General features: G+C 45.4%; 53 protein-coding genes, 1 tRNA gene and 4 pseudogenes (2 of these 58 only partly in view). 31 read left to right on the forward strand and 27 right to left on the reverse strand.

Annotation, left to right across the window (positions count from 1 at the left end; all coding sequences use genetic code 11):
- Positions 1 to 105: the 5' portion of a hypothetical protein gene (locus DWX57_RS12345; RefSeq protein ID WP_120124488.1), read on the reverse strand. The gene continues 84 nt to the left of window position 1, outside the view; the window shows 105 of its 189 coding nt (coding positions 1–105); it begins with the start codon at positions 103 to 105; its stop codon lies beyond the left edge, outside the window.
- A 264-nt stretch (positions 106 to 369) separates the two neighbouring features.
- Here DWX57_RS12345 and DWX57_RS12350 point away from each other — a divergent pair, with 264 nt between their 5' ends.
- Both DWX57_RS12350 and DWX57_RS12355 read left to right on the forward strand, forming a co-directional pair.
- Entirely contained in the window at positions 370 to 1,050 is a 681-nt protein-coding gene (locus tag DWX57_RS12350) for a response regulator transcription factor (protein ID WP_120124490.1), read from the forward strand.
- A gap of 102 nt (positions 1,051 to 1,152) precedes the next feature.
- Positions 1,153 to 2,859, forward strand: a complete 1,707-nt coding sequence (locus DWX57_RS12355) for a sensor histidine kinase (RefSeq protein ID WP_165852801.1) — start codon at positions 1,153 to 1,155, stop codon at positions 2,857 to 2,859.
- A 129-nt stretch (positions 2,860 to 2,988) separates the two neighbouring features.
- On the opposite strand, the gene DWX57_RS12360 is transcribed toward DWX57_RS12355, so the two are convergent.
- Positions 2,989 to 3,318: a winged helix-turn-helix transcriptional regulator gene (locus DWX57_RS12360; RefSeq protein ID WP_119202516.1), complete on the reverse strand. Its 330-nt coding sequence runs from the start codon at positions 3,316 to 3,318 to the stop codon at positions 2,989 to 2,991.
- A gap of 213 nt (positions 3,319 to 3,531) precedes the next feature.
- On the opposite strand from DWX57_RS12360, the gene DWX57_RS12365 reads away from it, so the two are divergent.
- The 7 genes from DWX57_RS12365 to DWX57_RS12395 all read left to right on the forward strand — a co-directional run bounded on the left by DWX57_RS12365 (position 3,532) and on the right by DWX57_RS12395 (position 9,089).
- Positions 3,532 to 3,795 carry a type II toxin-antitoxin system prevent-host-death family antitoxin gene (locus DWX57_RS12365; RefSeq protein WP_022059559.1) on the forward strand — a complete coding sequence of 88 codons (264 nt, stop codon included), beginning with the start codon at positions 3,532 to 3,534 and terminating at the stop codon, positions 3,793 to 3,795.
- Positions 3,788 to 4,090: a type II toxin-antitoxin system RelE/ParE family toxin gene (locus tag DWX57_RS12370; protein ID WP_117550848.1), complete on the forward strand. Its 303-nt coding sequence runs from the start codon at positions 3,788 to 3,790 to the stop codon at positions 4,088 to 4,090. The genes DWX57_RS12365 and DWX57_RS12370 overlap by 8 nt, the downstream gene beginning before the upstream one ends.
- A 199-nt stretch (positions 4,091 to 4,289) precedes the next feature.
- A complete protein-coding gene (locus tag DWX57_RS12375) occupies positions 4,290 to 4,886 on the forward strand; it encodes a 4Fe-4S binding protein (RefSeq protein ID WP_117550845.1) in 597 nt (198 codons plus the stop codon).
- 42 nt (positions 4,887 to 4,928) lie between these two features.
- A complete protein-coding gene (locus tag DWX57_RS12380) occupies positions 4,929 to 6,467 on the forward strand; it encodes an ABC transporter permease/substrate-binding protein (RefSeq protein ID WP_120124495.1) in 1,539 nt (512 codons plus the stop codon).
- Between the two features lie 16 nt (positions 6,468 to 6,483).
- Complete coding sequence (locus DWX57_RS12385; protein WP_117550842.1) at positions 6,484 to 7,281, forward strand: ABC transporter ATP-binding protein; 798 nt, start codon at positions 6,484 to 6,486, stop codon at positions 7,279 to 7,281.
- Positions 7,282 to 7,356: 75 nt separating this feature from the next.
- A complete protein-coding gene (locus DWX57_RS12390; protein WP_117550840.1) occupies positions 7,357 to 8,145 on the forward strand; it encodes a protein-ADP-ribose hydrolase in 789 nt (262 codons plus the stop codon).
- The gene (locus DWX57_RS12395) at positions 8,142 to 9,089 is read left to right on the forward strand and encodes a Sir2 silent information regulator family NAD-dependent deacetylase (protein ID WP_120124498.1); all 948 of its coding nucleotides are present in this window, start codon (positions 8,142 to 8,144) and stop codon (positions 9,087 to 9,089) included. Before DWX57_RS12390 ends, DWX57_RS12395 begins: the two co-directional genes overlap by 4 nt.
- A 44-nt stretch (positions 9,090 to 9,133) precedes the next feature.
- Here DWX57_RS12395 and hcp read toward each other — a convergent pair whose 3' ends face one another.
- Both hcp and DWX57_RS12405 read right to left on the reverse strand, forming a co-directional pair.
- A complete protein-coding gene (gene hcp / locus DWX57_RS12400; protein WP_334295119.1) occupies positions 9,134 to 10,702 on the reverse strand; it encodes a hydroxylamine reductase in 1,569 nt (522 codons plus the stop codon).
- A gap of 251 nt (positions 10,703 to 10,953) precedes the next feature.
- Positions 10,954 to 11,027, reverse strand: a tRNA-Pro gene (locus tag DWX57_RS12405).
- 261 nt (positions 11,028 to 11,288) lie between these two features.
- Between DWX57_RS12405 and DWX57_RS14565 the strand changes: the two genes are divergently transcribed.
- The 7 genes from DWX57_RS14565 to DWX57_RS12435 all read left to right on the forward strand — a co-directional run bounded on the left by DWX57_RS14565 (position 11,289) and on the right by DWX57_RS12435 (position 15,062).
- Positions 11,289 to 11,417: a hypothetical protein gene (locus tag DWX57_RS14565; RefSeq protein WP_279230026.1), complete on the forward strand. Its 129-nt coding sequence runs from the start codon at positions 11,289 to 11,291 to the stop codon at positions 11,415 to 11,417.
- A 109-nt stretch (positions 11,418 to 11,526) separates the two neighbouring features.
- Positions 11,527 to 11,883: a GntR family transcriptional regulator gene (locus tag DWX57_RS12410; protein WP_120124503.1), complete on the forward strand. Its 357-nt coding sequence runs from the start codon at positions 11,527 to 11,529 to the stop codon at positions 11,881 to 11,883.
- Between the two features lie 56 nt (positions 11,884 to 11,939).
- Positions 11,940 to 12,626 carry an ABC transporter ATP-binding protein gene (locus DWX57_RS12415; RefSeq protein ID WP_004849959.1) on the forward strand — a complete coding sequence of 229 codons (687 nt, stop codon included), beginning with the start codon at positions 11,940 to 11,942 and terminating at the stop codon, positions 12,624 to 12,626.
- Positions 12,627 to 12,650: 24 nt separating this feature from the next.
- Entirely contained in the window at positions 12,651 to 13,421 is a 771-nt protein-coding gene (locus DWX57_RS12420) for an ABC transporter permease (protein WP_120124506.1), read from the forward strand.
- A 50-nt stretch (positions 13,422 to 13,471) separates the two neighbouring features.
- Positions 13,472 to 13,660: a hypothetical protein gene (locus DWX57_RS12425; RefSeq protein WP_117550829.1), complete on the forward strand. Its 189-nt coding sequence runs from the start codon at positions 13,472 to 13,474 to the stop codon at positions 13,658 to 13,660.
- 142 nt (positions 13,661 to 13,802) lie between these two features.
- Positions 13,803 to 14,477: a DUF3793 family protein gene (locus DWX57_RS12430; RefSeq protein ID WP_120124509.1), complete on the forward strand. Its 675-nt coding sequence runs from the start codon at positions 13,803 to 13,805 to the stop codon at positions 14,475 to 14,477.
- Positions 14,478 to 14,630: 153 nt separating this feature from the next.
- Positions 14,631 to 15,062 (forward strand): flavodoxin, encoded by a 432-nt coding sequence (locus tag DWX57_RS12435; protein ID WP_120124511.1) that lies wholly within the window; start codon positions 14,631 to 14,633, stop codon positions 15,060 to 15,062.
- Positions 15,063 to 15,266: 204 nt separating this feature from the next.
- On the opposite strand, the pseudogene DWX57_RS13990 reads toward DWX57_RS12435, so the two are convergent.
- From DWX57_RS13990 to DWX57_RS12505, 14 genes and pseudogenes are all read right to left on the reverse strand, one after another.
- Positions 15,267 to 15,572, reverse strand: a pseudogene (locus DWX57_RS13990) (DUF6198 family protein); the annotation flags it as partial.
- The gene (locus tag DWX57_RS12440) at positions 15,523 to 17,430 is read right to left on the reverse strand and encodes a recombinase family protein (protein WP_207666526.1); all 1,908 of its coding nucleotides are present in this window, start codon (positions 17,428 to 17,430) and stop codon (positions 15,523 to 15,525) included. The pseudogene DWX57_RS13990 and the gene DWX57_RS12440, both read right to left, overlap by 50 nt.
- Before the next feature lie 54 nt (positions 17,431 to 17,484).
- The gene (locus DWX57_RS12445) at positions 17,485 to 17,676 is read right to left on the reverse strand and encodes a hypothetical protein (protein ID WP_001820669.1); all 192 of its coding nucleotides are present in this window, start codon (positions 17,674 to 17,676) and stop codon (positions 17,485 to 17,487) included.
- A gap of 71 nt (positions 17,677 to 17,747) precedes the next feature.
- A complete protein-coding gene (locus DWX57_RS12450) occupies positions 17,748 to 17,978 on the reverse strand; it encodes a YdbC family protein (RefSeq protein WP_001206986.1) in 231 nt (76 codons plus the stop codon).
- 45 nt (positions 17,979 to 18,023) lie between these two features.
- Positions 18,024 to 18,878: a ParB/RepB/Spo0J family partition protein gene (locus DWX57_RS12455; protein WP_000743700.1), complete on the reverse strand. Its 855-nt coding sequence runs from the start codon at positions 18,876 to 18,878 to the stop codon at positions 18,024 to 18,026.
- Between the two features lie 8 nt (positions 18,879 to 18,886).
- Positions 18,887 to 19,852, reverse strand: a complete 966-nt coding sequence (gene mobV / locus DWX57_RS12460; protein WP_001820668.1) for a MobV family relaxase — start codon at positions 19,850 to 19,852, stop codon at positions 18,887 to 18,889.
- A 517-nt stretch (positions 19,853 to 20,369) separates the two neighbouring features.
- Positions 20,370 to 21,402: pseudogene (locus DWX57_RS12465) on the reverse strand (AAA family ATPase).
- A 154-nt stretch (positions 21,403 to 21,556) separates the two neighbouring features.
- Positions 21,557 to 22,031 (reverse strand): annotated as a pseudogene (locus DWX57_RS12470) (RNA polymerase sigma factor).
- A gap of 76 nt (positions 22,032 to 22,107) precedes the next feature.
- Positions 22,108 to 22,539 (reverse strand): sigma-70 family RNA polymerase sigma factor, encoded by a 432-nt coding sequence (locus tag DWX57_RS12475; RefSeq protein ID WP_002596253.1) that lies wholly within the window; start codon positions 22,537 to 22,539, stop codon positions 22,108 to 22,110.
- Positions 22,540 to 22,634: 95 nt separating this feature from the next.
- A complete protein-coding gene (locus tag DWX57_RS12480; RefSeq protein WP_002596252.1) occupies positions 22,635 to 23,144 on the reverse strand; it encodes a sigma-70 family RNA polymerase sigma factor in 510 nt (169 codons plus the stop codon).
- Between the two features lie 599 nt (positions 23,145 to 23,743).
- On the reverse strand, positions 23,744 to 24,964 hold the full coding sequence (gene tet(40) / locus DWX57_RS12490) for a tetracycline efflux MFS transporter Tet(40) (RefSeq protein ID WP_109215034.1): 1,221 nt from the start codon (positions 24,962 to 24,964) through the stop codon (positions 23,744 to 23,746).
- A gap of 50 nt (positions 24,965 to 25,014) precedes the next feature.
- Complete coding sequence (tet(O), locus tag DWX57_RS12495) at positions 25,015 to 26,934, reverse strand: tetracycline resistance ribosomal protection protein Tet(O) (protein ID WP_120124514.1); 1,920 nt, start codon at positions 26,932 to 26,934, stop codon at positions 25,015 to 25,017.
- Positions 26,935 to 27,300: 366 nt separating this feature from the next.
- Positions 27,301 to 27,675, reverse strand: a complete 375-nt coding sequence (locus DWX57_RS12500; protein ID WP_001129922.1) for a TnpV protein — start codon at positions 27,673 to 27,675, stop codon at positions 27,301 to 27,303.
- A 53-nt stretch (positions 27,676 to 27,728) separates the two neighbouring features.
- A pseudogene (locus DWX57_RS12505) lies at positions 27,729 to 28,139 on the reverse strand (DUF6198 family protein); the annotation flags it as partial.
- Between the two features lie 257 nt (positions 28,140 to 28,396).
- Between DWX57_RS12505 and DWX57_RS12510 the strand changes: the two are divergent.
- The 8 genes from DWX57_RS12510 (at position 28,397) to trpS (ending at position 37,021) form a co-directional block, all read left to right on the forward strand.
- On the forward strand, positions 28,397 to 29,272 hold the full coding sequence (locus tag DWX57_RS12510) for a LysR family transcriptional regulator (RefSeq protein ID WP_120124517.1): 876 nt from the start codon (positions 28,397 to 28,399) through the stop codon (positions 29,270 to 29,272).
- 127 nt (positions 29,273 to 29,399) lie between these two features.
- On the forward strand, positions 29,400 to 31,064 hold the full coding sequence (locus DWX57_RS12515; protein ID WP_055146619.1) for a GGDEF domain-containing protein: 1,665 nt from the start codon (positions 29,400 to 29,402) through the stop codon (positions 31,062 to 31,064).
- 128 nt (positions 31,065 to 31,192) lie between these two features.
- A complete protein-coding gene (locus DWX57_RS12520) occupies positions 31,193 to 32,524 on the forward strand; it encodes an MATE family efflux transporter (RefSeq protein WP_120124520.1) in 1,332 nt (443 codons plus the stop codon).
- Between the two features lie 208 nt (positions 32,525 to 32,732).
- Positions 32,733 to 33,404 carry an AzlC family ABC transporter permease gene (locus DWX57_RS12525; protein WP_242992695.1) on the forward strand — a complete coding sequence of 224 codons (672 nt, stop codon included), beginning with the start codon at positions 32,733 to 32,735 and terminating at the stop codon, positions 33,402 to 33,404.
- Positions 33,405 to 33,413: 9 nt separating this feature from the next.
- Positions 33,414 to 33,737, forward strand: a complete 324-nt coding sequence (locus DWX57_RS12530) for a branched-chain amino acid transporter permease (RefSeq protein ID WP_120124522.1) — start codon at positions 33,414 to 33,416, stop codon at positions 33,735 to 33,737.
- Positions 33,738 to 33,978: 241 nt separating this feature from the next.
- On the forward strand, positions 33,979 to 34,878 hold the full coding sequence (locus tag DWX57_RS12535) for a serine O-acetyltransferase (protein WP_004849988.1): 900 nt from the start codon (positions 33,979 to 33,981) through the stop codon (positions 34,876 to 34,878).
- Positions 34,879 to 34,889: 11 nt separating this feature from the next.
- Positions 34,890 to 35,864 carry an ATP-dependent 6-phosphofructokinase gene (locus DWX57_RS12540; RefSeq protein ID WP_015533735.1) on the forward strand — a complete coding sequence of 325 codons (975 nt, stop codon included), beginning with the start codon at positions 34,890 to 34,892 and terminating at the stop codon, positions 35,862 to 35,864.
- A 95-nt stretch (positions 35,865 to 35,959) separates the two neighbouring features.
- The gene (trpS, locus tag DWX57_RS12545; protein ID WP_015533736.1) at positions 35,960 to 37,021 is read left to right on the forward strand and encodes a tryptophan--tRNA ligase; all 1,062 of its coding nucleotides are present in this window, start codon (positions 35,960 to 35,962) and stop codon (positions 37,019 to 37,021) included.
- 192 nt (positions 37,022 to 37,213) lie between these two features.
- Here trpS and DWX57_RS12550 read toward each other — a convergent pair whose 3' ends face one another.
- From DWX57_RS12550 to DWX57_RS12570, 5 genes are all read right to left on the reverse strand, one after another.
- Positions 37,214 to 39,331, reverse strand: a complete 2,118-nt coding sequence (locus DWX57_RS12550; RefSeq protein WP_120124525.1) for a YhgE/Pip domain-containing protein — start codon at positions 39,329 to 39,331, stop codon at positions 37,214 to 37,216.
- Positions 39,328 to 39,927, reverse strand: a complete 600-nt coding sequence (locus DWX57_RS12555) for a hypothetical protein (RefSeq protein ID WP_120124527.1) — start codon at positions 39,925 to 39,927, stop codon at positions 39,328 to 39,330. Before DWX57_RS12555 ends, DWX57_RS12550 begins: the two co-directional genes overlap by 4 nt.
- A gap of 21 nt (positions 39,928 to 39,948) precedes the next feature.
- Positions 39,949 to 42,090 carry a YhgE/Pip domain-containing protein gene (locus DWX57_RS12560; RefSeq protein ID WP_120124530.1) on the reverse strand — a complete coding sequence of 714 codons (2,142 nt, stop codon included), beginning with the start codon at positions 42,088 to 42,090 and terminating at the stop codon, positions 39,949 to 39,951.
- 86 nt (positions 42,091 to 42,176) lie between these two features.
- Positions 42,177 to 43,523 carry a glutamate-5-semialdehyde dehydrogenase gene (locus tag DWX57_RS12565; protein ID WP_117550794.1) on the reverse strand — a complete coding sequence of 449 codons (1,347 nt, stop codon included), beginning with the start codon at positions 43,521 to 43,523 and terminating at the stop codon, positions 42,177 to 42,179.
- Positions 43,524 to 43,764: 241 nt separating this feature from the next.
- Entirely contained in the window at positions 43,765 to 45,357 is a 1,593-nt protein-coding gene (locus tag DWX57_RS12570; RefSeq protein WP_120124532.1) for an alpha-amylase family glycosyl hydrolase, read from the reverse strand.
- A gap of 506 nt (positions 45,358 to 45,863) precedes the next feature.
- Here DWX57_RS12570 and DWX57_RS12575 point away from each other — a divergent pair.
- Positions 45,864 to 47,366, forward strand: a complete 1,503-nt coding sequence (locus DWX57_RS12575; RefSeq protein ID WP_118017247.1) for a sodium-dependent transporter — start codon at positions 45,864 to 45,866, stop codon at positions 47,364 to 47,366.
- A 204-nt stretch (positions 47,367 to 47,570) separates the two neighbouring features.
- On the opposite strand, the gene DWX57_RS12580 is transcribed toward DWX57_RS12575, so the two are convergent.
- From DWX57_RS12580 to DWX57_RS12590, 3 genes are all read right to left on the reverse strand, one after another.
- Positions 47,571 to 48,281 (reverse strand): DUF3800 domain-containing protein, encoded by a 711-nt coding sequence (locus DWX57_RS12580; RefSeq protein WP_118649726.1) that lies wholly within the window; start codon positions 48,279 to 48,281, stop codon positions 47,571 to 47,573.
- Between the two features lie 46 nt (positions 48,282 to 48,327).
- Positions 48,328 to 48,753, reverse strand: coding sequence for an FKBP-type peptidyl-prolyl cis-trans isomerase (locus DWX57_RS12585; protein WP_004850005.1), 426 nt, complete (start codon positions 48,751 to 48,753; stop codon positions 48,328 to 48,330).
- Positions 48,754 to 48,826: 73 nt separating this feature from the next.
- Positions 48,827 to 49,186, reverse strand: coding sequence for a VOC family protein (locus DWX57_RS12590; RefSeq protein ID WP_117550788.1), 360 nt, complete (start codon positions 49,184 to 49,186; stop codon positions 48,827 to 48,829).
- 192 nt (positions 49,187 to 49,378) lie between these two features.
- On the opposite strand from DWX57_RS12590, the gene DWX57_RS12595 reads away from it, so the two are divergent.
- Positions 49,379 to 50,281, forward strand: a complete 903-nt coding sequence (locus DWX57_RS12595) for a deoxyribonuclease IV (protein WP_120124559.1) — start codon at positions 49,379 to 49,381, stop codon at positions 50,279 to 50,281.
- A 553-nt stretch (positions 50,282 to 50,834) separates the two neighbouring features.
- Here DWX57_RS12595 and DWX57_RS12600 read toward each other — a convergent pair.
- The gene (locus tag DWX57_RS12600; protein ID WP_055223107.1) at positions 50,835 to 52,358 is read right to left on the reverse strand and encodes a Mur ligase family protein; all 1,524 of its coding nucleotides are present in this window, start codon (positions 52,356 to 52,358) and stop codon (positions 50,835 to 50,837) included.
- A 406-nt stretch (positions 52,359 to 52,764) separates the two neighbouring features.
- On the opposite strand from DWX57_RS12600, the gene DWX57_RS12605 reads away from it, so the two are divergent.
- From DWX57_RS12605 to DWX57_RS12625, 5 genes are all read left to right on the forward strand, one after another.
- Positions 52,765 to 53,541 (forward strand): ZIP family metal transporter, encoded by a 777-nt coding sequence (locus DWX57_RS12605; protein ID WP_117550784.1) that lies wholly within the window; start codon positions 52,765 to 52,767, stop codon positions 53,539 to 53,541.
- Positions 53,542 to 53,718: 177 nt separating this feature from the next.
- Complete coding sequence (gene eno / locus DWX57_RS12610; RefSeq protein ID WP_119998594.1) at positions 53,719 to 55,020, forward strand: phosphopyruvate hydratase; 1,302 nt, start codon at positions 53,719 to 53,721, stop codon at positions 55,018 to 55,020.
- A gap of 193 nt (positions 55,021 to 55,213) precedes the next feature.
- A complete protein-coding gene (locus tag DWX57_RS12615; protein WP_015533746.1) occupies positions 55,214 to 56,137 on the forward strand; it encodes a DnaJ C-terminal domain-containing protein in 924 nt (307 codons plus the stop codon).
- A gap of 148 nt (positions 56,138 to 56,285) precedes the next feature.
- Positions 56,286 to 57,011, forward strand: a complete 726-nt coding sequence (locus DWX57_RS12620) for a sce7726 family protein (RefSeq protein ID WP_022217318.1) — start codon at positions 56,286 to 56,288, stop codon at positions 57,009 to 57,011.
- Between the two features lie 10 nt (positions 57,012 to 57,021).
- Positions 57,022 to 57,671: the 5' end (the start) of a glycoside hydrolase family 31 protein gene (locus DWX57_RS12625; protein WP_120124562.1), read on the forward strand. It continues 1,339 nt past the right edge of the window; only the first 650 of its 1,989 coding nucleotides appear in the window; it begins with the start codon at positions 57,022 to 57,024; the stop codon falls past the right edge of the window.

Below are 57,671 nucleotides of genomic sequence, written 5' to 3' on the forward strand. Positions count from 1 at the left end.
CGGTTTCAGCAGATAGCTCTTGCCGCTCTTCAATGTGATGGCTGTCACATTGACACGCATTGTCGCGGTGACCTTTTTCCCGTATTTGCGGGTCTCGGTTATCATCCTCTGCGGCATAGACAGAGACAGGGATCGTCAAAGTCAGTGCTGCAGCCATTATAAATGCTGGCAATAATTTTCTTATCCTCATAGACATAGGCTCCTCTCTTTCATTAAAGGTCAATCTGTTTATAAAAAACATGCAAAAGGATACAAAAAGGATATAAGTTTGAAGTATACTGTGTTCAGAATCTTAGATATCGACGATTTACATAGAGCGGCACTGTGCTGTGAGGTATACAGAATGCAAAGCTGCCACGGGGAGGGAATATGAAGTATAACATATTGCTGGTTGAGGATGAGCAGAAGATAGCAGAGGGGATAATGGACTATATGAACGACAGGAAAGCAGAATATGAGATCTGTTTCACCTGGGCTGGTGATGGAGATAAGGCACTGGAGCTGGTGTATGAGAACGAATACGATCTGGTGCTGCTAGATGTCATGCTTCCGGGGGCGGATGGATTTGAGATATGCAGAGCGATAAGGGCAAAGAGCTATGTGCCTGTCATTTTCCTGACCGCTCGTGGCAGGGAGGAGGACAGACTGTATGGCTATGCCATAGGCTGTGATGACTATGTGGTAAAGCCGTTTTCCATGGCGGAGCTTTCTGCGAAGATTATGTCATTTCTCAGAAGAAGCAAGGGGCTGTGGGAGAAGAAGAGCAGCATAGAGGCGTATGACATTGTGATCTATCCAGACAAGCTTCAGGTATACGTCTCCGGGGAAGAGGTAAGGCTTGCACCGAAGGAATATGCCATGCTGAAGTATTTTATGGAGCACAGAGGAATGCTTATCACAAGGGATGATCTTCTGGTCAGGCTGTGGGGCTATGATTATGAGGGTAGCGACAGGGTAGTGGACAATCATATCAAGAAGCTTCGACAGGCACTTGGAGAGTCGGGTAAAAAGATCAAGACAGTATTTGCAAAGGGATACAGGATGGATTGAGACTGTGCGAAACGGTGCAAAGTGTAGATATAATTAATTGATGTGTCAGTACACAGACCCCATGACTCGGAGGTTATTAAAAGGGAAAGGATGTTTTATAATATGAAGAAAAATAAAAATATGTTATATGGGAAAAAACAAAGATTCGGCTCATTTTTTCTGAGAATATTTGTGCCGTTTATATTGGTGGCAGCATTGCTGGGAGGGATCGTGACCTATCTGCTGGTATCTATATATAATACTAGTGTAGACAACGGTGTAGCGAGTGCTGAGGAACGAATCAGGGCAAATGTAAATGAAGCAGTTACAGAATATCAAGATGCACTGGCAGGAGCCTATGCGGATGGGATCAATTATGATTTTGAGACTGCGGATAACAAATTCACCAGTGATGTTGAATATACGTGCGAAATGCTAAGTGCGATTGCAGTGGATGGCGGTGCTGCTGCAAGTCTGTACTATAAGGACTCAGATGGCACTTTGACATTGGTTGCCGGGCATGACTACCGTATGTTTTTTGTTGTCACAGATGATAACAATAAAAAGTTTAGATTGTCATGTACATATGAGGATTATCAGAAGATGATGGCGGAGGCTCCAAGATACGGAAGTGCCGATGGTTTGCCTGCTTTATCCAGGATAGAAGAGATATATGTAAAGGGAACCAGTTTCTGGATAAGTAAATACAGTTACTATGACTACGGTGATGACGTTAAGGTCATAGGAACTCATGAGGCCCAAATGGACTATGGCGAATCTGATGAGAAGAGTGTCACAGTAACAGAGATCCCCGATGGTTATGTGAAGCTTGACACAAGCAAAGGATACCATTTTTATAATAGCAGTCTTATCGGTTCGGGAGCAGCTTCCCGTAATATGGATTATGAAGGAAATATAGAGACTCTTGTGGCAGATCTGGGGGACTCCGGTGTTGGAAGTTCATCAAGAGTCAGCAGGAATTGTGATCAGGGAAAGCACAACACCGATGTGGTAGCGATTGGAAATAGTTATTATCTGGTGATGGATTATCACACCGACCTCGTAAAGTCTTCATTTGGAAAAGTGATAATTGCCACGTGGATAGGAATAGCACTGCTGAGCACGCTTGTCTCACTTGCAATAGCCTATGTATTGTACAGATCATACAAATCTGTCTATGACATGGAGCAGTACAGGCGTACCACATCAAATGCTATGGCGCACGATCTGAAGAGTCCACTGGCGGTCATCTCACTTTACGCTGAAAATCTCAAGGCTGGCACAAATCCTGAGAAGAACCAGTATTATATGGACGGCATACTGGATGAGGTCAGACAGATGAATACGCAGGTTGCGACTATACTGGATATGGCTAAGGCAGAGGACGTGGATACAAAGCTCAAAAAGACAGAAGTGGATCTGGCAGGCATAGTTGACACTGTGGCACAGATATATAATGAGAAAATATCGGAGAAAAACGTGCAGATCGATATATCGGGGGCATGCACGGTCTCTGCGGATGAAGCTCTGATGTATCAGGCTGTTGTCAACATCATGGATAACGCTGTCAAGTATGTGACTGGCGGCGGACATATCGCGGTGGAGCTGTCTGACAAAGAAGTGTCATTTGTCAATTCCTGCGAACCGCTTGATAAGGACACACTGACAAATGTGTGGAAGCCATTTGTCAAGGGTGATAACATTCGTCATGGACATAAGGGCACCGGACTTGGACTTTCGATCGTCAAGACCATCATGGACAGACATGGATTTGACTGTGAGATGAAGAATGTCGATGGGGGAGTGGAAGTAAGATTGATATTCAAATAAGAAGGAGTGGGATTTATGCATTTGTCGGTATCACAGAAAAAGTTAGACGAAATTGTCGACTGACAATAATTGGGCTGACTGTTCTAAACAGAGTAGTCAGCCCTTGCTGTATATATAACAGAGGTGTTTTCAGGCATTCTTGCTTTTATAATCTTCGCCCCAATTTCTCATTGCGTCAAGCACAGGCTGGAGACTCTGACCGAGTTCAGTCAGTGAGTATTCCACTCTGGGCGGAACCTCCGCATACACCTTTCTGTGAACGAGTCCGTTTTCCTCCATGTCACGGAGCTGTGCGGTGAGAACCTTCTGTGAAACAGTTCCGATGGATTTTTTCAGTTCCCCAAATCTCTTTGTGCCGGTTATCAGATCTCTCAGGATCAGAACCTTCCATTTGTCGCCGATAAGGCTTAATGTCGTCTCAACCGGGCATGCCGGCAATTCTTTTAATTTGTCGCTCATAATAATTACCTCTTAATAAAATATTTAATAGGGTTATAAAATCCAATAGTTTCTTTTGGTTACTTATAGTCGGATTATACCATACATACTATAAATGCACCAGTTGTTATAATATGAATGCGCATATTGGGGTGACAGTTGACATAAGATTATACATTTACAGCGTGACATAATTATGCTACAATAATGACACAAGAAAGAGAGGTGTTGATCATGCCAACTATTATGCCAATTAGAGATTTGAGAAATACAAGTGAGATTTCAGAATTAGCTCATAAGAAACAGGAGCCTATTTTTATTACAAAAAATGGATATAGTGATTTAGTTGTAATGAGTGCAGAGCTGTACGAAAAATTTGCACAGATCAACAGGATCGATCAGGCAATCTATGAAGCTGAAAAAGAAGTAGAGAATGGGGCTGAACTGATATCGGTAGACAGTGCTATAGAAAGGTTGAACAAAAAATATTATGGATAAATATAGCGTAATCTTATATCCTAGATCCTTTCGTGATATCGATGACATATATGCGTATATAGCGCTTGAGAAGATGTCCCCGGAGAATGCAAAGGGACAAACGGATAGGATATGGGATGCGATAAAATCACTTGAACAATTGCCTGAATCACATCAGGATCGTTTGGTTGGGCAATTTGCTGGAAAAGGATATAAGCAACTGATAGTAGATAACTACATCGTAATATTCAAGATTGATAAGGAACAAAATAGAGTATATATAGTAACCGTTCAGTACCAGGGAAGAAATATCTGAGTAATATAACGGTTTATTAGATGACCATACTTCATATGAGGTATGGTTATTTTTATGTAATAATTTTTTATTTATCGTTGATTTCCCACAATAGTAACCTTCAGGTAACTACACCACAATATTGTGCGTACTTTTTTTAATAGAAAACCTCTTATAGAATAGTGCTCAAGAGATAAGAAAAAGACGAGGAGGTACGGCGATGAACACAGAGAGATGCCTGCAGATACTCAGGGAGATAAAGGATGTGGCATTTGCCACGGTGGATGACAAGGGCATGCCGCAGATAAGGATAATAGACATAATGCTGGTGGAAGGTGAGAAAGTTTATTTCTGCACGGCAAGGGGCAAGGATTTTTACGCGCAGCTCATGCGTGATGGAAATGTTGCGGTGACGGGCATGAACAGAGAATATCAGATGATAAGGCTGAACGGAAAGGCGCGCAGACTGGATGATCAGAAACTGTGGATCGACAGGATATTTGCGGAGAATCCATCCATGAACAGTGTATACCCGGATGACAGCAGATATGTGCTTGAGCCGTTCTATATTGACAATGGGGCGGTGGAATTCTTTGATCTTGGCAGGAAACCGATAGTCAGAGAGACATTTGCGCTGGGGAAAAGTGAAAAGACTTTCAAGGGATACGAGATAACCGACAAATGTATCCAGTGCGGGAAATGTGAGCGGATCTGCCCGCAGAAGTGCATTAAGGATTTTGTGATAAACCAGACCCACTGTCTGCACTGCGGATTGTGCTTTGAGGAGTGTCCGGTAAATGCGGTGAGGAAATTGTGATAGAAACCGAATCCACAGGATAAAGTTTAAGGGGGATATAATATGTTAAAAGAAATGTGGACATTGCTGCTTGAGAAGAAAGGATTTTTCCTGGATCTTCTTGTGGAGCATATAGAAATATCGTTGTTGGCAATAGTAATAGCTATAGTAATTGGCGGGGGTGCTGGAATACTGATAAGTGAATATCAGAAGGCGTCAAAGCCGACGTTCGGAGTGATAAACTTCCTGTACACGATTCCATCGATCTCCATGCTGGGATTCCTCATACCGTTTTCAGGTGTGGGAAATGCGACGGCGGTCATTGCGCTGACCGTATATGCATTGCTGCCGATGGTCAGAAATACCAACACAGGTCTGACAAATGTAGATGAGAACATTCTCGAGGCGGCGAAGGGCATGGGAAGCACAAGAACGCAGATATTATTCAAAGTCAAGCTTCCGCTTGCAATGCCGGTTATAATTTCCGGAATCAGAAACATGGTGACAATGACGATAGCGCTTGCCGGTATAGCATCATTCATCGGCGCCGGTGGACTTGGCGTGGCGATATACAGAGGAATCACGACAAATAACATAGCCATGACGATGGTAGGAAGTTTGCTCATTGCGCTGCTTGCACTGGCATTTGACTTTGCTCTGGGATTTGTGGAGAGGCGTCTTTCAAAGAGAAGTGTTAAAGCAAAGAAGACAAACAGGATAATGGCAGCAGTATGCGTGGCGCTTGTTATGATACTTGTTCTGATTCAGGTGGTACCAAAGGATAAAAAGGAAACCATACGTATCGCCACAAAGCCGATGACGGAGCAGTACATACTCGGCGAGATGCTTGATATTCTGATCGAACAGGATACGGATCTTGATGTGGAGATAACCCAGGGCGTGGGTGGCGGAACTTCAAATATCCAGCCCGCCATGGAGAGCGGTGAATTTGACATTTACCCTGAGTACACGGGTACTGCATGGAATATGGTTCTGAAAAAGGATGGACTGTACACTGAGGATATGTTCACGGAGCTTGAGAGTGAGTACGAAGATTCACTTGGAATGAGCTGGGTGGGCATGTACGGATTCAACAACACCTATGGTCTGGTGGTGCGCAAGGAGATTGCTGACAAATATAACATCAGGACGTATTCGGATCTGAGAGCGGTATCAGACAGGCTTATCTTCGGCGCTGAATATGATTTCTTCGAGCGTGAGGATGGATATGATGCACTCTGCGGCGAATATGGATTCAATTTTAAGAAGACGATGGACATGGACATTGGCCTCAAATATCAGGCAATTAATCAGGGCAAGATTGACGTTATGAATATATTTACAACAGATGGACAGCTTGCGGCATCAGATGTGACGGTGCTGGCGGATGACAAGAATTTCTACCCGTCATACATGTGCGGAAATGTTGTCAGAAACGAGGTCGTTGAAAGCCATCCGGAGATAAAGGATGTGCTGGATGAGCTGTCAGGAACAATAACCGACAGCGACATGGCACAGATGAATTATGATGTTGAGACTGAAGGCAGAGAGCCTAGAGATGTTGCGGAGGAGTTTTTGTCCGGTAAGGGACTTTTAAAATAGGTTGGAGGTACCAATAATGAATACTGCTATTGAATTTAGAAATGTAAAAAAGTCGTATGGAGATAAGACGGTCATAGAAAATCTCAACCTCACAGTTGAGCAGGGAGAATTCGTAACCATAGTGGGTTCGTCAGGCTGTGGCAAGACGACAGCGCTTAAGATGATAAATGGTCTTATCGACGCCACAGACGGAGATATATTGATCGGCGGCGAGAATATCAGGGACAAAGATCTTATTGAGCTCCGCAGAAGTATTGGTTATTCTATACAGGGAAGCGTGCTTTTCCCCCACATGACAGTGGAGGAGAATATATCCTATGTGCCGAATCTTCTAAATAAAAATAACAGGGCAAAGACGAGGGCAGCCGTAACAAAATGGATGAAGATAGTGGGGCTTGATGAGGAGATAAAGAGCAGATATCCGGGCGAACTGTCCGGCGGACAGCAGCAGAGAGTCGGAATCGCCAGAGCACTTGCGGCATCGCCGGAGATATTGCTGATGGATGAACCATTTGGCGCAGTTGACGAGATAACGAGAGCTCAGCTTCAGCAGGAGATCAAGAGAATACATGAGGAGACGAAGATAACTATCATGTTCGTGACGCATGATATATCGGAGGCGCTCCTGCTTGGAACAAAGGTGCTTGTTATGAATAAAGGCAATGTTGAACAGTATGATACGCCGGAAGAGATATTGAAAAATCCCGTAACAGACTTTGTGGCGCAGCTAGTCTACAGGCAGAGACACCAGTGCAATCTGCCGGATGGTCAGATCAGGGATTGTCAGTACAGTTTTGTTGCGGGTCTTGATTAGTGACCCCGAAGGGGGACGGAGGGGTCAGGCACCTCCGTCCCCAGGGTAAATAGTGATAGTTGATTGGAGAATTAGATGAACCAGAGTGAGAGAAGAATATATTTGATAAAGAGGTTGTTGGAAGAACGCAGCGATTGCGCAGGCGTGCAGATTCCATCTGGCAGTGAGGATCAGCGTAGACTTCTCCGTTCTCTTATGAATGTCAGGATGCCGGGAGCTATTGATGCGGATTTTCTGAAGATACAGGACGAATATCTGACGCAGGTGAATTCCGAGAAAGGCATAGTGAAACTGGAGGATATTCTGGAGATTCAAGATGGCACATATGTGTGGCGAGGAGATATAACAAGGCTTGCCGTTTCAGCCATAGTAAATGCAGCAAATAGCGGCATGACCGGATGCTATATTCCTTGTCACGCCTGTATTGACAACTGTATCCATACATTTGCGGGGGTGCAGCTGAGAAATAGGTGCGGCGAGATCATGCGTGAACAGGGGCACGAGGAGGCGACTGGTCAGGCGAAGATAACACCGGCTTACAATCTTCCGTGCAAATATGTCATTCACACTGTTGGACCGATAGTGCAGGGCAGGCTTACAGCAGAACATGAACGATTATTGGCATCCTGCTATAAAAGCTGTCTTGAGGTTGCTGATGAAAACGACGCAGATTCTATAGCATTTTGCTGCATATCCACTGGTGTATTTATGTTCCCAAATGAGAGAGCTGCCGAGATAGCAGTAGATACTGTCAAGGCGTATAGGCGGGAGACAGGCAGCAGGATAAAAGTTGTGTTCAATGTGTTTAAGGAGGATGACGAGAGGATATACAGGAAGTTGTTGGATAAGAAGGTGAAAATATGAGAGATACAGGCCTGTTAAAAAGAAGAATAACATTTGAGTCATTCCTCTGCGGAACTCCCGCCAGGGATTACGTGTATCAGAGCGTTCCGTATGAAATGCAGATTCAGCAGGCGGCACAGGCTATAGCCGATGCGGACTGCGTGCTCATAGGTGCTGGTGCTGGTATGAGTGCGGCTGCTGGAGCCCGGTATGGTGGCGATTTCTTTGAGGAGAATTTTGGCGAGTTTCAGCGAAAATATGGAAATGGCCCATATATGCAGGATATGTACAGTGCAGGCTTTTATCCCTATCCTGATGAAGAAAGCTATTGGGGATATTGGTCAAAGCAGGCTGTGCTGGGCGGGGTAGAACTGGATGTCACACCGTTTCATAGGAAGCTTCTTGACGGACTTTATGGCAAAGATATATTTGTGTTGAGCACAAATGCGGACGGTCAGTTTGTGAAAGCAGGATTGCCGCAGGAAAAGATATTCTGCACCCAGGGCGATTACTTTCATATACAGTGCGCGCATGCCTGCCATGACAAGACATACGATGCCACTGATATGTTTATGCAAATGGATCAGGCAAGAAGAGATTGCAAGATCCCAACATACATGGTTCCACGCTGCCCTGTCTGCGGAGGCTCGATGGACATGAACCTCCGCAAGGATGGTTATTTTGTTCAGGACAGTGCCTGGTATGAGGCAGAGCGGAATTTTAGTGAGTTTGTCACAAAGTTTATAGACAGTAAGCTTGTACTTCTTGAACTGGGGGTTGGATTCAACACGCCAACCATAATCCGATTTCCTTTTGAAAAGCTGACACGAGAACACGATAACATAACCCTTGTCAGGTTAAATCTCGATCAGGCTGTGATACCGGAAAGTCTTGGTTCACGGGCTATTGGAATCAATGCAGACATGGTGGACAGTATAAATGATATCTTTCATGTCTTTCACTGACATAACAACAAGGGGACGGAGGGGTCAGGCACCTCCGCCCCTATCTACCTATTCAGTATCGCATCCATATCCTGCTCCGGTGCGGTTATGGGATTTAACTGATAGTTCTCCACCAGATATTTAATCACGGTCTCGGACATAAATGCCGGAAGGGTCGGCCCGATATACATGTTGCGCACGCCCAGCGACAGCAGGGTGAGGAGGATGCATACGGCTTTCTGCTCGTACCATGACAGCACAAGGGTGAGTGGGAGATCGTTTATGCTGCAATGAAATGCATCGGCCAGAGCTAGGGCGACTTTGATTGCGCTGTAGGAGTCATTGCACTGTCCCATGTCGAGTATTCTTGGTATACCATCGATGTCACCGAGATCGAGATCATTGAAACGATACTTGCCGCAGGCGAGGGTGAGGACAAGGGTGTCCATCGGAGTCTGCTTTACGAATTCGGTGTAATAGTTGCGTCCCGGATGTGCGCCGTCGCAGCCGCCAACGAGGAAAATGTGTTTGATATGACCAGCCTTGATTGCATCTATGATCTTGCCAGCCTGTGACAGAACAGCGCTGTGTCCAAATCCGGTCGTCAGCATGTGACCGCCGTTTATGCCGCTCATGCTCCTGTCGTGTTCATAGCCGCCAAGCTTCTGTGCATGCTTGATCAGAGGGGTAAAATCTTTCTTCCCTGCTCTTGTACCTGAGATGTGAACCATGCCGTCATAACCCACGACTGATGTGGTGTATATCCTGTCCTTGTAGCTCGGCCTTGGCGGCATGAGACAGTTGGTAGTAAAGAGCACTGGTGCGGGAATATTCTCAAATTCCGTCTGTTGGCTCTGCCAGGCAGTTCCGAAGTTGCCCGCCAGATTATGGTATTTGTTAAGCTCCGGATAGCCGTGCGCAGGCAGCATCTCGCAGTGGGTATATACATTTACTCCTGTCTTTTCAGTCTGCTCAAGGAGCTGTGACAGGTCGTTCAGGTCGTGACCGGAGACCACGATAAATGGCCCTTTTTTGATGTCAACATTTACTCTCGTAGGCACAGGATTGCCAAATGATTCAGTGTTGGCTTTGTCCAGCAGCTCCATGCATTTGAAATTGACCTGGCCAAATTCCATGATGAGTTCTATCCATTCGGTGACGCTGTGCTCCCTGTTAACCTCGCATAGTCCCTTGTAGAACCACTTCAGAACCTCATTATCTGTGTAGCCGAGATTCATGGCGTGATGGGCGTATGCCGCCATACCCTTGAGTCCAAACAGCAGGGTGGAACGCAAGGACACTATATCCGTGTCACCATCCCATAGGTCGATCACCTGTATCTTTTCAGCCTCAGATCTGCTGATCTTGTTCTGCTCGTTTTTAACCCTTCCCATAAATTCTTTTATTGCATTGTCGTCAAAGTTTACATTTGTCAGGGTTGTGAAAAGACCGTCTATGATAAGTCTGTCGGCGACCGCACTGTGTTTATTCTCATTTTTTGAGAGTTCTGCAAGTTTTATAAGCTCACACACAAGCTCGTCCTGTAGATTAGATGTGGATGGCTGCTTGCCGCACACTCCAGTATTGATACATGCGGATCCCCCCGCTGTCTGCTGACACTGAAAACAAAACATATTTGACATGTACTGTATACCTCCTGAAATTATGAATCTATCTGAAAAAACTGGCGACTGCCTGGCAGTCTGTGGATTTCCTTCTAAATAGAGTATGGACAGATAGCAGAAGTTTTATACAAGGAAAAGGCGGCTCTCCATGTGACATTTGATGAGGACACAATATGGTGGAGTATTTCAAGACTGATGCGGATAAGAGATCAGATGTGATATTTTAGCAGGAAATTCAGATATTTTTGTGCATAAAAAAATCGGTGCGACGGGATTCGAACCCACGACCTCTTCGTCCCGAACGAAGCGCTCTACCAAGCTGAGCCACGCACCGATAGTGTTTATCAACACTGCCATAATAGTATAAGAAGATTCTGAAAAAAATGCAAGGAGTTTTCTAAATAAAATGCCAAGAAATATTTGCTTCCAGAAATCTTCGTGACAATCTATATTCAGAATATTCGAAAAGTTCTTTTATGAAACAGAAAATCTATCAAAGGCAGAGTAATAACCAGAAAGTAGTTGATATGAGGATAAAGCGCAGGCGGTGATGTACAGAATGAGCGCCACCTGAAATAGAAGGAGACGATATGTCATGAAGATACTTATTACTACGGACTGGTATGAACCTATTATAAATGGAGTTGTGACATCAGTTGTCAATCTGTCAAATGAACTCAAGAAAAGAAGACATGAGTTGCTATCCGGATGGTTAAAAACTTAAAAGAATATATTATTTCAAAAATACAGTTGACAACACCACAACACTAGTGTACTATTCAACTAGTACAGCGGTACAGAAGAGCTAGAAGCATACAAGGAGGAGGTGTGTGATGGAATTTAAGACGAATATCCCCATATATCTTCAGGTCATAGAGGATATAAAGCAGAAGATCATAGCGGGCACACTGCCTTTGGGATCTAAGCTTCCGTCATCAAGAGAACTTGCCATAGAATACCAGATAAATCCGAATACTGCAGCGAGGATTTACAGCGAGATGGAGTCTATGGGGTTGTCCTATACCAGACGTGGAATAGGAACATTTGTGACGGAGGATGACAAGGTCATAGACGACCTGAAAAAGGAGAGAATAGAGGAAATCATACAGAGCTTTGACGAACAGCTCACCGGTATGGGATTTTCACACGATGAGATCCTTGAGCTGCTAAAAGAACACTTCGGGAAGTAAAAATGAAATAAAAAAGAATGAAATAAGAAGGAATAAAAAAGAAGGGAAATGATACAATGTTAAAATGCGAACATCTTGTTAAGAAGTATATCACGACCACAGCCATATCTGACCTGTCACTGGAGATTGAGCCGGGACACATATATGCGCTGCTCGGTCCGAATGGAAGTGGAAAGTCAACACTTATGAAGATCATAGCCGGTCTGGTCAAGCCGGATTCAGGAACTATCACAATAGATGGAGTGCCTATGACATACAGATCCAAGAAAGATATAGCTTATATGCCAACGGAGGCATTCTTCTTCGGATATATGAACTGTAAAGACATAGGAAAGTATTACAAAGATTTCTTTGATGACTTTGACTATGACAAATACATGGGACTGCTTGCTGAGATGGAGCTGAATCCCGATCAGAAGGCGAAGAGCATGTCTTCAGGAATGCTTGCAAAGCTCAAGATAGCGGTTACTCTGTCCAGAGACAGCAGGATCGTTATGCTTGATGAGCCACTGAACGGAATAGACATCATAGCGAGGGAGAAGATCATCAGCACGATTGTCCGGAATATATCGGATGACACAGCCGTGCTCATGTCAAGCCACCTTGTGGATGAGCTTGAGAGGATCGTGGATCACGCATTCTTTATCAAGAATGGCACCTGTGTGCTTCAGGGAGATGCAGAGGAACTGCGAGTGAGCAGGGGCAAGTCGATAGTTGATATGTATAAGGAAATATATGCATAGTTAGATGAAGGAGAGATAGATATTATGTTAAAGATGATGAAATATGAATACAGACGTGGAATATTTCCACTTCTGGTGGTTATAACGGCTCTTGCGGCAGCAGAATTGCTGTTCGTGATTGGAATATTTGCAGAAAAGAATTTGTTAGCTGGACTTGGTATCACCTTCCTTGTGATGGGAGGCTGGGCTTCGTTTATGTTCGTCTTGATATATGGTGTGATAATATACAGTCAGGATCTGAAGAACAAGACTGGGTATATGGTGTTTATGACGCCAATTTCAAATTACAAGATTATCGGTGCAAAGCTGCTTTCAATCCTGCTCACCGGTGCGACACTTGTGGCCTTTCTTGGACTGCTTATAGTTGTTGATTATAACCTGCTCAAGTCACATAACGGCGGTGTAGCTGGCGTTGAGCTTGTGCTGGATGATATTCTGGGAACAAGAGGATTGTCAATAGGAAGTGTCATTGCAAATGTTGCAGGGTTCATAGTAGTAGCACTTATTCAATTCTATACAATGATCACCATAGCGTACCTCGCAGTGTCACTGTCTTCCACAGTGCTCCAGAACAAGAAGATAAAGGGCGTTGTCAGCTTTATACTTTTTGTAGCACTCTATGTGCTGGTGAGCTACATAGCATATAAGCTTCCGCACCTTGGGAAGAACGTGCAGGTGGAGACTATGCTTGACGCGATGTATAAGAATATACCGCAGCTTATTCTCTATGTTGTATGCATGATCGGCAGTTATATAGGAAGTGCGACACTGCTTACTAAGAAGATAAGCTTATAGGCGATATGCTGTAATATGAATGCGCGCGTGAAACGACAGGAGATATGAGGATGAGGAATGGTGATGTGATGAAATATTTTAGATACCTGATTACAGGAGTCTGCACAGGAGTCATAGTAGTGCTCCTTGTACCTGTGGCTGTGTGTGGGATCTGTGCATATGGTGTGTGGCGGCTGCTCAATATGGTAACAGGCGGAAATAAAGAGCCACGCAGGACGATGATAAAGCAGAATTTATAATTGCATATTTTTAATCAACAAGATAACCCGGAGTGAGAAAATGTCTCACTCCGGGTTATTGACGTTCGGGGAGGAATCATGTAGTATTTTCACTAGAGTTAGACAAGCCTAACCAAACCTATTTGTCACAAGGAGGTTTTGTATGAGTGAAAATACATGGGAGATCATGAAGGGCATGGAGCTCGGTGACGTGGAACTTCAGATGGCACTTCAATGTGCACCGGTGATAACGGGTGTCAAGGTGTCAAATCTGCTGAACATAGAACTCAGCGGATATCGTCAGATGGTGGAGATACTGAAGGACAGTGATATATGTATGTACACACTGGGAGCAACCTGTGGCAGGGTAAATGTATTTATCTACAATGCGGCAAAGCTCAGGGCATTTGTCCAGAGGGATGGTGTGCAAAGACTTATGTCTGAGCTGGGATATGAGGACATGGAGCTTTCTGAGATTCTCGCTGAGTTCCGCGGAAAATATCAGCAGTACTTAAAGAGCAGAGGAAGATTCACCTCGAAGCAACCGGCACATGAAGATCAGGCTTGTGGCGATGGAGCTTCTGGCATGGAGTGGTTCCCACACGAGATGGGCTTGTTGCTGGGATACCCGCCAGAGGATGTGGAGGGTTTTATTCGGCAAAGTGGCAGAAATGCACTTTGTTCCGGCTACTGGAAGGTGTATGAGGATGCTGAATCAAAGCGGAGAACATTTCATATATTTGAATGTGCGGAAGAGAGACTTATCCAATTTCTTTCAAATGGACTGCATATGAGAGATATCATGGGGATGTACACGGCGAGCAGAAACGCGGCGTAGGATTCAGCTGATACAGGCATAGTATCCATATAATGAGTTCTTAATTATGCAGAGCACATTGAACGAAATATATGGAAAGATGCAGATAAACACAGTTTACAGGGATGTATAGGGTAAATCTCTATAACATATAATTTCATAAGGAGGATTATTATGAGCAAAATTAATATCGTATTCTGGACACAGGGCGGAAATACACAGATGATGGCAGAGGCTATCGCGGACGGCGTGAGAGAGGCCGGAAAGGAAGCAGATGTAGTATTCGTAAGCAGCATCACGCCTGATGCTCTCAAGGATGAACCAGTATTTGCACTTGGATGCCCGGCTATGGGAGCTGAGGTTCTTGAGGAGGCTGAGATGGAGCCATTCGTTGCTGAGGTAGAGGGATTTGCGGCAGGCAAGAAGATTGCGCTCTTCGGTTCATATGGATGGGGAGATGGTGAGTGGATGCGCGACTGGGAGGCGAGAATGCAGTCAGCAGGCGCAGAACTCGTAGGCGGAGCCGGACTTATGTGCCATGAGACACCTGACGCAGAAGGCCTTGAGGAGTGTAAGGAGCTCGGACGCCAGCTGGCAAATGCCTGATTGACGGACGGCACGGACGATAAAAAATAACCATATATATGCAGTCACGTTCGGCTTCCATTGATTCGACCAGTTACATATGCATGCGGCTACGCAAACGATAAGGGCGTTGTTTGCTTCGCCTTAGCAGGTAACTGATCGAACCAATGGAGCCTTCACTACCGACTGCCATATATATGGTTCTTTTTTGTGTTGAATTTGTTCTTAGCGTCCTGCATACTGGGCGTTATGGCTGCCGTGGCGCTTAATGTGTGCTGTTATGTATGGAGCTATTGTAATATGTTTGTCCATGGCATTTCCAACTATGGCGATTCCCTTGCCCATGGTGAAGGCAGCTAGGACTGTGCCGATTCCCAGACCGTAGATATGACCGAGGATAAAACCTGTCATGGCAGCTGTCGTTGCAAGGCAGATCACATCAAACGAAATCTTAATCTTGGAATATTTTGCCGATATAATCTCAGACAGCTCTCTTGGGAAAAGGTCTGTCGGGATGATTGGAAGTCCACATCAGTCGGTCATTTTTTGCGGACAGTTCAATACATGCCTGTCTGTTTCGCTCCCTGCTCCTGCGTTTGCTCTCGTTTGATTTCTCCCTCTGTATCTTCTTGGCACAAGCAGGACAATACTTCGATATGCCAGAGCGGGGAACATATTCAACACCGCACACCGTACAATTCTTAGGCTTTAACGCAGTCCACCGCTTTGTCGGTGTGATATGTAATTCATCGACAAAGCCGATGAATTTATAGTAAATCTTGATTTCCTGCTTCACTGTTCCGTCTGCCATCTTCTCACGCTCCGAAACAAGTATCTTGTCTATGAGTGCGTTTATAACTGTTGCATCCAGTTCTTTTAAGCCTTGATAATTTCGGATAAGGGCGAGGAAGTCACGGATTCCCCGTGATTTCTCGTAGCTTTCATTAAGAGTTTCCGTCACCTCTTTCAGCCTTGCTTCAATTTCAAGCTGCTCTTTCTGGTATTTCCCCGACATCATCTCAAAATTCCGCTCGGTAATACGCTCCATGACCTTATCCTCGTAGAGAGAGGAAAACAGCCTGTCCAGTTCCGCAAGGCGTTTGTTCAGCTTCTTACGTTCTTTCTCTAATGCTTTCGCCCTGCTCTGGTCTGTTTCCGTGAGCCGCTTTTCTATGGCCCTGACCGCCTTTTCATCATTCACTGCCATATCCGCAAAACAGTTGATGTCGGCAAGAACGGCATTGAATAAATCCCTTGCTTCTATATTGTGGGCACTACACTCGCTTCTTCCGTTTCTTGCATAATTATTACATGAATACTGTACACAGTCGATAATCTCTGGGCGTTTCCTCCTGTGTACGTTCATTGCCCGCAGAGCACATCCGCAGTCCACACACTTGATAACGCCTGCAAAAATATTTACAAATCCTCCCTTGTTCTGTGGAAGCCTACGACTTGTAATAAGCTGTTGGACAATATCAAATTCCTCCTGCGTGACTATTCCCTCATGGGTATTGGGTATCACTTCCCATTCTTCGGGCAGCTTAGAGGGGCGTTTCTTGCTTTTCATATTGGCGGCAATCCGTTTGTAGCCTACAAGATTTCCCGCATATATCGGGCTTCTTAAAATGCTCCTCACGCTGTTCCCACTCCAAATATAGCGTTTGTCCTCGTTCCCCTCAAAATGACGTTCAAAGCCTGTTTCGCCACGCTCCGCCGCATAAGCGGCAGGGCGTAGGATATGCTGTTTATTAAGATGTCTGCAAATTTTGGCAACTCCATTCCCTTTTAATGCAAGGTCGAATATCTCTTTTACAACATGTGCCACTTTATCATCTATCAGCAGATGGTTGTGGTCGGCAGGGTCTTTGATATAGCCATAAGGGGCGGTAGTTCCCATGAATTTCCCCTGTTGAAACCTCGCCCGATATGCCGATTTTATCTTAACAGATATGTCAGCGGCATACATTTCGTTTAAAATGTTGCGGAAAGGCGTGATGTCCATAGCAGATTTATTCAAGGTATCTACGCCGTCATTGACCGCTATATACCTCACGTTATGCTCTGGGAAGAAAACTTCCAGATATAACCCACAATCAAGATAGTTTCTCCCCAGACGGGATAAATCTTTCGTAATCACGCAGTTTATCAGACCGCTTTCAATGTCTTTTATCATATTCTGGAAACTTGGTCTTTGGAAATTTGTACCAGAATAACCATCGTCCACATACGTTTTTGCTATGTGCCATCCCTGCTTTTTCACATAATCCGTGAGGATGGATTTCTGTGTCGCAATGCTCGCACTCTCGTTATCCGTACCATCGTCTTTAGATAAGCGGCAATAAATGCCGACTAAATAGATTTTCTTTTCTTCTTTGATTCCTGCCATACTGTAAAACCTCCGTATCTGTCCTATCTGTTTTCATGTCCCATTGCGTACATTCTAAGCGGACAGCCCCTCATTGTCGAAGGTGTCGCCCTCGGCAATCTTCTTCCGAATATCCTCGGAGATAATCGGGACAAACGCTTCTGTAACGGTCTGTGTGCCGACATATTCACGGCTGATTATCATCTGCACTGGTGCTTTTGGCACGATACGCTTTCTCTTTTTATCTGCTTTCTTATCCTCGCCCATACTTAAATCTTCCTTTCCAGACAGGGCAGGGAAGAGTTTGGAAATGTCCCCGCCCTGCCAATCAGATACCATTAATCCTCGCTGTTTAATTCTTTCTGTAATGCTTTAAGGAGTGCCGCCGCTTCATCAGCGTTCAGCGTGATTCCCTTGCCGCACTTTTCACGGTTCGGGGAAAAGCTGCGGATGTCATACTTCGGCTCTTTCCCATTCCATGAAATGAGATTGATTTCCTTTGTGTAGCCACTGTCGCCCGTAGACAATACTGCGATTTCCTTTACGATTTCATACTGGATTTCTCTCATTCTCCATACCTCAACTCTCTGTATTTACTTCCCGAAAAAAGAAGATTAGCGGCTGTCACGGTTGCGTTTCCTCTGCAACTCACGCTCCAAAAGTTTGATGATGGTTTCCTCCATCTGCTTCGGCGTTGTGTTCTTCGGAAAGTATTTTTTCAGCTTGCTTGTGTTGATTTTCAAGGTTTCTTTCTGGTTGCCCTTTTCCTCCGTCATAATCGCAAATATCGTATCCATGTCAAGCCGCCCGCTCTGGCTTAACTGTTTCATCCGCTGTGCCTGTGAGAGTGAGGGCGTTGCTTCTTCGCTCTCCATCGTGGCAAAGAGGTTTTCCTGCTCGTCTTTCTTCAAGAAGGACAGTTCCACCGCAGGCGTGAGGGCGATTTTCCCCTCGTCCACCATCTGCAAAATCGGCGGTATCAGTTCCGTCAGGCGGATAAAACGCTGCACGGTCATCCTGCCCACGCCGAAGCCCTGTGCCACCTTGTCGTCCGTCCGCAACTTCGTCACAACTTGTGACGAGGTTAAGTCTGTGCGGAAACCCTGCCGCTTCATGGCTTCGGATTTCATCTTGTAAGCAAACGCCCGCTCCGATGGCAGGATATTCTCACGCTGCAAATTGCTGTCTACAAGGGTGATGATGGCTCGGTCACGGTCTAAGGGCAGGACAAACGCAGGCACGGTATTTATCCCTGCAAGTTCAGAAGCACGGACACGCCGCTGTCCTGCAATCACTTCATAACCGTCCCCGTCCTCTTTCGGGCGTGTGATTATCGGCGTGACAATGCCAAATTCCTTGATGCTTTCCGCTAACTCTGACAGTGTTTCATCTTCTGCCACATGAAACGGATTGTCGGGGAACGGGTACAAGTCTTTGGTCTTTAACACCTTAAAATCCTGTTTCTTCATTCACATATCTACCTTTCTTTCGCTCTGCTTCTATGATTTTTCTGCAATTCTTCCAACACTTCGGGCGGTATTTTTGACAGCAGCCGCCCCATCTGCTCGTTGGTTCTCTGCAATTCAAATATCTTCTGATTCGCTTTCTGCACCTTTAGTTCCTGCTCGTACTTTTCATCACGCATACGCCCCGCATAGTCTGATTCCTGCCCAATTCTCTCTTTCAAACTGTCGATATACGCCTGCTGTTTCCCGATTTCCTTAGAGAATTTCTCCACGTCTGGCAGCCATGCAGAGAGTAAATCTAACGCTTTATCCCTTTTCTTCCCTGCGTTAAAGGCGTTGATGTCGGATAGGGCAGACACGATTTCTTCATACTGTTTATCAAGCCTGCCGCCTAATTTATAGAGCCATGTGGGGACGTGTTTCCGCTTGGTTTCCATTGAGGACTGCCCCCGTTCAAGCTGATTCCACCGTGAGGACATCCGCTCATGGTAGGCGGTCTGCCACTCGGATAATGATTTCTGGTTGCCTAAGATAGCTTTCGCTGACAGCTTATTGTCTGGCGTAATCGGCACAAAGCAGAGGTGCATATGGGGCGTTCTCTCGTCCATATGGACGACAGCGGAGAGGATATTCTGCTTTCCAACACGCTCCGAAATGAAGTCAAGAGCCGTCTGGAAATACGCTTTTTGTTCTTCGGGCGGTAACTGGTTCATAAATTCTGGTGAAGCTGTGATGAGCGTTTCCACCATCATCACGCTGTCTTTCCTTGTCCTGCACCCCGCTTCGGCTACCATGCGGTTAATCTCTTTCTTGTAGGTGTACTTTGGTGGTGCTATGAGATGGTAATTGTTTTTAGAGCGTTCCATATCTATATCTGGGTTGCTTTTGTAGGCTTCTTTCTTCCGCTCGTTGTGGCGTTCACAAGCCGCAACGCCGCCCGCTTTTCGTTTCTGGAAACGCAGGATTGCATAAGGCATAGGCGGATTCCTCCTTTCTTTCGGCGGGTGACCGTCCTTTGGGGTGACAGCGGTGACGGTGGTGACAGCAGTTTTGGGATACCCCCTGCCGACTGCCGCAACTGTCACCCTCACCCCCTGCATGACGGTCATGTCGATGATGACGGTGTTTTTGGGATACCCCCCTCGCAAGAGCCGTCACCGTCATGCCGCCATTCTTTTATCCGAAGCCGTAAGGCGTAGGATAGCAGGGCACAGCCCTGCCTTAAGGGAGTCCAGAGGGAACGTCTGGCACACGACTTTGCAGGGCAAAGTGTAGTGTGTTACACCCTGTAAACGCAGTCGGAAAAATCGGAATGATTTTTCTGACCGCAGGGGTGGTTTTACACGACCGAAAAGGGCGAGTAAATCTCACGCCTGCATTTTGCGTTTACGGGGTGTTCTCCCGTAGGGATGACAGCGGCAGGGTATCCTAAAATCACTGTCACCACCGTCACTGCTGTCACCCGCAGGGCAGAGCCGCCAGCTTTACATGGCTTTAAGCGTCAATGACAGTAACAGGGGGGTATCCTAATATCGCTGTCACCACCATCACCGCTGTCACCCGCCCTCCTTGCAAGGGCAATCCGCCTGCCGTCTTTCCTGCGGCTGTACTGGTAGCAGATACGGTTCTCGCTTAAAAATGTGGTGCGGTATTCATTCAGCCATTTCGTAATCACCGTGGGTATGGTTTCCGTTTCCCCCATAGCGGCTAACAGTTCCGTTGCCGTGCCTATCCATTCTTCCTTATCCCTCATAAAATCCACCAACCGAAAAAGGACATCTGGTATCGTTTCTTTCGCAAGCTGCTCCTGCGTTTTCCGCTCCACAAGCTCCCAACGGCAATCACGGAAACGCAGCGTGTATTCCTGATAAGGCGTGTCCCTGCCCGTCACATACAGCTTGGCGGTGTCAGACGCACGTTTCTCCTTTTCCAGAACAAAGGTAGCGTCCGCACTCCCCGTTAATCCTGTCGTCCCAGACACCTTGTTGAACACGTCGCTGTCATTCTGCTTTCGGATGTGGTGTACGACAATGACCGCCAGAGAGTGCCTGTCGGCAAAGTCTTTGATGAGGGAGATGTCCCCATAGTCGCTTGCATAGGCATTGTCTTTTGAAGCTGTACGGACTTTCTGCAAGGTATCAATGACAATGAGCCTGCTGTCTGGGTAATCTTTCAGATAATCTTCAAGCTGCACGATAAGACCGTCTGACAGCTTGCAGCTTGCCACGGCAAAGTGGAGCCGCCCGCTTGCTTCGTCCGTCAAACGAAATAACCTGTCCTGTATGCGGCAGAACGTGTCCTCAAGGCAGAGGTAAAGCACATCGCCCTCCATTGTCGGCATATCCCATAAAGGGATTCCCTGCGACACGCATAAGCATAGCTTCAGCATGAGCCAGCTTTTGCCTATCTTCTGTGAGCCGCAGAACAGCGATAAGCCTGTCGGGATAAGGCTGTCCACCACAAAGGATGGTTTCTCAAGCGGTTCATAAAGGAGCGTTTCGGCGTTGACTGTCTGTAACTTCTGCATGGCTTTCCTCCTTTCGGGCGGTGTCTTTGTTTTCGTTGCACATAGGCGTTGACCTCCTTAAAAATAGATTTACTCCCACGGAAAAAAGTGAGAGTATGTAATGCCGCCAATCCCACACAAATAAAAAACAGATTTCTTTTTCGGGCGGTGTCGGTCACGGTTGGAGATATTTCTTCAATTTCCGCCTTTACTTTCTCCTTTGCAATCGCAACAGATTTCTGTATTGCCGAAGCGGTGCAATGCTCCATAGCGGCGATTTGGTAAAAATTGAACTCATACTCGTAGTAGAGCAGGAAACGCCGCCTTTGTATCTCTGGAAGGCTCCCAACCGCCTTATAGAGCGTTTCATTCCGTTCTTCCTCAACCATGCGTTCATCAAGGCTCTTAGGCACACGCAACGCCCGTCTGTAAAGGGTTTCGTCCCATACCTCGTTAAACTCCCTGTGCCGCTCGTCCCATTAGAAAAGATTCCTGTTCCTGCGCTCCATCTGCCGAAACTCCATAAAGAACTGTTCCGACACTTCCAACTCGTGGGATTTGCCCTGCCCGTCCTTAAAGCTGATAAAATACCTTGTGCCGCTTTCCGTGGATTCCTCCCGAAGCGTGTACGCCTTAACTCTGTATGCCATCCCGCTTGCCTCCTGCAAAAAATAAGTGAGGGGATTTCCATCCCTCACCCAGTAGCCCGCAGGACGGCAGGCTGTTTTAGACGCTATAAAATTTTCGTAGCTTCTTCCGCAGATGGTCTAACCTCGCATAGATGGCACCAGTCGTCAAATGCACGAGCGGGGCAATCTCCTTTGTGGAATACCCCTGCATTTTCAGCAGGACGATTTTCAAGGTACGCCCGTCCACCGCGACTAATACTTGATAGAGATTTTCGCTCTCAATCTCGTCCAGTAACTCCGCAACCGTACCCACTTCCGTCTGCCGCTCCCTGTCTGCCATGTCCTCAAGGTATTCCGCAATGTCATTCGTCCATCGGTAAAACCGCCTGTTGGAATTGAAGTCTGCCCTGTCCGCAATGCGTATCTGCTCAATGGTCGCTTCATCAACGCCGCACTCACGCAGCAGCTTTTCCTCCGCTTCTTTCCAGATACGCCATTTCCTGTCCTCCCGTCCGTGGTTATATGCCATGCTTCTTTTCCTCCAATCAGAATTGATTGAGAGGGCAGAGAAAAACCCCCTCATTTTCCCAAAGGAAAAAACAAGGGGGCTGAACGCCTTAAATTTTAATTTTCTATTATCTTTCTTAGTTTTCTTAGGATTCTGGCTTTGCGTTTGTTCACAACGCTCTGGGTTATGCCGAACCTCGCCCCGACTTCACGCTCAGAAAGTCCGTCAAAAAAGATTGCCTGTATCAATTCCTGTTCACTATCCGACAGCAAAGGCAGGGCGGCTTTCAGCCTGTCCACCATAACCGCATTGACAACGGTTTCCGCAATGTCTGCCGCTTCATCAGCGATAAAGTCTAAAGGCTTCCCCTCGCTGTCCGTAAATCCATCCAGAGAAAGCAGGCTGTTCTTCGTATCTAATTTTTTCAGATAACGCCACCGTTCCTTATCTCGGTAGAAGTCCGTGTATTGCTCCCTCACGACTTCAAGCAGACAGCCTTGAATGGGGATAAACAGCTTGTCCATATAGGTCTGGTCGGATTCCCTGCGGCGGCAGAAATCCGTATAGGACAGTTCCACATATCTGCCGCTTTCCTTGATATATACCTTTCTCGGTGCGTATTTCACTGTAAGTACCTCCCATCTGAATTTTTGAAATGTTCAAAATCCAGATGGAGAGGTGGCGAACGACACCTAACACCACTAATAGCCCTATGGCACTTTCCAACAAAAATCGACAAAAGAAAAACCGCAAAGGCTCTATGACCTTTACGGTTATGGGAAATATTAATTCTGTTGTATGGAGATTGTACTTCTACATTCAAGGCAGGAAGTGCCGTTGCATAGGCAGAAATTTTTTTAACTGGTTTCCTGCCGTTCTCTGATATGCTATGTATTGATAAATTTTGCTTCGTATGAGCAGATAGATAACTGCCCGAAAAAAGGACATAAAAAAATCCCTCCAAATTTAAAAACAAATTCAGAGGGTAATTTAGGGTATAACAAAATAACCCACCCGAATATCGTTTTTTTTATTTGGTGAGTTTGTTCTTTCAAATACGAAACAAATGCTCATGTACGGTAAAGTATCACAAGAAAATTATGTCGAATTGACAGCCGCCTCCGCTATACCGAATAAGGAAATAAAGAGTCCTCAAATTTTGCGCTACTAAATGAAGACGAGCGGAAGTAATCTCCCGCTCGTCAGTAAACTTAACTATGCCATATCAATCCCGCTTCTTTCCCGCCACCGGCACTAAGAACAGCGCGGGCAACAGCAGGAAAGCGGTACAGACCAGCCCCCAGGGTATGGACACCTGCTGGGCTACCAGCCCCACAATAGGCCCGCCGATGATCTGCCCGAAAGAGTCCAGCTGTCCGCTGGTGGAAAAGACTGTGGCGCGCATTTTCTCATCCACTTGGTCGTTCATCCAGGCGGCCAGCACAGGCTCCTTGATGGTGCGCATAAGCCCCGCCAGCAGGAACACCAACAACATGAACCAAAAGCTCCGCCCCACCGCGAAGAGAACCAGGAACAGGATATACCCGGCGCTGGTGGACATGACCACACTGGTTCGGCTGACAGTCCCTTTTTTCTCCATGCGGGCGATGAGCAACTGAGAAGCCAGAATACCTAAGCCGTTGCCGATAAGACTGATAACACCGAACCAAGTGACGCTGTTCAGCGGCCCGATAACGGGTATTACCGTGTCATCCAGAAAATGAGCGGTGGAGAGCCGGTCAAAGCCTTCACTGGCAAGTCCCCCGCATAGTGTGATTGCTAAGAGCGCCAGCAACACAGGTGCGCCTTTCACAAAGCCCAGGTTGAGCTTGAACAGGCAGACAAAGTCTTTAAGCAAGCCCTGCCGTTCCTCAATAGCAGGGGAGAAGTTGGTTTCTGGCATGATGCGAACCATCACCAGCCCCAACAACAAGCACAAACTGCCCCCCAAGATGAGAGGCATTTGCAGGTTTATGTTTCCCAGCAGTGTGCCCAGCACCACGCCCAGAACGCCGCCGATTTGCCCCATTTGACTGCCCCGCAGGAACACCTTGTCTATGGGTTTGTCCTCTTCCTCCGAGGCAATCCACGCCTCCAGAGCGCCGGTGATGAAGGTATCACCGCAACCCCAGACAACCTGGGCCAGCAGAACCGGCGCGAACCACGGTAGCGCACCCTCCATCAGAAAGCCCAGGCCGTAGAGGAACATTCCAATCAGCACCGAGCGCCGACGGCTATACAAATCCGCCACCACACCGGTGGGCATCTCGAACAGAAAGCAGGAGGTCTCCTGAACCGTCCCTACCAGGACAAGCTGGAAAGCATCCAGCTGCACCACCTCCAGGTGGTACACGATGGAAAGCACTGTGGACATAGAAACCGCCAGGGAACAGACAAATCGGAACAGCAGGTAGACAGAATATGCCTTTGAATTTTTAGCAAACATGAAGTTACATTCTCCTTTCAAATCTCATTTTATATGACTTTTGCAAGCTGTTAAGCTAACTTGTGGAACATATGCCGAACCTTATCTATACGGCTATTCGGGCGGCGGGGTTGGCAAATAAATTTACCAATAGCTGGCTGGTATCCTTTTAACTCTGTCAAGCAGACTCCCTGCCCATTTGTGAAATAAGTTAAATCGTTCCTGTATTCTTGAATACATCTAGCAGGGATTTCTCCTTTCAGAATGACCTCGTCATTCTTTATCTGAGTACTTACAATATCTGCACAATACCTTGGAGCATCATGATACGCCCGTGAGAGATATTCCTGCGGTGCATAAATTTCAAAGTGGAGATATGGCTCTAATAGTTCTGTCCCTGCTTTTTTTAAAGCCTGCTCCAATACGATAGGGGAAAGCAGCCGAAAGTCTGCGGGGGTACTTACAGGACTATAATACAATCCATATTCAAAACAGATTTTACAGTCTGTCACTTTCCATCCATACAGCCCCTGCTCGCAGCCATAAAGAACCCCCTCCATAACCGCATTTTGGAACGATTGATTTAAATATCCAAGTGAAACTCTGCTTTCATACTGCACTCCGCTTCCAATAGGGAGCGGCTCTATGGACAACCCGACAGAAGCCCAGAAAGGATTTGGCGGGACTTCTATGTGGATGGTATATTCTGCTTTTCTAAGCGGTCTTTCCATATATATAACAGTAGGCTCTTTTATTTCTGCCTCCACATGATATTTTTCCTCAAGGATGGCACAAATGACTTCCATCTGCACTTTCCCCAAAAAAGAAAGTATAATCTCATGCGTTGTAGTATCCACATAATATTTTAAAAGAGGGTCGCCATCTGAAATTTCTGTAAGTGCCCCAAGCAATATTTCCCGCTGTTCAGGTTTCTTTACTGCAATCGTTGTTTGGAGCATAGGGAGAGGATTTTCAATAAATTTTCTCTGCGGCAACAGCATTTCGTTCCCCAAAATACTGTTTAGCTGCAAAACATCATTTGGTAAAATTACAATATCACCAGAGCAGGCTGTATCGGATGGATATAATTCACCGTTTGTCGGAACACACATCTCTGTGATTTTTATTTTCTCTTTTTCAGATATTCTAATAACATCCCTCAAATGCAATGTTCCGCTATATATACGCACATAAACAAAACGCCGCCTTTTCTCTGAATATTCAATCTTAAAAACCTGCCCGCATAATTCAGATTGACCTTCAGGCGTTGATGAATAAAATTTACTGGCAATCACTTCTATAAGCTGCCGAATCCCCAGATTGTTTTTAGCGCTTCCGTGATAAACGGGAAATAACGTTCCGTTTTGGAATCTCCTGTTTTCTTCCTGTTCCAGTTCTGACATTTTAAACGGTTTCCCTGACATATATTTCTCTAATAGTTCATCGTTTCCCATAATTACCGCATCCCACTGTTCCATATCGTCATTGTCCGTTACATTTATATGGGGATGCTGCCCAACCTTTTGCTTCACTATAATTTCCGAAGAAAGCTTTGCTTTCATTTCCCGATATACCATTGGCAAATCAATCCCCTCTTGGTCAATTTTATTGATGAAAAAGATTGTCGGAATCTTCATTGTCTGTAGTGCATGAAACAGTATACGGGTCTGTGCCTGTATGCCATCCTTTGCAGAAACTAATAATACTGCTCCGTCTAAAACGGATAAAGAACGGTATACTTCCGCCAAAAAATCCATATGGCCTGGCGTATCTATAATGTTGACTTTTACATCCTCCCACTGAAAAGATGTCACTGCTGTCTGGATAGTGATTCCCCTTTGACGCTCCAAATTCATTGTATCTGTCCTTGTTGTGCCTTCATCTACGCTCCCTAGTTCTGCAATTGCACCACTGGTATATAATAAACTTTCCGTTAATGTTGTCTTTCCTGCGTCAACGTGAGCCAGAATGCCTAAGTTAATTATTTTCATGTGATTTTCCTCCTATCAACACCCAAAAAAGGGCATAAAAATACCCAGTGATAAATACTCCTATCACTGGGTAAATAACTCCAATAGCCCCAAAACACTTATATGTTTTCGGGCATATAAAATTACATGATAAAAGTATTCTTAAACTGGGTACAAAAAACTAAGCCCCATATTAAAAGTGAAACGGGACTGCTACTTTTTGTTCCCACTATCAAATTGACAGTTTATTTAAGAATACCTTGCCGCATATTTATTAACTCCTTGTATAATACTGAATCTAATTATATTCCTTAACCCTTTATTTGTCAAGCTGACAAACTAAAGCAGAAAAAGCGGCAGGATTTCCCCCTGCCACTAATCATCTGTTTATGCAAAAATAATTTCCTTTTCCACAATCTCCCTCGCACAAGCCCTTATGTTATTGAGGCATCCTGTCCATTCTAAGGCGTTTTCTGCCTTTAGCTGTTCCGTTATGCCCTGTGCCTGTTTCATACCCTCTATGAGCCTTTCAAAGCGTTCCTGTGCCTGTCTGTTGATGTCGGCAAGGTAGGCGTTTAGCCTGCCGCTTGTAAGAAGATTGGTGTATGTAACTTTACGGTACTGTTTTAGATAATCTAAATGCCGTTGCCCCCAGATGCCTATTGCCTGTTCTTCTTCGGCGGGTACAGTTAAGCACGGTATCAAATAATCCCCTTGCCTTTCGTATTTGCCGCCCAGTTCCTCAAATAATGATTTTGCCATTGTCTGTTACCTCCACATTCTTTTTTATTTTGAATGTCCGCAAAATCCGTCCTACATCTGTTGGACAGTGCGATTCCGATACATATCAAAATGTAACTTATCACAAAGTAAAGGATTCTCCATGGGAGGGCAGTTGGCAAAGCCCCGATCCACATCTCATGGATATCCAGCATCTTGCCAAATACGAAACCAACTATGAAACTGCACAGGTACTGGGGGACAAATTTCCTTCGCATGATCATGAGAGTGAGAATAAGTACGCCCTGAAATATGTATGTCCAGGTTCCGAGAGTCAGTCTTGGAAGAACCAGCGAGAATGCGTATGGCACGCTGGATATTGCCGATATTCCTGCTGCAGAATAGAGCATGAGAACCACTCCGAAACTGTTGATGGTGACTGCTGTTATCAGGGCAATTTCGCCCCACATGTTATGCAGATGTGCATTTCCTGATTGAGTATTCATTTTCTGCTTTTCCTCATTTCTTTCTTTATATAATGTGTTTTATAACATAGCCTTTGATTTCCCCAGCATCAGGGAAGCTTTAATTGTATAAGACTTCATATATGTATATCCCTGCGGTTTTTGATTGTAGCACCGACAACACCACATAACAAATAAATAGTTTTTATGGTTTGATAGATTTTGTCTATAAAAAATATTCGGATTGTATTAAAATATGAATAGGATCATGTATAAATAATGAAAAGGGGGAGTTATAAGTGAACCTGTCATATATTAGATATTTTGTTGAACTGGCCCATGTTCAGCATTACACAAATGCAGCCAGAAATCTGAATATAACGCAGCCAAGCCTCAGTCACGCAATATCCCAGCTTGAGGAAGAACTTGGGGTAATGCTTTTTGAAAAGAATGGGCGCAATACGGAGCTCACTGCATTTGGCAGAGAACTCCTTGCATGTGCAGAGCGTTCGCTTGGCACTCTTGATGCGGGGGTAGAGTCCATACAAAAGGAGGCTGCCGGGGATGGCGTGATACGGCTTGGTCTCATAAGACCTCTTGGAATGGAATTTGTACCGCGTCTGGCAGCGGAGTATTTGAAGAAAGCTGAAAACAGAAATGTGTCATTTACATTTCACACAGGAACCACAGGACAGCTGCTTGATGATCTTGCGGCTAGAAAATATGACATGGTTTTCTGTTCGAGACCGCCTGAGACGATGGGATTTTCCGCCATTCCAGTTGGCAGACAGGATCTTGTTGTCATAGCACCGTCGGGACACCCTTTGGCAGACAGGGATTCGGTGACAGTTGAGGATACACTTGGGTATAAACATGTATATTTTTCGAAGGAATCTGGAATGAGAAGTCTTGTGGATGAGATGTTTGAAGGGCTTGGCAAAGCTCCTGAGATAGCATGCGAAACGGAGGAGGATGAGGTCATAGCCGGACTTGTGGCAGCAGGGTTTGGAATAGCGGTAGTCCCTTACATGGATATGCTCAAAAGGCTTGATGTGAAGGTTCTTAGTATAAAACATCAGCCGGTTGACAGGCTTTACTATGTTGTTCATGACAGCCGGACATATATGTCTCCTGCGGCGACAAAATTCCATAAATATGTGTTATCTTGCAATTGACAAATGAAAGAACGATATATAGAATGATTCTCATGTAAACCTGTAAATTTTTGAAAAATGTTGCACAAATCAAGTTGTACAATTATCACGATGAATCGCCAATGAAATATAAGGGGGCGCATAGTTAGTGGATAGGACTGCTGTATTTAATATAGCATTTGAAATGTGGGGAATACTAATTTGTCTGTTTGCATTTGTGGTTATATTCCTTCAGAAGAATAATAATAGAGATAAAAAGAATGTGAGTCTATGTATGGAGGCTGCATGTATCATCCTGCTGGCTGCAGATATGTTGTCATGGTATTATCAGGGAAAAACAGGACAGACAGCCTATTACATGCTGAAGATAAGCAATTTTGCCGTGTTCTTTATCAACTATTTATATATGACTCTGTTTACGTTTTATCTTCTTGTCATTCTCAACAGAGGAGAGACGAAGATGCCAGCGAAAGCAAGGGGCGTGGTAGTTCTGAGTGCTGCTGGGATAGTCCTGCTCATTATATCCCAGTTCAGTGACAAGCTGTTCTATTATATAGATGATAACAACTTCTATAACAGGAGCAGCGGTTATCTGTTGTCGCAGCTTATTGCAGCAGCAGGACTTGTTCTAAGTTTTTCGATACTTTTGCAGTATAAAAAAAGACTGGAAAAAAGAGTTTTCTGGTCAAGTGTTTTGTATTTTATCCTGCCATGTATATCCACGGTTGTTGTCATATTCTATTATGGGATTTCATTCCAGACAATATCTGTGGTTGCTTCTACACAGATCATGTTTGCAGTTGATATGGTCGAGATGGACAGATCACTTGCGAGATCCAGACAGGAGGTTGAGCGTACAAAGTACGAGGCTGAGCATGATCTTCTGACCGGCATGTACAACAAGACAGCCGGAATGCAGAGGATAAGAGAGTATATAGATAACATGACTGACGAAGATAGTGCTTCTCTTGTATTTGTGGATATAGATGATTTCAAGAGTGTAAATGATACATATGGTCACGCAGTTGGTGATTACTGGATTGAGAAGGTGGCAAAGTTTCTCCGGAGTGACTGCTATGAAGAGGACGTTGCCTGCAGGTATGGTGGAGACGAGTATGTTGTGCTTCACAAGGGCTTATCGGATATATCTGTTCTGGAGTCAAAGGTGATAAGATTTGCCAGAAAACTTCAGCGCAAGACAATGGAGAGAGGGCAGAATGTCCATTGCAGTGCTGGTATATGTCAGATAAATGGTTCAGGATTCAGCACAGAAGAGTGTATGAATGTCGCGGACACTGCGCTGTATGAAGCAAAAAAGAAGGGCAAGAATGTCAGCGTGATCCACAGCATCAACAGGGATGGTACGGACAGAGTGACCGTACTTGACAAGATAGAGTCTGATATAAAAAAGGCTCAATCCAGGGTAGAGGCAAGGATCGCATATATGTATACTGATATTATATATGTTAATTATGAGAACGATAAATACCGTGTTATAAAAGGCGATTCTGAACTGAACAATGCTGTATCTTGTGCGAATAACTACGATGAAGTAATTGGATTGATAAGTAACCGGTTTGACTCGGATCGGTCAAGAAAAATAGTCAGAGATTTTCTCAGCCGTGAGCGCATGGAGAGTTACACAGGCGGCAATACGGAATATCAGACAGAAAATTTCCTCAGAGGGGTTTTGTCAGTCAGCTGTGCAAACAACCATGGGGGTGCAAGCCTTATACATGCTATCCCAGTGGAAGAGGATGGTGACAGAGGCTACTTTGTGGTCGTACAGGATCTTGACATATATGCTGGTTGAAGTATAAAATCATACATAATAATTTTAACGAAAACAAGTTGGTGGATTTTTCCGGATCAGGTCATCTTTTCGCCCCACAACCGCAAGGTTGTGGGGCTTTATTTATGCCATCCGGGGACGGAGGTTTTATGAACGAGAATTTTATGAAAGAAAAGCCGGTGTTCCCACTTTTGATGTCCATGGCACTGCCTATGGTTATATCGATGATGGTGAATGCTTTGTACAATATAGTTGACAGTTTCTTTGTGGCGAAGATAAGTGAGGATGCGATGACAGCACTTTCGTATGTATTTCCGCTGCAGAATTTTGTAAATGCTGTGGCGATCGGATTTGGTGTTGGAATAAACGCGGTGATAGCCATATATCTTGGAGCCAAGGACAATGAGCGGGCAGATCGTGCAGCTAGTTGGGGGATGTTTCTTGCTGTTATACAGGGAATAGTGATGACAGTCGTGTGTATTGCCATCATTCCATCGTTTCTCAGAGCCTTCAAGGCAAGTGGAGACGTCCTTGACCTTGGCTGTCGTTATGCAGACATTGTATTTGGATTTTCTATAATTATTTCGGTTGATCTTGCATTTGAGAAGGTGTTCCAGTCGGTTGGACGCATGATAGTTACAATGGTTGGACTGATGGGCGGCTGCATTGTGAATATAGTGCTTGATCCGCTGCTGATATTCGGTGTGGGACCATTTCCTGAAATGGGTATAGAAGGCGCTGCACTGGCAACTGGCCTGGGACAGGTGTTTACACTGATCATTTATTTTATTGTGTACTTTGGAAGACCGATAAATGTGAAGTTCGGCATAAGGCATTTGCATGAGGGCGGTCTGATGGTGAAGAAGCTGTATGCCATAGGCATACCTGCTATACTCAATATGGCACTGCCTTCTCTGCTCACAAGCGCACTCAACGCCATACTCAGCATGTATTCGGCAACTTATGTCATGATCCTGGGCGTGTACTACAAGCTTCAGACCTTCCTGTATATGCCGGCAAATGGAATCATTCAGGGAATGCGCCCTATCATAGGATATAACTATGGTGCCGGAGAGCATGCAAGAGTGAAGAAGATATTCACCATAACGCTTGCATTAAATGTTGGAATCATGCTGGCTGGAACAGTTGTGTGCCTACTCATCCCGGAAAGGCTTATAGGTATGTTCACAGAGAATGTGTCTACAATAAATGCAGGTGGAACAGCACTGCGCATCATATGCGCCGGATTTGTAGTGTCGGCTGTGTCGGTAACTGCATCGGGGGCACTTGAGGGGTTGGGGAAGGGAACTCCGTCCCTGCTCATATCCCTGCTCAGATATGTGGTTGTCATAATCCCGGCTGCATGGATACTTTCAAGACTTTGTGGTTTCGGACCTGCTGGTGTGTGGAATGCGTTCTGGGTAGCAGAGCTTATAACGGCTGTGTGTGCGGTGTTTATATATAGAGGGGCTGTGAGATGAGAATTTATACCTTTGAATGAGATGGCGGCATTGCCCAATAATATGCAGTATGTTAGAATGATCGTGGTTATCCTATAGAAATAGTAGGATAATTATGGCTGTTTTGTCTGCGTGGCAATAAGCCCCAAGTTTGTGCTGTGCTGATTTAGAGCTATTGTAATAAGTGAATTTGGAGACCGCCGCGCTGACTTTAGAGAAAGGAAAAATCGTGGGAAATATATTCAGAAAAGCATTTGTCAAATCAATCCCTATCATGTGCAGCTATTTGTTCGTCAGCATGGCATATGGGATCATGATGGAGAATGCCGGATTCAAATGGTATTATTCACTGCTGGTCAGCCTGACGGTGTACACAGGAGCGTACCAGTTTGTGCTTGTGACGTTGCTTTCAAGCGGAGCATCCATACTCACTATGGCGCTCACTGCATTTTTGATGAATAGCAGGCAGAGCTTCTATGCACTGACATTTGTGGATGAATTCAACCGTATGGGAAAGCGGAAATTATATATGATACATACAATGACGGATGAGACTTATGCTGTGAACTGCACTCTGCCGGACACCGGTAAGGAGAAACAGAGCATCATGTTCTGGGTGGCTTTTTTGTCGAGGTGTTACTGGATGGTCGGTGCGGTTGCCGGGGGAATCCTGGGGCAGATCATTCCGTTTGATATGACGGGGATTGATTTCTGTATGACGGCGCTGTTTGTCATCATATTTATCAATCAGTGGGAGAAGGCGGAGAGCCATATCCCGGCGATTGCGGGAATTGTGATAGCGGCAGTGTGTCTGCTGGTAGTTGGACCGCAGTATTTTCTTTTGCCGTCACTGATCATAGCGTCAGCGGTGCTGGTGGTGTGGAATACGAGGAGAAAGTAGGAATATGCTATGAATACAAGATACATATTAATAGGAATTGCGGTGTCGGCAGTTGTAACATTTGCACTGAGGGCACTTCCATTCGTCATATTTGGTGGGAAAAGGCAGATGCCTGAGATGATGGTAAAGCTTGGGAAGGTGCTTCCGGCGACCATCATGGCGGTGCTCATAGTGTACTGTATGAAGGGGACGGTGACGGCTCCGGTGGCAACTGGAATACCAAGTCTCGTTGGCGTCCTGGTGACAGGCGGGACATATAAATGGAGACACAATACGCTTCTGAGTATCCTGCTGGGGACTGTGAGTTATATGGTGATGCTGCGTCTGGTATGAGAAAAAGATGAGTGGAAAAATTCCATTCCTCTGAACCACTGTTTTTAGCAGTAATCTCTGCAATCGGATTGCGGATAATTTGTACGCATAATCCCACTATTGAATGAACGTGCATAATTTGTTAGAATAGCTGTGTGTTTATCGACTTAAGCACATATTATAATATGAAGATATCATCGCGGCAGATTTTGTCTGGGCAGGTGATATTGGGAGATATTATTAGAAAGGATCTGAATAAGTAATGGATAGATCAGATAAACAGAGAATTGAGGGGATCGTGCAGAGGATACTGGATGATTTCGGCGATGACAGAGCCATCAACAAGACGGATCTGTGCAACGAGCCGGATAAGACAGCCATTATCGATGTGATCGACAAACTCATGAAGATTCTGTATCCGGGTTATTACAGCGACAAGCTGTATAAGATATACAGCTTGAAGAATAACATGTCTGTTATCATAGAGGATGTAATATTCCATCTGAAGAAACAGATCATGATAGTTCTCAGGTATTGCAAAAAGTTTCCTGAGCTCACAGATGCTGAGCTTGAGGATAAGGCGATGGATATAACATATGAATTCATGGATAAGATACCTCAGATAAGAGACTATCTTGAGACTGATATCCAGGCGGCATTTGACGGAGATCCTGCTGCGGGCAGCAAGGATGAGGTCATACTTTCATACCCTGGACTGTATGCCATATCTGTATACCGTATGGCACATGAGCTTTGTCTGCTGGATGTGCCGATGATACCAAGGATCATGACTGAGCACGCCCACAGCGTGACCGGAATAGATATTCATCCGGGCGCCACCATAGGAAAGTATTTCTTTATTGACCATGGTACGGGAATCGTTATCGGCGAGACGACTATTATCGGCGAGCATGTGAAGATATATCAGGGCGTGACACTTGGAGGACTCTCTACACAGGGAGGTCAGAAGCTCAAGGGGGCCAAGAGGCATCCAACCATCGGTGACAATGTAACCATCTATTCAGGCGCGTCCATCCTTGGAGGCGAGACTATCATCGAGGACAACGTTGTTGTGGGTGGTAATACATTTATCACCAACTCAGTAGAGAAGGATACAAGGGTTACTGCCAAGAAGCAGGAGCTTCAGTATAAAAATAATTAGAGGACATACAAATGAGTGACATACGAAAGATAGCGGTTCTGACCAGCGGAGGAGATGCTCCGGGCATGAATTCAGCTGTTAGGGCTGTGGTTGTATCGGCCATCAACAGTGGAATAGAGATAGTCGGAGTGATGCGTGGTTACGAGGGACTTATCGACTGGGAGACACAGCCGCTCGGCCTGGCGGACGTCAGGAACATAAACAATCAGGGTGGAACGATACTTTTCACCAGCAGAAGCGAGAGATTCCTTCAGAAAGAATACCGCGAGCAGGCGGCAAAGAATCTGAGAGATCACGATATAGATGCGCTTGTTGCCATCGGTGGGGATGGAACACTCCGTGGAGCCATAGCATTTCAGAATGAGGGTATCAATACCATCTGCATCCCTGGAACAATAGACAGAGATGTTGCATGTTCTGAGTATACGCTGGGATTTGACACAGCGGCGAATACAGCCATGGAGGCCATTGACAGGATAAGAGATTCATCGGTTTCCCACGGACGATGCAGCGTCGTGGAGGTCATGGGACGAAAGAGAGGCTATATAGCGCTCTGGGCAGGCATGGCGACATCAGCTGATGCCATCATAATTCCTGAAAAATGGGATGGTGACTATGACAGTATCATAGATACGATAAAGGCAAAGCATGCTGACGGAAGGAACAGCTATCTGGTGGTTGTGGCCGAGGGTGTTACAGATGCTCCAGAGCTTGCACAGATGATTCTTGATAAGACTGGTATAGAGTCGAGGGTATCGGTGCTTGGCTATATACAGAGAGGCGGACAGCCAACGGCAAAGGACAGGATGTATGGCTCACTCATGGGTGCGTATGCCGTTGATGTACTCAAGAAGAACAAGGCAAATCGTATGATAGCTATCAAGAACGATATACTTATAGACTATGATATAAAAGAGGCAATTGATATACAGAACAATCAGATCGATTCCTTCCAGTATGAGCTGAGTAAGCTGCTGGCCGAGTAATCGGTGAGGCTGGCAGTGGGTAAAAAATAAGCTGACTGATTATAAAGAGATATATAAATGACAGGTATAAAAGATACAATATAAAGGAGAAGGTTATGAAACAGGTAATATTAACAGGCGACCGTCCTACGGGCCGTCTTCATGTGGGACATTATGTAGGATCACTTAAGAGAAGAGTCGATCTTCAGAATTCAGGAAAGTATGATGAGATTTACATCATGGTGGCTGATGCGCAGGCGCTTACAGACAACGCAGAGCATCCTGAGAAGGTCAGACAGAATATTATGCAGGTTGCTTTGGATTATCTTGCCTGTGGCATAGATCCAGAGAAGTCTACTATATTCATCCAGTCAATGGTACCAGAGCTCACAGAGCTCACATTCTACTATATGAACCTTGTAACAGTGGCAAGAGTCCAGAGAAATCCTACCGTTAAGGCAGAGATCAAGATGAGAAACTTCGAGGCAAGTATCCCTGTTGGATTCTTCTGTTATCCTATCAGCCAGGCTGCAGATATCACAGCATTCAAGGCCACAGAGGTTCCTGTTGGAGAGGATCAGATGCCTATGATCGAGCAGTGTAAGGAGATCGTTCACAAGTTCAATTCGGTATACGGTGAGACACTTGTTGATCCAAAGATCGTTCTTCCTGACAATGAGGCATGTCTAAGACTTCCAGGTACAGATGGTAAGGCCAAGATGAGTAAGTCACTTGGAAACTGTATCTACCTGTCAGAGGATCCTGCAGATATCAAGAAGAAGGTTATGTCCATGTACACAGATCCAAACCACATCCGTGTAGAGGATCCTGGTCAGATCGAGGGCAATTCAGTATTTACATATCTTGATGCATTCAGCAAGCCAGAGTACTTTGAGGAGTTCCTTCCAGACTACAGTGGTATGGATGAGCTCAAGGAGCACTACACCAGAGGTGGCCTCGGTGATGTAAAGGTCAAGAAGTTCCTGAACAATGTTCTTCAGGCTGAGCTTGCGCCTATCAGAGAGCGTCGTCAGATGTGGGAGAAGAGACCACAGGATGTATATGACATCTTAAAGAGTGGCAGCGAGGTTGCCAGAGCAAAGGCAGCAGAGACACTTGCAGATGTGCGCCGTGCGATGAAGATAGATTACTTCGAGAACGACAATCTGTTCAAGTAAGAAATAATATAACTTTTAGCTGAATTATATATGAAAAGAGGATAAAATTCTCGTCAAATGTCCTGAAAAGTGATATTTGGGACAAAGCAAGGGAATTTTATCCTTTTTTTCATGCAAATAATCATTTTAGAGATATTTTTGTGCTACAACCTCACCACAACGGCTTCATACGGATACTACCTGAGGCGTTAATTATATAAACAATCCGGATTTCTCCTTGCTGTGCTCAAGCTTGTCAAGAAGCTTTGCACAAGGCTTGGCGAGCAGCAGTCCGATGACCGCGGATATCGCAACATATATCAGCAGGGTGGCAAGACATTTGCCGTAGGTGTGCTGATACATTCCGGCGACACATTCCCTGAGGGCGTTCATGCAGTATGAGAACGGCATGAATTTGTACAGGTACTGGTACACTGATGGGAGCACTTCCACAGGGAAGGTTCCACCTGCTCCCGCAACCTGAATGACCATGATGATCACGGCGATGGCCTCACCGATATTGCCAAATGCTGCGGTTAGAGAGTAGATAAGGAATGTAAATACAAAGCTCGTCATCATGGCGGCCAGAGTAAATGCTATCGGGTGCCTGCACTGTATTCCCACGTAGAACAGATCACCCATCACGGTTATGATGGTCTGAACCTGTCCGATGACGAAGAAGTTCAGATACCTTCCGAAGAACTTCTGGTAAGGCTTCACACCCTCAAGCTCCTCATTGTCCTTGACCTTAACGTGTATGAGCGCCACAAGTATGAGAGCACCGACCCACAGGGCAAGGACTGTGTAGAATGGTGCCATGGCTGATCCATAGTTTGATATCTCATATACAGCAACTGTGTTCATCTGTACCGGTGATGCGATGAAATTCACGATCACCTGAGGATTATCCTTTATGGCATTTATGAAATCCTGATAGCTGCTGTTAGACGTGATCGTCTGTATGTCGGTTTTGATCTTGTCTATGCTGTCCTTGAGATCCTTCAGACATTTGATCGTTCCTGCTATGTCTGAGGTTCCATCCTTCAGAATGTCCTGATACTCGGTCAGGGATTTGCTGATGTCGTTGAAGTTTCCCGGAACATTTGCCAGTACATTCTGCGCCTGAGTTAGCGATGACTGGATATTCTCTAACGAAGATTTCAGCTCAGGTGAAAGCTCGTTATTTATGAGATCCTTCACCGAAGCAATGTCATTTGTACACTTCTTTATGTCGGACGATACCGCTTTTTTCAGTGATGCAAATTCTTCGTCCGACAGGCTTGTGTCGGATACAAGCTTTGCTAAGTCTTCGTTCAGATTTTCAAACTGAAGTTTGGCATCTGATACTATAGGTGACTGGGCTTCGATCAATCGGTTTATGGTGTCCAGAACATTAGTGCCTAGAGAACCGTTGAGGTCAGTTTCGATTGACACTGATCCGATATCGTGGGTCCTTGAGAGGCTGTCCACGGTTTTATCAAGCTCTGCGAGCCTGTCAGAGATCATGTCGAGACCTGTGTTCAGCAGTGATATCGAGGTGTCTGCAACGTCGCTGCTTATGCCTGCGCTGTCACTCAGATTTCCAAGACTGCTTGAGCCACTCTGTGCCATGCTGTCTATGCTTGGAAACAGAAGTTGAGTGGTATCGATGGCATCTGATGCAGACTCTGTGAGCAGTGAGAATGTATTCAGCATATAGACGTAATTGTCAAGCGTGGATGAGATCTGTACCAGCTTGCTCTCAAGACCGGCAACGAGGTCTGAACCGTCTATGTTATTTCCAGAAATGAAATCTCCGGCATTTGCAAATACCTCGGTCAGCGTGCTTATGATCTTGGTGTTTATCTCGTTCTGGACGGTCGTCTTGACCTTGCCGGTTATCTTGGTGGCAATGGCGTTCTTCTTGCTGTTCTCGTAGTATTCGATATTTGGATTGACGATGTTGCCATTTAGTATACTGAGCATGTTCGCCGTGAAGTCCTTTGGTATGATTATTCCGGCATAACATTCCCCGCTGGCGATGAGTTCAAGTGCCTCATCTTTATTATCGGCAAATGTCCAGTCGATAGTGTTGTTGTTTTCAAGACTTTCGATCACCATATCTCCGATGGTCAGATTTATTCCGCTCATCTCGATTCCCTCATCCTCAGAGTAGACGGAGATCTTCATGAGTGAGGTGGCGGACTCTCCATACGGATCCCAGTTTGACAGGATGTTGAACCACGCATACAGAGAAGGGATTATACACAGACCCATGACTATGGACAGTGCGACAACATTTGTGGTGATCCTGCGCAGATCAGATATGTATACACGCCAAATGTTTTTCATGATAATTCCTCCTTGTCAGCTTCTGTGTTTTCTGTGGCCGCATTCTGCTCGGTCGATGAAACCGTGTCATCCTGCTCAACTGGCTGAACTGAGTCAACCAACTCATCCGGCTGCCCTGTATTATTCTGCTCATCCATCTGCACAGACTCAGCCATCTCGACCACCTTGTCCTGCACGGCAGTGATCTGTGTCTGGATGTCTGTTTTTACATTTGTGATTATGTTGTCCAGTTTCTTCTTAGGGGCGGCGACTTTTGTATATATGCTGTTGATGTCGATGAGACCGTCAATATTATCTTCCGTATCCTGAAGCGAGTTAACCATCTCCTGTACCTTGTAATCCGAGTATTCCACATGTATCAGATACGCCGCGATTATGAACAGGCTGGCGATCCACAGAACAAGAAATATGATCTTGGAGCTGCCGGTCAGAAAGAGCAGGATAAGGAAGCATGCGGGAACAGTGAATATACACTTAATACCCGCCTTCAGCTTTTTTACATTTTCTGCATGGGCATTGTCTCTGAATGCAAGCACCTGGGATTTTATGTCAGATGACTCTGTGCTGGTTGTATTTGAATTTGTATCTTCGTTCATGGGTGTTCCTCCTTATTTGCATTACATCATATCCGTATCTTCCATACGTTTCTCGATGAAGTGCATGATATGGATAAATGGTTTTCTGATTATAAGTCCTATGACCAGTGCAACCACAATGAAAATTGACAATTCAAGCAGATATTTGAACAGGTCTGCGTGATACATTCCGCCAATACATTCACGCATTGCATTTATCGCATATGGGAATGGGAAGAATATGTACACCTGTCTGAAGAAGTTCGGAAGAGCCTCTATAGGGTAGGTTCCACCGCTCCCCGCTATCTGCAGCACCATGATCACAACAGCTAGGGCCTTGCCTATGTCGCCAAATGATATGGTGAGTGAATATATCAATATTGAAAATGTCAGCCCTGTGAGTGCCGCAGTTGCCCAGAATGCAAATGGGTGCAGACACTGTATCTTCAGCAGGAACAGATCTCCAAGCACTATGACCAGAACCTGAAGCTGAGACAACAGGAAGAAAATAAGGTATCTTCCAAAGAACAACTGGTGTGGTCTGGCATCCTTCAGATAGTCTGCATCCTTCACATGCACCTTCATGAGGGAGACGAGAATTGTCATTCCGACCCAGATGGCAAGCACTGAGTAAAATGGTGCCATGGACGAACCGTAGTTGGCAATGCTGTAGTAGTAATGCTCCTCGACGGCAACAGGCTTTGACAGGAATGACGCCAGCGCCTCTGAGTCTCCATTGAGGAAGGCGATGATCATGTCGGTCACCTCGCTGTCGGCGGCCTTGTTGATCTCGTCTGTGGCGGTCTGGATCTTGTCACGTATACCACTTATGAGATCGGAGAGGTCTGTGAGACTGGTGTTCATTGATGCAATAGTCACCTTATAATTGTCAAATACAGAGCTTGCACTGTTTATGGTAGAATTCAGGGTATTTAACAGATCCTGAGCGTTTTTCAGTGCATTTTTGATGTTCAGGATTATGTTGTCCATGTCAGGAATGACCTGACTGGTAAATGTATCGTCGATGTCTGAGACAGAGTCGATGATCTGGTCGAGCTTATCTGATACGGCATTTTCTGCATTTGTGATCGCAGACATATCCAGACTATCGATGGTGTCAGCGGTGAGAGAGGAAATTTTCTTAACCTCTGTTTTCAGCTTGTCAAGTTTGTTGAGGGCATCTGAAACCTCATTCGTGTTGCTTATGTCAAGAGATTTGATATATTCGTCGACTGCATCGATCTTCTGCTGAAGTTTGTCTGCATCTGCCTTGATATTCTCAAGATCGGCAGATATGTTCTCTGCATCATCCTTCATATGGATAAGCTTTGCAGAGCTTTTCAGATTCTGTATGTCCTGCGCGATGCTGTCGATCTGATCCTGAAGAGAATTCCTGACAGTGTAGTAGGTTGAGCCCACTGAGTCTATATCAGACATGCTTGAATCAATGGCGGAACCCGCATCGGACAGAAGCTTGCTGCTCTTGTCAGTTGCGTCCTTGAGCTTTGTGCTGGTCTTGAGTTTGTTATTTGCCTTGATTATGGAATCTATGGTTTTCTGATATCCGGCGAGATTGTCATCGACGGTTTTGAGTGCTGTGATGAAGTCCGTTCCCTTGAGATCCTTCGACAGATCCGTGTCGGAGTCGTCAATGGCAGTGATAAGCTTCTGTGATATCGCCTTGACGTAGGTCTCGTTGATACTTGTCTTGAGAGTAGAGACTGCGGTGTCGGTTATCTTAGGTGCCACGGCATTTTTCTTCTCATTTTCATAGTAGGTGAAGCTTGGATTTACGAAGTTGTCCGTCAGGGCATTGAACATGTTGTAGGAGAAATCCTCATCAATGACGACGGCGGCATAGTATTTGCCTGATTTCACACCGTCGATGGCGGACTTTTCAGAATCTGGGAATACCCATCCGATACTGGTCTGGCTTTTCAGTTTATCAGCCACGGACTGACCCATGTTCATCTCGTTGCCGTCTGCGTCTGTGTAGCCCCTGTCCAGGTTGACGACGGCGATATTGATATTGCCGGTATTGGCATATGGATCCCAGTTTGCAAATATGTTGAACCATGCATACAGCGCAGGCAGTATGCACAGTCCAACGGCGAGAACTATTGTGAGTATACTTTTTTTGATACCGATCAGGTCGTTTTTGAATATTTTCAGTATTGTTTTCATTTTTATGTAATTCCTATTTATATAGTAAATGCATCAGCGAGGACTGATGTACATGAGAAAGTCCCCGCTGATGATCGTTCATTATTCTACAGGTCTTTGAAATGGAACTGCTTCTTTCCGGTTGCGTAGTCATCAACTATCTGTCCATGTCCGTAAAGCTTGTATTTGTAAGTTACAAGTCCCTCAAGTCCTACAGGGCCTCTTGCATGGATCTTGCTTGTGCTGATTCCGACCTCTGCGCCGAAACCGTATCTGAAGCCATCGGCAAATCTTGTGGAGCAGTTCTGGTATACTCCCGCCGAGTCGACAAGCTGCATGAAGAGGTCGGCAGTGTCGGCATTTTCAGTCACGATACAGTCAGTATGGTGTGAACCGAAGTGGTTGATGTGTGAGATAGCCTCCTGGACATTGTTCACGATCTTGACTGAGAGTACCAGGTCAAGATACTCTGTATTGAAATCGTCGTCTCCCATGATCTCAAAAACGTTCTGGCTGTCAGTTGCGGCATTCGTATGTGAACCATTGGCCTGACCGTCAGCTGTGTATGCCCGTTTGATGATCTCCGCTGCCTCTGCGGTTCCGCGTAGCTTTACACCATTCTCCCTGAGAGCTTTAGCCATGACTGGAAGCATTTCATTTGCCACATCCCTGTGGATGAGAAGTGTCTCCGTTGCGTTGCAGGCAGCGGTGTACTGTGTTTTTGCATCTATGATGATAGGGATAGCCTTCTCTATATCTGCATCCTTGTCTATGTATGTGTGGCAGATTCCGTCTGCGTGTCCCATGACAGGAATCTTGGTGTTGTTCATTATATACTGCACAAATGCATTTGAGCCTCTAGGTATGAGCAGGTCAACGGACTTGTTGCATGACAGAAGCTCATCGATCTCGTTGTGCTGGCTTGCCTGGAGCATGCAGCCCTCTGGTGCTCCGTTTGCAACGGCTGTGCTGTAGATCACATCGAAGAGAGCCTTGTTGGTGTTGGCAGTTTCCTTGCCACCCTTGAGTACTGCGCAGTTGCCGCTCTTGATGCACAATGATGATATCTGGACCAGCGCATCCGGTCTTGCCTCGAATATGATTCCGATGACACCTATAGGGCAGGAGACTCTCTGAAGGACCAGCCCCTCGTCAAGCTCTCTCTTGAGCTGGATCTGTCCAACCGGATCAGGGAGCTTTATGAGCTCATCGATTCCATTTGTCACGTCAGCGAGCTTGTGCTCGTCGAACTTCAGTCTCTTCTTGACTGATGCAGCGATCCCGTTCTCCTCGGCAGCAGCCATGTCCTTTGCATTTGCCGCAAATATCTCATCCTTATGTGCGATGAGTGCGTCCTTTACATGTACTAGTATATTGTTTCTTGTATCTTCTGAAAGTGCAGCCATTTTGTAGCTGTCAGCCTTCATGATGCTTGTAGCTTCCTGCATGTTCATAATATTGTTCTCCTTTATAATCCGGTATGTCATGTGCATTTATTCTGTCGTGGCATATGAGCATATAATCCATTAAATATTACCACAAGTTTGGGGAGATGACCACAGGGAAGAAGATAAAAAGAGGCCATCGCATAATATGAGCAACCCACATGGAAAATGAAATCTCCGTTGTGTATGATTGCCATATTATGTGATGACCTTTTTATATGGTTATTGAGTTGTTATATATTGCTCCAAATTAGCAGCTTATCACAACAAAGCTCTGTGCCGGAAGAGTGATAACTCCGTCAGCGATACCTGGCTGTGTGCCGTTTATTGCTATAGAATAGATAACCTTTGCGTCACCAGTCAGCTCAGCAAGCTTCCTTGACTGGGTGTCTGTATTCTTAGGGTTCACTGCAAGGAGTAGATTCCCTCTCTTATATACAAGTGGCTTTCTGCTGATGATCTCAAGGTTGCTCTTGTCCAGCAGATCGGCCTGTGAACGCCTGAGAGAAGTGAGGGCCTTCACTGTATTGAGCAGGGAGTTCTGATCTGCCTCGGAAGCCTCAACATTTGCGGCATTTTCTGCAGGATCAACCGGCAGATAGAGCTTGTCGGCAGGCGCTGATGAGAAGCCCATGTTGTCACCGCTTGTCCACTGCATAGGAGTTCTTGAGCCGGTTCTGGTGAATCCACCCTCCTTGCTTGCCATGCTTCTGAAGCTCATGGCGATCTCATCGCCGTAGTAGATGAATGGATTGCCGGGCATTGTCAGGAAGAATGCGTAGGCAAGCTTTAACTCATCCTCAGAGAGTCCGTAGCTGATACGTGTAGTGTCGTGATTTCCTGTGATGAGGGCTATAGCACCCTTGTCCTTTATCTGCTCGTATCTTCCCATGTATTCATCAATGAAGTGGTCGCAGGTTCCCTTGCTGTCAGCCTTGAAGAAGCTGTTGTTCTCCGTGCTGTCGTCAAGTGACTCTGGAAGAGATGCAAATGCATTCAGGTGAGCTTCGTAATCTCTTACCAGAGAGTTATATCCGTTGCCCATCCAGTCGAGATAGAAGTCCATGTCGAAGCCGGCCTTGATTGACTGTTCAGCCTTTCCCCACTCAGATACAAATGCTGACTCAGGGTACTCAGCGTGTATATCGCCGAGAATGTCCTGCCATACGGCAACTGTTCCGCTCTTGTTCGCATCATCATGCTTTACAAGTGAATCTGCCATATCTACACGGAAGCCGTCACAGCCCTTGTCGAGCCAGAAGCGGCATACGTCCTTCATAGCCTCTCTGGTTGCGATACATGCAGGATCGTACATGCTCTTGTGCCACTTTTCTGTTGGATTAAGCACTCCATAGTTGAGAGCCGGCTGGCACTTGAAGAAGTTGACGATGTAGGCACCGTTTCTTGGTGATTCTCCTGCGATGTAGTTGAGACCTGCACCGCCACAGAGCCATCCGTCAGTCCACATATATCTATCTGAGTATTCATTTGGCTCAGCTTTTTTGCTCTCGGTAAACCATGTATGCTCCTCAGATGTGTGGCCTGGAACCAGGTCGAGGAGAATGTGCATGTCCCTCTTGTGAGCCTCAGCGAAGAGGTTCTCTATGTCCTCCATTGTTCCGTATCTCTCGGCAACCTTCTTGTAATCCCTTACATCGTAGCCTGCATCGGAAAATGGTGAATCAAAGCAAGGATTCATCCAGATAGCGTTGCATCCAAGAGACTTGATATAGTCAAGCTTTGCAGTGATTCCGTTGAAATCACCGATACCGTCGCCGTTGGTATCGTAGAAACTCTGTGGGTATATCTCATAAAAAATTGCATCTTTAAGCCATGTAGCCATAATAAATGTCCTCCTTATAAAAATGCAGCATGCGCATATAAATGCACTTCGCGCGGCGCATGCGTTACTATTCGTTCCTCCATAATATGAGCAGCGCACTTGCAGCTATGCGCTGGTGGTTTAAGGTATAAGGTACTGCAAACCCACACAGAAATCTGCCTCAAAATACGGAGAACGATCTTATTAGTATTAAGAACATTCTACTCATTATAATAAAATATAATATGGAAAAATGTAATCCTTTATATGTAAATTAATAGATTTATTTTGCAGGAAAATATACTTGTTGAAAACGCACAGCAAACATAAAAATATCTGTATTTTATCTGGTTCAAATATGTGATAAAATTTGCTTTAAACTGTAAAAGTTTAAACACACAAATGCAATGATATATGTTACAATCACAAGGTATGTGTCAGCATAAATGAAAAAATAATACAGAATGTAACAGCTTGAAGTAAACATCTGACGCAAATAATACTGATATCTGTGAAAGGAAAAGTGTATGAGTAAAGAAAATAACAACGGCGACAGAGAAAAGTTCGCCTCCAGACTTGGGTTCATCCTCGTGTCGGCGGGATGTGCTATTGGCCTTGGAAATGTATGGAAGTTCCCGTATATATGCGGGCAGAATGGCGGAGCGATATTTATCGTGATATATCTGCTGTGTCTGTTGCTTCTGGGATATCCTATCCTTACCTGTGAGTTTGCGATAGGCAGAGGGAGTGGCAAGAGCGTTGGTTCAGCGCTTAAGGAGCTTGCGCCGAAGGGCGGCAACTGGCATAAATTCAGCTGGTATGCCTATGCCGGCAACTATCTGCTGATGATGTTTTATACTATGGTAGCGGGCTGGATGGTATACTATGTGTACGTCATGGGATCAGGACAGCTTCATGGTGGGTCAGTAGAAGCAATAGAAGACAAATTTACAGGGATGCTTGCATCACCGGGACTTATGGTCGCGATCACACTTGCGGTCATCGTGTGTTGTATAGGTATATGTTCACTGGGACTTCAGAACGGAGTGGAGAGGGTGACAAAGATCATGATGTTTGCACTTATAGTTCTGATGATAGTCATGGCAGTGAATTCGCTCATGCTCTCGGGCAACGAAGAAGGACTTAAGTTCTATCTTGTTCCAAGTATCGAGCGTGCAAATGCCAGAGGCTGGGGCAATGTATTATTTGACGCCATGACCCAGGCATTTTTTACACTCAGTGTAGGTATGGGATCCATGGAGATATTTGGAAGTTATATAGGCAAGGAGAGAAAATTGTCTGGCGAGGCGAAGAGTGTTATGTACCTTGATACATTTGTGGCACTCATGGCCGGAGTCATCATATTGCCAGCATGCTTTGCGTACGGGATCAGCCCGGACAAGGGACCATCACTTCTGTTTATGACCCTGCCGAATGTGTTCAACCACATGCCGGGAGGAAGAGTGTGGGGAATTCTGTTCTTCATATTCATGTCATTTGCGGCGCTTTCCACGGTTATCGCGGTGTTTGAGAATATCATATCGATAAGTATAGATATGTTTGGATGGAAGAGAAAGAAGTCACTTATTATAAATCTGATCGGGATATCAGTGCTCTCCCTGCCGGCTGTGCTTGGATTCAATGTGCTTTCAGGAATCACTCCGATGGGAGCGGGTACAAATATCATGGATCTGGAAGATTTTCTCGTATCGGGAAATATCCTCCCACTCGGATCATTACTTTTTGTCCTGTTCTGTACAAGAAAGAATGGATGGGGATTTGAAAACTTTGTCGCTGAGGCAGACACCGGTATCGGTAAGCCGTTTCCGCAGTACCTAAGAAAATACATGTCATACGTGCTGCCGCTTATAATTGTGGTAATCTATTTCAAGGGATACTACGATACATTTGCCCCGAAGGGACCAAAACTGCTGTGTATCTGGATGGGAGTTGCAGCATTGTTTGTTCTTTTCATAGGCTATCTGGCGTTTGGACATGGACGGGAGAGCAGGACAGATAAAAAAGAGTGAAAATTTCAGTGAATTTAACACGGACTTATTGTCTTTTGAAGCAAAACATGATATTATATAAGTACCAACAGTAAGTCCTTCGATAGTGCGTTTATCTATGTAAGTGTTCTGTGTGAGCATCGCTCGGAGGCAATTGGTATTTTAAATATTTCAAAAAAGGGATTGAAACCGCGATATGGGTCGCAAGGTTCAATCCCTTTTTGATTATGTCAGCTCGTAAACACCCTTAAGTATTCCAAGTTCTCTCATAAGCTCAAGTTCCTCAGTGTAATGTCCAGTCTGCAGATGTGAATAGAACAGATTAGAAAATACATCCGCTATCTGCACAAACTTGTTACAGGCTGAATCGAAGTAGCTCACTGAGAAATTCCCCGCTACCTGACCTGACAGTGAAAGCTCGGTGTTCAGGTAATTTTCAAGGAATGATTTGTTCTCCACCCGCTCATTCCTCTCGTCAAGCTGCAGAAAGCAGTCCTCGTCAGGAAGATATCCATTCTGTATGAAGTAGAGCAGGGCAGATTTGATGGAGAAGTTGAATGTCCTGGAGATGTTGTCGAAGAAGCGGTTCGGCAGATTTTCATTCTTCATCATGATATAGTACACGTCAAAGTGATGCTTCCTGGAGAAGTAATCCACAAATATGTGCTTCATGTCTCTGTCAAACTGTGCACCTTTTAGTTCACGGAATTTGCCGTCCCGGAACATTCTCCCGCCGTGCTTGGTGATCTTGCCGGTCATGTCATCGACCTTGTCACTGTCCAGATCAAGAAGCATCTCATAGTTGGAAGAAATAAATCTCTTGTAAGCACGCTCAAGGGCGACGGGATCGAGGACATGGATCATAGACACCACGAAATACTGATCGTTTGTGGCATATTTATTGATAGAACCTGATTCGTCTATGTAAATGTTCACGATTCCTGCCCCCTTATATAATCGAATTCTTCGCCATGTCTAAGTGTTAATCCACTGATACAAGCTCTATCTTGAAGTTGAGCTCTTTGCCGGCCATCTCATGGTTTGCATCAAATGTGATGGATTCGTCATCTTTTTCAATGACCTTTACAAGGAACTGCTGTCCCATGGAATTGGCAAGGTATACCTGATTGCCGACCTCAAGATTCTCAGCGCCAGGCATATCTGCAAGAGGAGCCTTGATGATGGCCTCCGGGTCAGGCATTCCGTATGCGTCCTCAGGACGAAGATGTACATCGATGATATCGCCAACGTTCATGCCCTCAACTGCCTGATCAAATCCCGGAATCATCTGTCCTGCACCGCAAACGAACTCGATAGGCTCGCCTCTGTCATATGAAGAATCGAACTTTGTTCCGTCGTTGAATGTTCCTGTGTAGTGAACCTTACAGGTTCTTCCTGTGTTACTCATAAAAATTTGTCCTCCAATTGGGTAATATGTCATTAATTGTAACATGAAATAGAGGGAATGGATATAGGAAAAATTATGGCGTTCCGACCTCGATAAGATTGCCGTCAGGATCATAGAATCTGATGACTTTTTGTCCCCATGAATGAGTCATGAGACGATTGACATATTCAATGTTGTATGGCGACTCATCAAGTTTTTGTGCAAACTCCTCGATATTATTTTCTTCAAAATATAACTCCGAAGCATTGTTATGTGGAATTACAAGATTTTCAATGAATTCAGCCCAAATAGTTGCATCCTGAAGGACCAGCCCTCCCGTCAGGATCACATTTCCCTCGTTGTCCAAGATAACCTCAAGCCCGAAGATATCTTTGTAAAATTTTTTTGATCGTTCAATGTCATTTACGACGATTAGTACATTTTTTAATTGCATAGCGGTTTTCCCCCAAGTGTATAATATAAGTTGGTTTCTAGTGTTTAGTTTACCAAATGATTTGCAAACAGTCTACATAATATATGGTAAAATTAGAAAAAACTATTTATTGATTGCAGCGGCAGCGTATTGTGCAGTCGGCGAGGATAGAGTAAACTGAAACCAGTTTAGAATGAATGGAGATAAATTATGTTGAAATTAGGATGTCATGTGGGTATGTCGGGCAAGGAGATGATGCTAGGCTCAGTGAAGGATGCTGTGGCATTTGGCGCAAATACATTTATGCTCTACACAGGCGCACCACAGAATACGAGACGCAAGGATATATCGGAGCTTAGGATACAGGAGGCACATGAACTCATGGTTCAGAACGGCATAGAGGAGTTCGTGGTCCATGCGCCGTATATAATCAACCTTGCAAATACTGTGAATCCTGCAATCTATGAGATTGCAGTGGAATTTCTTGCAAAGGAGATTGACAGGGCGACAGCGATGGGATCACAGACCATAGTCCTTCATCCGGGCTCACATGTAGGGGAGGGCGTGGACAAGGGAATTGCAAGCATAGTAAAGGGCCTGAATGAAGTCCTGACCGCGGACACCGCATGCCACATAGCTCTGGAGACCATGGCGGGAAAGGGCAGTGAGATTGGAAGAAACTTTGAGGAGCTTGCGCGAATCTATGATGGAGTGAGTCATAATGACAAGCTTCGTGTGTGCTTTGACACTTGTCACACCAGCGATGCGGGCTACGACATCATACATGATTTCGATGGAGTCGTGGAGAAGTTCGACAGACTCATCGGCAGAGATCAGATAGCCGTGTTTCACATGAACGACAGCAAGAACGAGCCGGGAGCGGCTAAGGACAGACACGAGAACTTTGGGTTTGGCAAGATAGGTTTTGAACCGCTCATGTACATCATGAACCACCCAGACTTCATGGAAGTCCCAAAGATCCTGGAATCCCCATACATCAAAGACCCGGAAAACAGCAAGAAAAGCTACGAGCCGTTCAAACGGGAAATAGCAATGATCCGAAATGGGAAATTCGATCCGAAGATGAGGGAGAAAGTGGTGGAAGATAACAGATAAAAAGGAGTTCTACTTAGTAGAACTCCCTGAATGTTTTCTTTCGGCATCTCTGCCTATCCGAGTTTTGGTAAACAAACAACCCTTATGAAGCTCAGCCATGCACTGTTTCCCGAAACATCACACGCATCATCACTCTACAGCCTGCTACGACTATTAAGTTTACGTCAGTCTGATAGGCAACTCCTGTCACCTGCATAACAGCGCTTTCGCCCTGTTTCTACTATATAAGCTGAGCCGCAAGAAAGGCAATAAACCTGTGGTTTACCCCTTGCATATCTAATGATAAGTCAAAACACAGGTAATCAGCCATTCATCTGCTTCAAAAACTATAATAAAAGAGATGTATGTTGTGTATGGGCTATCGGTAGTGAAGACTGCCGAGCTTCAGGATTTTCCTGCCGAGCTGAAGACCGCAGCGCCCTTATCGCGGTCGTAAGCGAGTGCAAATGGAAAATTCTGAAGTGACAGCAGTCGAACGTGATAGCACATACACAACATACATCTCTTTTTTCATGAACTGAATACAGATGAAGGACTGATTACCGTCCGTCCCTTACTTCTCCGGATGCTCTGTCAGCCAGTGCTCGATGACCTGCGCATCAGAGTGGCACTGCACAAAAGTTCCGTTGATTCTCTGGGTACTCTCAATACCCTTTCCAGTCGTGATGACAAGCTCGCCAGGCTGAGCCTCATCGAGGGCTCTTGTGAGAGCCTGCTCCCTGTCAACGATTATATAGCAAGGCTTTGTGATGTACTGCTTGATCTCCTTACAGATCTCCTCACAGGACTCAAAGCCCGGATCCTCCATGGTGAGAACAACCTTGTCGGCATACTGCTCAGCAAGTCTTCCCATATCCTCACGGCGCTTCTTGTAACGCTCACCGCCACAGCCGAATACAACGGTTATAGACTTTGGCTTCATGGTCTTTTTAACCATCTCATACAGTCTGTACATGCTTATATAGTTGTGTGCGTAGTCGATCATAAATGTGCGATCCTTCCAGTGATATACCTGTAGTCTTCCCGGAACATATACATCTCTGATGCTGCTTCTGATCTGATCATTTGGAATGCCGATGAGAAGAGAGGAGATGATGGCGGCAACAATATTTTCAACATTGTAATCACCGATCAGGTTGGTGTTGTATGCTCTGTTCTCTCCTCCGTATATAAGCTCAAAGTAGCTGTTATGGTCTGTGAGATCTTCATTGTGGATGCTGGCGAATTCAGTATCCTTTTCAAAGAAATCGTCATCCCTTGACATGAGCTTTTCAATTGATTCCTTGCTTCCGTATACAACAACGTGCTTGTCCCTTACTTCATTATATATAGTTTCAAAATATCTTGTGTCACTGTACAGCACAACGTTGTCGCACTGCTTCAGGAAGGATACCTTGCATCCGAGATAGTCCTCCATGGAGGCGTGCTCTGTCGGGCTGATGTGATCGTAGTCGATATTGGTAAATACTCCGACCTTGTAGTGCTCTCCGTAGATGCGGTTCATCTTCATGGCCTGGGAAGAAACTTCCATTATACAGTGTGTACAGCCTTCATCTACAGCCATGTCGAAGTATGTCTGGAGTTCAATAGGCTCAGGTGTGGTGAGAGTGGTCTCAAAAACCTTTGTTCCAACATCAATCTCATGGGTTGAGAATGCTGAGCATCTGTTGTCGGTGTATTTGTCCAGTATATCCTTCATGACAAATGTAACTGTGGTCTTTCCCTTTGTTCCGGTGATTCCGACCTTGGTCATGTTATCGCCTGGATTGCCGAAGAACCATCTGGCAGCAAGAGCCATGGCCTTTCTTATATCATTTACAATAATATAAGGGATGTCCACGTCGTCGTACTTTTGCTGTGACAAATATACGATGGCGCCCTGTGCGATGGCTGATTTCAGGTAATCCTCCTTAAATGAGGCACCCTTGCACACGAAGAATGTACCTGGGACCACATCCTTGGAATTGATGGTTATATGGGAAGGAGTGATGTCTTTGCAATCCTCCGAATATTCAGTTATAAGATCCTGCCTGCTTAAAATATCCAATAAAGCTGTAAATTGTAAATTCTCTTTCATACTTTTCCCCTTGGAATGTGTCTTTTATTGTATTTGTACGGACTATGATCCGTACGACTAAATGTATCACTTATTATGCTTTCTATAAATAATTATGTCAAATAAAAAATACTCAGATCATTAGTTCTGTTCTCTTCATATTTATCTCCATTTGCATACAAATATATCCAAGCTGGTATAACCATGCCTATTATAGCATAACATCAGGTATTATAGCACTTAAATTGTCGAAATGCGAAGCATTTTGACCCGGTATTGATAACTTCTATCATATGCAAAAACTTGTGTTGACAAAGTGCATCTGTTCAATTAAATTGTAGTCGCAATTTAAAAAAGAAAGATGAACTAGTGAAGAGGTTATATGAATATAGTATAGACAGAATACATATTATAAAGAGGTGATGAAATGTCAGAGTTCATAACATTATTTATACCATTTGCCGGAACAACACTGGGATCGGCCATGGTTTTCCTTATGAAAGATAAGATCTCTCCGCTTGTGGAGAAGGCTCTGCTCGGGTTTGCGGCGGGGGTCATGATCGCGGCGTCCATATGGTCACTGCTCATTCCGTCAATAGACATGGCGGAGGCACAGGGCAAGATAGCGTGGCTGCCGGCACTTATCGGATTTGCTCTTGGAATCATATTCCTGCTTGTTCTTGACACGGTGATACCGCACCTTCATCTGGAAAGTGACAAACCGGAGGGCGTCAGGTCAAAGCTTCAGAAGACGACCATGATGATATTTGCAGTCACGCTCCACAATATCCCCGAGGGCATGGCAGTGGGCGTTGTGTACGCCGGCGCAGCCATGGGCAATATGGGCGTGTCCATCACAGGTGCATTTGCACTTTCCATAGGAATCGCTATACAGAACTTCCCGGAGGGCGCAATTGTGTCCATGCCGCTTGTTGGCGAGGGCATGAGCAAGAAGAAGGCATTTCTGTATGGAACGCTGTCCGGAGCTGTGGAGCCGGTCGGAGGTTTCCTCACGGCACTGCTGGCTGTCCAGGTCACACCACTTCTTCCGTATTTCCTTGCATTTGCGGCGGGAGCCATGCTCTATGTGGTCATAGAGGAGCTGATACCTGAGTCTCAGGCGGGCGAGCATACCAATATAGGAACCATCGGTGCGGCGGTGGGCTTCGCTCTTATGATGGTGCTGGATGTGGCACTTGGATAATGACGAAAAATGCTAAATGATAAAATATGAGCAACTACTTATGTTGATTTTAAATATAAGTTAGCTTAAACTAACATCGTAGATCATGTGAGCTCCTGTACCCTCTGTAAACTGCTGAATCGGAGGGACAGCAGGGGTTATACTCGCGCGATACAAGAAAGGAGAAATATAAAAATGATGAATTATCTTGAGATCGAAAAGGTAATAGGAAGAGAGATCCTTGATTCAAGAGGAAATCCAACAGTTGAGGCGGAGGTGTATCTGGCAGATGGAACAGTAGGCCGTGGTGCGGCGCCAAGTGGAGCTTCCACAGGTGAGTTTGAGGCACTTGAGCTTCGTGATGGAGACAAGTCAAGATACCTCGGCAAGGGTGTTCAGAAAGCAGTAGAGAATATAAATACTACTATAAATGACGTACTTACAGGAATGGATGCGTCTGATATATATGCAGTTGATGCAGCAATGATCAAGGCTGATGGAACAAAGGACAAGTCAAACCTTGGAGCAAATGCTGTCCTTGCAGTTTCAATCGCAGCAGCAAGAGCAGCTTCAATCTCACTTGACATTCCTCTTTATAGATTCCTCGGTGGAATCTCAGGAAACAAGCTTCCAGTTCCAATGATGAACATCGTAAACGGTGGATGTCATGCTCTGTCATCAGGACTTGACGTTCAGGAGTTCATGATCATGCCAGTTGGCGCTCCATCATTCAAGGAGTGTCTGAGATGGTGTGCAGAGGTATTCCACGCACTTGCAGGAATCCTCAAGGAGAGAGGCCTTGCTACATCAGTAGGTGATGAGGGTGGATTTGCCCCGGCACTTAAGTCTGACGAGGAGGCTATCGAGACAATTCTCGAGGCTGTAAAGAAGGCTGGGTATGAGCCAGGTAAGGACTTCAAGATCGCTATGGATGCTGCTTCATCAGAGTGGAAGAGCGAGAAGGGAAAGGGCTGGTACAAGCTTCCAAAGGCTGGAACAGAGTATACAGCAGAGCAGCTCATCGAGCACTGGGCAAAGCTTGTTGAGAAGTATCCTATCATCTCAATTGAGGATGGTCTCGACGAGGAGGATTGGGAAGGATGGCAGAAGCTCACAACAAGACTTGGCGACAAGGTACAGCTTGTCGGTGATGATCTGTTTGTTACAAATACAGAGAGACTTGCAAAGGGTATCGAGATGGGATGCGCAAACTGTATCCTTATCAAGCTCAACCAGATCGGCTCAGTATCAGAGACACTTGAGGCTATCAAGATGGCTCATAAGGCTGGATACACAGCAATATCATCACACAGATCAGGTGAGACAGCAGATACAACTATCGCAGATCTCGCAGTAGCACTCAACACATGCCAGATCAAGACAGGTGCTCCTTCAAGATCAGAGAGAGTTGCAAAGTACAACCAGCTCCTCAGAATCGAAGAGCAGCTTGGCGACTCAGCTGTATATCCTGGAATCAAAGCTTTCAACGTAAAGCAGTAGGATAATAGCATTAGCCATACGAATGCATCTCCACTGGTGGAATCATCGGCGGAGGTGCTTTTTTTATACTTTAATTAAATAAAAAAATGACTAAAAATTGCCAGATAATATGTGTGTATTTTAACATTAAAAATATGGAATCACTTGACAGATAGTGTTAAACTATACATAGGCTTATCGGGAGGTAGGAATCATGGCTTCAAAAAGAGATTATTATGAAGTTCTCGGCGTATCAAAGACAGCCACAGACGCTGAGATAAAAAGAGCATATAGAACCCTGGCGAAGAAATACCACCCGGACACGAATCCTGGCGATGCGACGGCTGCAGAGAAGTTTAAGGAGGCCTCTGAGGCCTACGCGGTACTGTCTGATGCCGAGAAGAGGAAGATGTATGATCAGTTTGGAATGGCTGCATTCGATGGCTCCGGTGGAGCCGCCGGTGGTGATCCATTCGGAGGCGGAGGCTTCCACTTTGAGGGTGGAGACTTCGGTGATATGTTTGGCGATATATTTGGCTCGTTCTTTGGCGGCGGTGGCCGCTCACAGAGAGGTGGATTTGGCGGATTCGGTCAGGGAAGCTTCAATGCGCGGGGCAGAGATATGGAGGCAAGTGTCACGGTAGATTTTGATGATGCAGTATATGGTTGCGACAAGACTCTGTCATTCAATGATGGACGGGGAGGAAGTTCCCAGTTCACTGTACACATTCCGGCGGGTATAGACAACGGCGGTGTGATAAGACTGGCTGGCAAGGGATATCCCGGAACCGGCAAGGGTCAGCCTGGAGATATGCTGCTGAAGGTCAATGTAAGAGACAAGGCAGGTTATGAGAGAAAGGGTCTGGATATATACACCACGGCTCTTGTGCCATTTGACACGGCAGTTCTCGGTGGAGAGATATTGGTCCACACCATGTTCGGTGATGTGAAGTGCAAGATAGCACCGGGTACTCAGTCGGGAAGCAAGATAAGGCTTCGTGGCAAGGGTGTCCAGGCGAGGGGCGGCAATACCCATGGAGATCATTATGTTACCGTGAGAATTGCAGTTCCAAGGAACATTTCACCAGAGGCGAAGGATGCGCTTAAGAAGTTCACAGAGCTTGTGAACAAGGGCTGATAATATTATGTTCACATAGAAACCAGGGCGGAAAGCTCACTTTATGAGCGGTCTGCCCTGGTTTTCTCAGCTAAAGCGGGAGATTCTTGACTTTGCAGACAAAAATACATATAAAGATTACTTTAAACAATTGATTTCAGGAGGGAAAATGTTATTAGATAAAGATATACGAGAACCCCTGTTTGATTTCCTTGAGGAGCGATATGGCAAGGTGCGTATCCTTGAGGAGAAGACCGTCGGAAACTCCCGTGCGGATGTGGTAATGGTCATTCCAGACAAGATAGTGGGAATCGAGATAAAAAGTGATGCGGATACATACACGCGGCTGGAGAGTCAGGTAGCAGACTATGATCTATATTTTGACCAGAATATCGTGGTGGTGGGAAGTACACATGCAGGTCATGTGGCAGAGCATGTACCAGACTACTGGGGGATCATATCTGTTGAAGAATATGATACAGGCATCAAGTCAGATACAGATGGCAAGCCAGATGCAGAAGGCCTGGAGGATGGAGTGTCAGACAAGCTGACTCACAAGATCGATTTCTACGTGGTCAGGGAGATGCAGCCTAATCCACGGGCTGATCTGCTTCGTACCATACGTATATTGTGGAGACCGGAGCTTGCACATATTCAGGAGACCTACAGCCTTCCGATGTATAAGGGAAAGAGCAAGGATTTTGTGAGAACCCTCATAGTTGACAGACTTCCGGCGGAGATCGTGCATCATGAGATAAGTGAGATCCTGTTCGAGAGGGATTATGCCGCCATGATCGAGCAGATACAGGAGTTCAGGAAGGCTCAGGCGGCAAAGCGTGGCAAGACGGTCAGGAGAAAGAAAAAGAGATACAGAAGAAAAAAGAGAGATGCATAGAGGTGACAGCATGATAAAGAAGTATACATACGGAAAGCCATTTCAGACAGAATCAGTAGTGGTAGATATCGCAGCAGAAAAAGGACAGCCAGATCACGGCAATATAGACTTAACAGCCGGATTTTCGTACACATTTGGTCTTGAGGACAGTGATATAGTGTATGGCCTTGGCGAGGCGAACAGAGGAATCAACAAGAGAGGCTACAAGTACATAAGCAACAATGCAGACAATCCGCATCATCACGAGGATGTATACTCACTGTATGCATCACACAACTTTATTATAGTTTCAGGAGCGCAGAAATTTGGCCTGTATTTTGACTATCCATCCACGATCACATTTGACGTGGGATATACGAAGTGCGATGAGCTGCACATTTTCTGCGACAGCGCAGATCTGGATATCTATGTGATAACAGGTGACAGCCCATATGATATCACAAAGCAGTTCAGAAAGATGATAGGCAGAAGCTATATACCACCAAAGTTTGCATTTGGATTTGGACAGAGCCGCTGGGGATACAAGACACCGGAGGACTTTGAGACGGTGGCGAGGAAATACAGAGAGAACCACATCCCGATCGATATGGTCTACATGGATATAGATTACATGGACAGCTATAAGGATTTCACCATAAATGACGACTTTGGCGATTTTTC

It is taken from the genome of Coprococcus sp. AF19-8AC, from assembly GCF_003603115.1.
In the GTDB taxonomy this organism is placed as follows: domain Bacteria; phylum Bacillota; class Clostridia; order Lachnospirales; family Lachnospiraceae; genus Coprococcus; species Coprococcus aceti.

Excerpts from the sequence above, each read along its gene's own strand:
- DWX57_RS12365 (WP_022059559.1), top strand. The coding sequence starts at position 3,532 with ATGCCAACTATTATGCCAATTAGAGATTTGAGAAATACAAGTGAGATT.
- DWX57_RS12560 (WP_120124530.1), bottom strand. The coding sequence starts at position 42,090 with ATGAAAACAATACTGAAAATATTCAAAAACGACCTGATCGGTATCAAA.
- DWX57_RS12385 (WP_117550842.1), top strand. The coding sequence starts at position 6,484 with ATGAATACTGCTATTGAATTTAGAAATGTAAAAAAGTCGTATGGAGAT.
- trpS (WP_015533736.1), top strand. The coding sequence starts at position 35,960 with ATGAAACAGGTAATATTAACAGGCGACCGTCCTACGGGCCGTCTTCAT.
- DWX57_RS12390 (WP_117550840.1), top strand. The coding sequence starts at position 7,357 with ATGAACCAGAGTGAGAGAAGAATATATTTGATAAAGAGGTTGTTGGAA.
- DWX57_RS12620 (WP_022217318.1), top strand. The coding sequence starts at position 56,286 with ATGTTATTAGATAAAGATATACGAGAACCCCTGTTTGATTTCCTTGAG.
- DWX57_RS12430 (WP_120124509.1), top strand. The coding sequence starts at position 13,803 with ATGAGTGAAAATACATGGGAGATCATGAAGGGCATGGAGCTCGGTGAC.
- DWX57_RS12380 (WP_120124495.1), top strand. The coding sequence starts at position 4,929 with ATGTTAAAAGAAATGTGGACATTGCTGCTTGAGAAGAAAGGATTTTTC.
- DWX57_RS14565 (WP_279230026.1), top strand. The coding sequence starts at position 11,289 with ATGAAGATACTTATTACTACGGACTGGTATGAACCTATTATAAATGGA.
- DWX57_RS12420 (WP_120124506.1), top strand. The coding sequence starts at position 12,651 with ATGTTAAAGATGATGAAATATGAATACAGACGTGGAATATTTCCACTT.
- DWX57_RS12530 (WP_120124522.1), top strand. The coding sequence starts at position 33,414 with ATGAATACAAGATACATATTAATAGGAATTGCGGTGTCGGCAGTTGTA.
- DWX57_RS12370 (WP_117550848.1), top strand. The coding sequence starts at position 3,788 with ATGGATAAATATAGCGTAATCTTATATCCTAGATCCTTTCGTGATATC.
- DWX57_RS12570 (WP_120124532.1), bottom strand. The coding sequence starts at position 45,357 with ATGGCTACATGGCTTAAAGATGCAATTTTTTATGAGATATACCCACAG.
- DWX57_RS12360 (WP_119202516.1), bottom strand. The coding sequence starts at position 3,318 with ATGAGCGACAAATTAAAAGAATTGCCGGCATGCCCGGTTGAGACGACA.
- DWX57_RS12415 (WP_004849959.1), top strand. The coding sequence starts at position 11,940 with ATGTTAAAATGCGAACATCTTGTTAAGAAGTATATCACGACCACAGCC.
- DWX57_RS12475 (WP_002596253.1), bottom strand. The coding sequence starts at position 22,539 with ATGGCATATAACCACGGACGGGAGGACAGGAAATGGCGTATCTGGAAA.
- DWX57_RS12615 (WP_015533746.1), top strand. The coding sequence starts at position 55,214 with ATGGCTTCAAAAAGAGATTATTATGAAGTTCTCGGCGTATCAAAGACA.
- DWX57_RS12535 (WP_004849988.1), top strand. The coding sequence starts at position 33,979 with ATGGATAGATCAGATAAACAGAGAATTGAGGGGATCGTGCAGAGGATA.
- DWX57_RS12350 (WP_120124490.1), top strand. The coding sequence starts at position 370 with ATGAAGTATAACATATTGCTGGTTGAGGATGAGCAGAAGATAGCAGAG.
- DWX57_RS12440 (WP_207666526.1), bottom strand. The coding sequence starts at position 17,430 with ATGGCAGGAATCAAAGAAGAAAAGAAAATCTATTTAGTCGGCATTTAT.
- DWX57_RS12575 (WP_118017247.1), top strand. The coding sequence starts at position 45,864 with ATGAGTAAAGAAAATAACAACGGCGACAGAGAAAAGTTCGCCTCCAGA.
- DWX57_RS12550 (WP_120124525.1), bottom strand. The coding sequence starts at position 39,331 with ATGAAAAACATTTGGCGTGTATACATATCTGATCTGCGCAGGATCACC.
- DWX57_RS12450 (WP_001206986.1), bottom strand. The coding sequence starts at position 17,978 with ATGAGAGAAATCCAGTATGAAATCGTAAAGGAAATCGCAGTATTGTCT.
- DWX57_RS12540 (WP_015533735.1), top strand. The coding sequence starts at position 34,890 with ATGAGTGACATACGAAAGATAGCGGTTCTGACCAGCGGAGGAGATGCT.
- eno (WP_119998594.1), top strand. The coding sequence starts at position 53,719 with ATGAATTATCTTGAGATCGAAAAGGTAATAGGAAGAGAGATCCTTGAT.
- hcp (WP_334295119.1), bottom strand. The coding sequence starts at position 10,702 with ATGTTTTGTTTTCAGTGTCAGCAGACAGCGGGGGGATCCGCATGTATC.
- DWX57_RS12605 (WP_117550784.1), top strand. The coding sequence starts at position 52,765 with ATGTCAGAGTTCATAACATTATTTATACCATTTGCCGGAACAACACTG.
- DWX57_RS12395 (WP_120124498.1), top strand. The coding sequence starts at position 8,142 with ATGAGAGATACAGGCCTGTTAAAAAGAAGAATAACATTTGAGTCATTC.
- DWX57_RS12375 (WP_117550845.1), top strand. The coding sequence starts at position 4,290 with ATGAACACAGAGAGATGCCTGCAGATACTCAGGGAGATAAAGGATGTG.
- DWX57_RS12435 (WP_120124511.1), top strand. The coding sequence starts at position 14,631 with ATGAGCAAAATTAATATCGTATTCTGGACACAGGGCGGAAATACACAG.
- DWX57_RS12425 (WP_117550829.1), top strand. The coding sequence starts at position 13,472 with ATGAGGAATGGTGATGTGATGAAATATTTTAGATACCTGATTACAGGA.
- DWX57_RS12500 (WP_001129922.1), bottom strand. The coding sequence starts at position 27,675 with ATGGCAAAATCATTATTTGAGGAACTGGGCGGCAAATACGAAAGGCAA.
- DWX57_RS12355 (WP_165852801.1), top strand. The coding sequence starts at position 1,153 with ATGAAGAAAAATAAAAATATGTTATATGGGAAAAAACAAAGATTCGGC.
- DWX57_RS12600 (WP_055223107.1), bottom strand. The coding sequence starts at position 52,358 with ATGAAAGAGAATTTACAATTTACAGCTTTATTGGATATTTTAAGCAGG.
- DWX57_RS12555 (WP_120124527.1), bottom strand. The coding sequence starts at position 39,927 with ATGAACGAAGATACAAATTCAAATACAACCAGCACAGAGTCATCTGAC.
- DWX57_RS12565 (WP_117550794.1), bottom strand. The coding sequence starts at position 43,523 with ATGAACATGCAGGAAGCTACAAGCATCATGAAGGCTGACAGCTACAAA.
- DWX57_RS12455 (WP_000743700.1), bottom strand. The coding sequence starts at position 18,878 with ATGAAGAAACAGGATTTTAAGGTGTTAAAGACCAAAGACTTGTACCCG.
- mobV (WP_001820668.1), bottom strand. The coding sequence starts at position 19,852 with ATGCCTTATGCAATCCTGCGTTTCCAGAAACGAAAAGCGGGCGGCGTT.
- DWX57_RS12445 (WP_001820669.1), bottom strand. The coding sequence starts at position 17,676 with ATGGGCGAGGATAAGAAAGCAGATAAAAAGAGAAAGCGTATCGTGCCA.
- DWX57_RS12410 (WP_120124503.1), top strand. The coding sequence starts at position 11,527 with ATGGAATTTAAGACGAATATCCCCATATATCTTCAGGTCATAGAGGAT.
- DWX57_RS12520 (WP_120124520.1), top strand. The coding sequence starts at position 31,193 with ATGAACGAGAATTTTATGAAAGAAAAGCCGGTGTTCCCACTTTTGATG.
- DWX57_RS12585 (WP_004850005.1), bottom strand. The coding sequence starts at position 48,753 with ATGAGTAACACAGGAAGAACCTGTAAGGTTCACTACACAGGAACATTC.
- DWX57_RS12590 (WP_117550788.1), bottom strand. The coding sequence starts at position 49,186 with ATGCAATTAAAAAATGTACTAATCGTCGTAAATGACATTGAACGATCA.